This is a genomic window from Paucibacter sp. KBW04, assembly GCF_003852425.1.
GTDB lineage: Bacteria > Pseudomonadota > Gammaproteobacteria > Burkholderiales > Burkholderiaceae_C > Paucibacter_A.
The window spans coordinates 1-55455 of the sequence record NZ_QAJN01000013.1; the positions used below are offsets into that span (position 1 = coordinate 1).

The window sequence follows — 55455 nt, forward strand, 5'->3', positions numbered from 1 at the left end:
ACGTTGACGTGCGGCTTGGTACGTTCAAACTTGCTCTTTGCCATTTCTGCGCTCCTGCGAGGGACTCTGATCAGACCAGAAGAAAAAAAAGAAAGCGAAAGACTGGGAAATTGTGGTGCCCATGACGCGGATCGAACGCGTGACCTCTCCCTTACCAAGGGAGTGCTCTACCACTGAGCCACATGGGCATCGACACGGGTCTGCAGACTCAAGCAAACCAACAAACCGGTATCGACGACTTCTTCCGGCACTTGCTAACGACACCAACTCTGACGCTGGAGCGGGAAACGGGAATCGAACCCGTGTCATTAGCTTGGAAGGCTAAGGTTCTACCATTGAACTACTCCCGCCCGGGAGTCTTACCTTTCATCAACCCTTGATGATCGAGTCGCTGGAACACCCAGCGACTCGAGTCAAGCGATTGGTTTGCCTTGGTGGAGGAGGCTGGATTCGAACCAGCGTACGCGTTAGCGGGCAGATTTACAGTCTGCTGCCTTTAACCACTCGGCCACCCCTCCGAGGCAAGCCCGCAACTATAGCAGAGCTTTTCAGACTCCGCCAAGGATTTTTGAAAAAAGATCATGGAGCCGCCTCTGCCTCCTTCCCAAATTCAGGCTCAAAGCGCCTAGCCGCGGGGCCTCCAAGCCTTTGACACCCCTCCAAAGATCCTCTAAAAAAATTTCGCCGCCCGCGAGCAGCCGCCCCACTCACCCATCCATCGCCATGAAATTGAGGCGCAATCCGCACGCCTCAGAACAAACCCTGGCATACCCAAGCACCACAGACCAGCAGCCAGCCACTTGGCCAACAAGGCGCTAATACCAATTCCCTACCAAGTTTGGATTGCTTCTATTAGTGGTCTTGCGCCGCTGTAGCAGGCCAGTGAGCGGATTTCAAGGGGGTGGCGGCGCTACGACAGCAGGGAAAACACGCCCTCGAAATTGGTAGCAAAGTGGCACTACTGGACCGTATAGTGGCATGGCATTGGTTGCATTCGTATGACAATTGGGGGCATCAGGAACACACCATCCGTCAGATTGGTATGAACCTGGTTCCGTTAGAAACTGGCCGGTTGCAAGAGTCAAGGCCACATCGAGGAGCATTTATGAAGATCAAACAAAGTCCGATCGCTGCCGCGGTCACCATGACGCTGCTGAGCGTCGCATTTGCCGCTCAGGCACAGCAGGCTGAACAAGCACCGGCTGCCAAGTCCGAAGCAACTCAACTCGAAGCCGTGGTGGTGACGGGTATTCGCGCTTCGCTGCAGTCGGCTGCCAATATCAAGAAAAACGCCACCGCGGTGGTGGACGCCGTGTCTGCTGAAGACATTGGCAAGCTGCCCGATACCGATGTGGGCCAATCGCTGGGTCGCATCCCCGGCATTTCCGTTGGCCGCGCATTCGGCCAAGGCGCTTCGGTGTCAATTCGCGGTACCGACCCGCAAATGACCTACACCACGCTGAACGGTCAGACGGTTGCCTCCACCGGTTGGTACGACCAGCAGGACATCGACCGCTCGTTCAACTACTCCCTGCTGCCCTCCGAAATGGTCGGCGGCATGGAGGTCTACAAGTCCTCGCAAGCGGATCTGACCGAAGGCGGCATTGGCGGCACGGTGATCGTGAAGACTCGCAAGCCTCTGGACATGAAGGCCAACTCGGCATTCGTCAGCGCCAAGTACGGCAAGGGCACCATCAGCGACGCTGACAAGGAAGTCTCGGGTCTGTACAGCTGGAAGAACGCTTCCAGCACCTTCGGCGCCCTGGTCGCTGCGGGTTACTCGGAAGGCACTTACATCCGTCGTGGTATCGAGGCCGACAGCCGTTGGTCTTCGGACGTTGCACCGACCGCCTTTGTGCAAGACCGTAAGCGCACCGCCCTGAACGTCACCCTGCAAGCCAAGCCCGTCCAAGGCCTGGAGTTGGGCTTGAATGTTCTGCGCCTGAAGCTGGATGCCAACAACTCCAACAGCAGCGACTACATCTTCCACGACGCCAACTGCGACAAGCGCAATACCGACGTGACGTCGAGCTTCAACCCCAGTGGCATGTGCTTGCACAGCACCACCACGGCAAGCAATCCCTTGATGAACCAGTTCTACCAGAACTGGGCTCGCGCGGCTGAAATGACGTCGGACAGCGTCACCTTTGACGCCCACTACAAGCTGGACAGCGCCAAGTTTGACTTCGTCGCCGGCAGCACCAAGGCCGACGGTGGCACCACCCTGACCACCAACTATGCCTACGGCTGGTGGGACAAGCCCGCCAAGTGGCAAGGCACCATTGACGCCACCGGCAAGCAGATTTCGGTGAACCCGACTTCCAACCAATCCTTCGGCGTCGCGGACTTGCCCAAGCAAAGCTCGCCCGAGACCTGGGCGACCTCGCAAGGCCCGAACAAGGACCAGGAGAAGTTCCTGCAACTGGACGGCACTTTTGACCTGAACTGGGGTGCCATCGTCGCCTTCAAGACTGGCCTGCGCTACGCCGACCACACCTTTGAAAAGCGCGCCATCCGCCCGGTGTGGAACAAGACCATCACCCCTGTTGACACCTCGACCCTGTTCAACGGTTCTGTGGATGTGGCCAGCTGGTCCATCCCGCGTCCGAACATCGACGCCATGATTGCCAACACCAAGGCAAACATCGGCGGCTGGATCGAAGACCGCTCGGCCTACAGCGAACTGAACGAGAAGAACAAGTCGGCCTACGGCATGTTTGAGTTCGACACCAAGGACATCCGCGGTAACTTCGGCCTGCGTTACGTCTCCACCGACGTGCGCAGCACCGGCTATGTGTTCGACGGCACGCCTCTGGCCGCTGGCGACTACTCGGGCAACGCCAACTGGAGCAAGAACACCGCCTCCAAGAAGGACAGCTACAACGAGATCCTGCCCAGCGTCAACATTGCCTTCGACTTGCAACGCAATGTGATCCTGCGCGTCGCTGCCTCGCAGACCATCACCCGACCCAACTTCGCCAATATGTTTGGCGTGACGGTGTCGGGCTACAACGATGACCGCAAGGGCAACGAAACCTGGACCACCGGCAGTGTCTCGCTCAAGCCCATGAAGTCCAGCAACGCCGATATCGGTGTTGAGTACTACTACGGCAAGGGCAATATGCTGGCTGCCACCTTCTTCACCAAGGACATCTCCAACTTCATCACCGCTGAAATCAAGGAGAACCAAAAGGTTGGCCTGGTCGATCCCCTGACCGGCCAAGACAACTGGACCTTGCAGAACTTTGTGAACGCCGGTGGCGGTCGCATCCGCGGTATCGAGTTGCAAGTCAATCACGGCTTCAACAACGGCTTCGGCACCGCCGCGAGCTACACCTTCACCGACGGCACAGCACCCGCTGCCAGCTATATCGACAATCTGGGCATCTTCACCCAAGCGTCGAAGCACAACCTGAACTTGGTCGGTTACTACGAGCAAGAGGCCTACTCTGCCCGTCTGGCCTACAACTGGCGCTCGAAGTACATGATCCGCGAAGGCGCTTTCTGGTACGGCAACCGCATGCATGACGCATTCGGCACGCTGGACGCAAGCCTGGGCTGGAACATCAACAAGACCCTGCGCCTGTCCTTCGACGCCGTCAACCTGCTCAAGCAAGACGATGTGCAGTACGGCGCAGCCGATGCCAGCAACGCGGCCGTCAAAGACCCGCTGCGCGCTGGTTTCCCGGCCTGGTCCTTCAAGGGCGAAACGACCTTCAAGCTGGGTCTGAGCGCCAAGTTCTGATGCACTCTTTGATTGCATAAGCGCAAATGCCCGGCCTTGGCCGGGCATTTTTTCTTGTTGCCTGACAATTCAGTCGCCGCCCCAATCCAAAGCCAAACACACAGCCGCCATGCCCGAACCCTTTGCCCTGCGCATGCCTCCCAATATCCAATCGGTCGCTATTGGCGAGCACCAGGTCGTCTTCATTGATGACTTTCTTGAGCAGCCCGAAGCCCTGCTCGAAGCGGCCTGCCGCAGCAGCTACTCGCCCTACCCCGGCGTGGCCGAGAAAAAGGGCTATCCCGGCATTCGCGCCGAGGCGCCAGCGGACTACTCGGCCAATCTCACCGAACTGCTGGAACCCCTGATCAAGCTGAACTTCGGTGTGCCAGAGGATCTGCCCCTGCGCAAAAGCATGTGCGCCTTCTCGCTCACGACCACAGCAGCCTCAGAGTTAGGCCCGCTACAGCGCACCCCACATTTCGACGCCAGCACGCCCTATCACATGGCGGTCTTGCTCTATCTTTGCGGCCCTGAACATGGCGGCACGGGCTTCTATCGCCACAAAGCCACCGGCCTGCAGCAAATCACGGCTGAAACGCGGGAGCAGTATCTCGACGAGTACTACGCCGAACTCAACCGGCATCACCCCCCGCCGCGCTATTTCGACGATGGTGATGCGCACTTCAGCTTTTTGGGCATGATGCCCGCCCGCTTCAATCGCCTGGTGGTCTACCCCGGCAGCTTGCTGCACAGCGCCTGCATCAATCCGGCCTTGAGCCTGAGCAGCAATCCACGCAGCGGTCGCTTGACCGTCAATACCTTTTACGATTTCGGCACGGTGGTGTGAGCGTGCCTGCTGAGGCGGGCCTCCCGGCCCTCCCCTCGCAGCCCACCCTGGTCAAACCTTGATGTAAACACCCCGTTTGTCCAAGACCTTGACGATCAAGGCCCAGACGGCGACAAAGGCCAGGGCGAAGGCCAGGGACTGGCCGTAAGGCCCGACCAAAGGTTTGAGCCAGCCAAAGCCGTGGGCGTAAAGCGGCCCCATCAGGCCCAGACCTTCAAGCAGCACGGTCGTCATCCAAGCACCGGCATAGGCTGCGATGGCATTGACGCCAAAGGCACGACCCAGAGGCGGCAGGCCGCGACGGTCGATCAGCCAATGCGCCAGGGCCAGGGCCAAGCAAGCCAGGCCACCGGTCCAAAACACAAAGGAGCCGGTCCACAACTGCTTGTTGAGCGGCAAGCCCAGCTGATCCAGCAGCAAGCCGGCCAGGGCCGCCGCCGCGCCAAAGGCCAACAAGGGGCGCAGCGACGCACGGCGCAGCCATTCACCCGCGCGCAGACCCAACAACGTCGTCGCCAAAGCCCCCAAGGTGCTGACCACGCCTTCAGGGTCATGGCCCAGACCGGTCTGGGCATTCCATTCGTAGCCAAAACGGCCCAGCAGCCAGGCATCGGTTTGCGAGGCGATATTGCCCACCTTGTCCAGGCTGCCGCCCCAAAGCAAGAGGCCGGCGTAGCCCAGCAGCAAGGCCGCAATCAAGGCCCACTGAGCGCGCTCGCGCAGATAAATGGCCGCCAGGCCGGTCAAGGCGAAACAGATGCCGATGCGCTGCAGAACGCCGGGGATGCGCAACTCAGGTTTGCTCATGATCCACCAGGCCAGCAGATGCAAGACCAGGCCCAGCACCAGGATGCGAGCAGCGCGCTTGAGCACCGTCGCGGCCAGAGGCCCTGCAGGTGCACCGGCCGCAATGCGCCCCCCCATGGCCAGGGCCAGGGAGACGCCGACGATGAAGAGGAAGAAGGGGAAGATCAGATCGGTGGGCGTGCAGCCATGCCAGGCGGCATGCTCCAGCGGATCCATCACATGGCCCCAGTCACCGGGATTGTTGACGAGCAGCATGCCCGCCACCGTCAAGCCCCGCAGCGCATCCACCGATGCATAGCGCTTTGTCGAGCTCATGGCCCCACCCCTCTAACAAACAAAAAAAATAGCAGACTTAAAAATCGCAGAGGCTGGGCAAGGCCGGATTGGCCGGCGGCACCGTGTCGATGTGCTTGACGCCGCCAGCGCGCAGGCGCTTGACCTCGGCCATCACCTGCTTGGGGCTCAGGACTTGCTTGCGGGCATGGAAAACCCAGTCCACATCCTCCTGATAGACCCGCGCCTCCTCGCTCTTCTCAAGCAAGCCGCCGGGCGAGAACCAGAGGTTGAAGTTGATGGACATGGGCACGACCGGATAGTTGCGTCCGCCATGCTGGGCCAACAAGCGGCCATCCAGATAGAGCCGGGTCTTGCCATCGGCGATCTGCATCATCAACACATGCCAGCCGTCCAGCGAGACCATTTCCTCATGGCTCTGGTTGTAGGCCTGCCATGGGTCCAGCTGCACCGTCTGCCAGGTAATGCCGTACAGCCGCGTCTTGTCGCTGCCCCATCCGCCATTGGGCAGGTACTCGAAGTCCAACTCTGAGAAGTTGGGGTCGAAGTCGTGCTTGAGCGGGCTGACCACGTAAAAGGTCTGGATGACCGGGTCACCGTCCAGGCCGCGCAGCGGCTTGTCGTTGAAGCGCACCCGGGCGGCGTAAGTGCCTTCCAAATACTTGCGCGCATGGCAGAGTTGTGCCTGGCGGGTACCGGGCCCCGTGCCGTCGGTCTGCGCCGTCATGCGCAACAGGCGATTGCCGGGCTGCAGCGGATCGGCCACCAAGCTGAACTGCTCGGCCGACCACAGCGCGCCGGGCACGCCGGGGTGGCCGGCCTTGCTGCGAGGCGTCCAGCCGCCGGCCGTCAACTCGGCCAAGTCTGCATAGGAGAAGTCGTCAAACAGCAAGCCGGCCGAGGCCGCGGTTCGCGGTCCGGCCGAAGCCAAGGTGGCGACTGCCAGCGTCAAACCGCTGGCCCAGCGCAAGGCAGCGCGCAAAGAGATCGGCATATTCAACGCGAGGCAGCAGTCGGGGCAGATGGCGCAGCGGGCGACTCATTCGATGCAGCATCCGCCTGAGTGGCCTCCGCCGCGGCCGCCTCGGGCTTGGGCATCTTGACGAAGAAGAGCAGCACAAACACCGGCAGGCCGCACAAAATCGTCCAGAGAAAGAACTTCTCATAGCCCATGGCCATCTGCACATCGCCGCTGATGGTCTTGGAGAAGATGAAGCCCAACTGCATCACACCCGTACCGAGGGCATAGTGCGCGGTGGAGAATTTGCCCGGCGCCAAGACCTGCATGATGAACAAAATCATGCCCACAAAGCCGAAGCCATAACCAAACATCTCAACCGTCACCGCCGCGCCGATGTGAAACAGATCCGGCGGCAAGGTCGCGCTGAGGTAGTAGAAGGTCAGGTTTGGCACCAGCATGGCGGCCAGCAAAATCGGCATGGCACGCTTCAAGCTCAGCCAAGAGGTGAAGTAGCCGCCCGCGATGCTGCCAATCAAAAAGGCTGCCGTGCCGAAAGTGCCGTAAATGCCCCCGACCTGCTCCGTGGTCAAACCCAGGCCGCCATTGCTGCGCGGCTCGATCAGGAACAAGGGCCCAATCGTCTGCACCTGGCCCTCGGCAAAGCGGAACAACACGATGAACAAAATCATCAGCCAGATGCCAGGCTTGGTAAGCAAGTCAGCGATCACCTCCTTGAGCGTGGCGAGCACGCTGGCAGCGCTGACCTTGCCGGCCTTGGCGTTCAGCACATCGGGCAAGGCACGGGCGTTGTAGGCCGCCAAGCCCGCCAGCAGCAGGGCCAGCATGGCGAAAATGACGCTCCAGGCATTGAACACGCCCATGCCCTTCTCCAGATGGCCAGCCAAAACAAGCAAGCCGCCCAGGGTCAGGAACTTGGAGGCGTTGAAGAACGCGCCTTGCCAGCCCGCGTAGGCCGCCTGTTGCTTGCTGTCCAGCGAGGCGAGGTAGAGGCCATCGCAAGCGATGTCATGGGTGGCGGCGGCGTAGGCGATCAGGAACAGCACCGCGATGCTGGCCGCAAAATACATGGGCAGCTGCACCGCCAGAGCCATCAGGCCCAAGCCCACAGCGCCGGTGAACTGCATGCCCACGACCACACGCTTCTTGCTGCTGGCCAATTCCAGGAACGGGCTCCACAGCGGCTTGACGGCCCAGGCCAGGCCCAGCAAGCCGGTCCAGCGGGCGATCTGGTCGTTAGGAACGCCCATATTCTTGAACATCAGGCCGGCCAGCAGCATGACGACAAAGAACTGCATGCCTTGCACAAAGTACAGGCTAGGCACCCAGCTGATGGGTGAACGCAGGGCGGGCGTGGTCGGGGGGCTGCTGCTCATGCGGGTCTCCTGAATCTACTTTTTATCGGGGGCAAACCATCAAGCCAAGGCGACCGGCGAGCGGGCCGATGCTTGAGCCCGGCCCTCCAGCCAGGCCTGCAGACCTGCCAGCGCACCCTCGGCATAACCCCAGGTGACGACGGTCGGTGCCTTCACGTCCAGGGCCTGGAAGGGGTTCCACAGCACCAGATGCAAATCGGGTTGCCAGCCAGCCGCCGCTGCGTTGTAACGGGCGCGGTGGTTGGAGGCCAGCACGTTGATGCGACCGTCGGCCGGCACCTCGGCCCAGTTGAGCGCATCGATGCTGTCCAGGGCCACAAACTCCACGTCGGCAAAACCGGTGAACAGGCTGCGCACCAGCTGACCCGAGGGGCCGGCTTCGGAGACACCGTCGCTGTCCACGCTGGCTTGCGTGTAGACGCGCAGGGGCTGATTCAAAGCCGGCGCCTTGGCGCCGTGCAGGGCGGCCAGGCCAGCGGCCCAGGCGGCGCGCATCAGCTGGTCGTCCAGCTGGCGTTGCTCGAATTCGTAATCGTCGTGGCGCACCGGGTAGGCGTCGGCCAAAGCGTCCAGGCGAGCCCGGGCCTTCTGACCTTGGGCCAGGGTCAGCTCGCCCTTGTCAAAGGCTTCACGCAGGGCCTGGATGGAGGCAGCCTGCTCCTCCAGGCTGCCCTGGGCCAGGATCATGTCGGCACCGGCTTGAATGGCCATCACGGCAGCACGGGCGTAGCCATAGCGCTCGTAAATGGCTTTCATCATCAGCGCGTCGGTGATGACCACGCCCTCGTAGCCCCACTCGCGGCGCAGGATGTCGCCCAGGATCTTGGTCGACAGGGTGGCCGGATGCTCGGGGTCGATTTGCGGGTAGACGATATGAGCCGTCATCACGGCCGGCGCTTCATCGCGCAAGGCCTTGAAGGGGCGCAACTCCAGCGCGTCCAGCTCGGCGCGGGACTTGTCCACCGTCGGCAGGGCCAGGTGCGAGTCCACATGGGTGTCGCCGTGACCGGGGAAATGCTTGACGCAGCAAGCCACGCCTTCGGCCAGGGAGCCGCGCATCCAGGCACCGGCCAAACGCGTGACCTCATCGGCGTCTTCGGAGAAGCTGCGCTCGGCGATCACCGGGTTGGCAGGGTTGTTATTGATGTCCAGCACCGGCGCAAAGTTCCAGTTGATGCCGATGGAACGCAGACCCCGCGCCACCGCTGCACCGACCTGCTCGGACAAAGCCGCATCACCCGCCGCACCCAAGGCCATGGCCGAAGGGGCTTGCGGCAAGAAGGTGGCACGCACCACCGAGCCGCCCTCTTGATCGAGGCCGATCAGGGCCTGCGGGCCCATCACATTGCGCAGATCGCTGGTGAGCTGCTTCACCTCGGCTTCAGTGCCCAGGTTTTTGCGGAACAGGCAGACCGCGCGCACCTTGTTGACGCGCAGGAACTCGGCCGTGGCCAGATCCAGGCTCTTGCCCTGGATGTCGACCATGACCAGCTGGCCCGGGTGAAAGCCGGAATGAAAATCGCTCATGAAAAAATACTCAGGCTAACGGGCTAAATCAATGGGTCTTGGTGACTTTGGCCAGATGCGGCGGTTGATCAGGATTGCGGCCGCGCGCGCGGGCCAAGGCTTCGACCATGGGGTAGAAGCTCTGCACCACGGCGATGGCGTCCAGATCTTCATTGCCGGTGCAGGCCAGGGGCAGTTCGGCACCCGGCGTGCCAGCAGGCGCAGCCAGCAACACACGAGCACCACGGCCACGCATTTCTTCGGCCAGGGCCAGCAGGCCGGCTTGGGCCGGGCCGCGCGGCGCGAACACCAGCATGGGGTAGCCTTCTTCGATCAAGGCCATGGGGCCATGCTTGACCTCGGCGCCCGAGAACGCCTCGGCCTGGATACCGCAAGTTTCCTTGAACTTCAAGGCGGCTTCCTGAGCAATCGCCAGGCCCGTGCCACGGCCGATCACGAACAGGCGGTTGGCGGGGGCCAGCACGTCCACGGCTACGTCCCAGCGCTGGGCAGCGGCTTGGGTCAGGGCCTCAGGCAATTGCTGCAAGGCGGCTTGCAGGTCTTCGTCCTCACCCCAGGCGGCCACCACACGGGCACCGGCCACCAGCTGGGCGATATAGCTCTTGGTCGCGGCCACGCTGGTCTCGGGGCCGGCATGCAGGGGGAACACATACTGCGCGGCATCGGCCAGGGGCGAGCCATCGGCGTTCACGAAAGCCACGGTGCGGGCGCCACCAGCGCGAAAGAATTTCGTCGGCGCCACCAGATCGGGGCTTTGGCCGGACTGCGAGAAGGCCAACGACACCAGGCCTTCGCAAGCGATCTTGCTTTGGTACAGGGTCACCAAGGACATGGGCAGGGAGGTGACCAGACGACCCATGCGGGCCATCATCAGATAAGCCATGTAGTGAGCGGCGTGGTCGGAGCTGCCACGGGCCACGGTCAGCAGCGAGGTGGGCGGCTTCTCGCGCAGGGCTGCGCCCAGATCGGCATAGGCCGATTGATCGGCAGCCAGCTGGCGCGCCACCACTTCGGGGGCGCTCAAGGCTTCGGCCAGCATGCGCGTCTTCAAGTTCGCCAACGAGGAATCAAGCGAGGTCAATTTCTTCTCCTTCAACAACCACTCGCTGCAGCTGCAGCTCACGGTCCAACACCACCAAATCAGCCCAAGCACCGACCGTCAACTGACCTCGATCACTCAAACCCATGTATTCCGCCGCATGGCTGGAGACGCGCCGCGAGGCGTCTTCGATCTCAAGCCCGATACCGACCAGATTGCGCAAGGCCTGGTCCATCGTCAAGGTGCTACCTGCCAGGGTGCCGTCAGGGAGACGTACGCCCCCCATGCACTTGGTGACGGTATGACGTCCGAGCTTGTAGTCGCCGTCCGGCTGGCCGGCCGCGGCCGTCGAGTCCGTCACGCAGAACATGCAAGGAATCGAGCGCAAAGCCACGCGGATGGCGCCGGGATGCACATGCAAGAGATCGGGAATGATCTCGGCATAACGTGCATGGGCCAGGGCCGCGCCCACCATGCCGGGTTCGCGATGGTGCAAGCCGGTCATGGCGTTGAACAGATGCGTGAAGCCTTGGGCGCCATGCTCCAGGGCGGCCACGCCGTCCTCGTAAGTGCCCAGGGTGTGGCCGATCTGCACCTGATAGCCGGCTGCGCGCAGCTCGGTGATCAGTTCCAGATTGCCGGGCAACTCGGGCGCCAGCGTGATCAGCTTGATGGGGGCCAGGGCATTGAGCTCGCTGACCTCCTGCATGGCCGCGGGCTTGGCGAAGTCAGGCTGCGCGCCCAGCTTGCCGGGGTTGATATAGGGGCCTTCCAGGTGCACGCCCAGCACGCGGGCGCCCTGCGGGTCGCGTTCGCGGCAGATCGGCCCCAAGGCGGCCAGGGCGCTGCGGATTTCCTCCATAGGCGCCGTCATCGTGGTGGCCAGCAGCGAAGTCGTGCCGTGGCGCACATGCAGCTTGGAGATCTCGCGGGCGGCCTCGCCGCCTTCCATGGTGTCGTGGCCGCCACCGCCGTGCACATGCACGTCGATAAAGCCCGGCAGCACGATGGGCAGGGCCAGCTTGTCATGCCTGACCTGGGCTTCCGACACCGGCTCGCCGCTGATGGCCGTGATGCGCCCCGCGCTTTGGGTGAGGCGTCCGCGTACAAAGCCTTGCGGCGTCAGCACATAGCCATCAATGTGTTGGAAATCCCCCATCCCTGCACTGCTCCTCTTTGTATTTCAGTCTTCGCGCCGCATCTCGGCCACGAAGTCGTAGTAATCGCTGCGGCAATAGGAATGGGTCAGCTCCACGGCATGACCCGATTCCAGATAACCCACCCGCGTGATGAATAGCACCGCTTGGCCCACCGGCACTTCCAGCAGGCCGGCCAATTTGGCGTCGGCATTGATGGCGCGGATGTGTTGCAGCGCGCGTACCGGCGCGCCACCCAGGGTCTGCAGATGTTCGTAAAGCGAGGCCTCGACGGCGGCAGGATCGGGCAGCACCGCCTCGGGCAGCACGCTGACCTCGTAAGCCATCACCACCGTATCGGCCAGGCGCAGACGCTCCAGGCGCGCCACGCGGCCGCCGGTGGAGAGGCCCAGGCTCAGTTGCTCATCGGGCGCGGCGGGCGTGAAGCTGCGGGTCAGCCAGCGCGAGCTGGGGCGAAAACCCCGCTGCTGCAGCTCTTCCGAGAAACTGGTCAGGCGCGACAGCGGCTGCTCCAGCTTGGGCGCGATGTAATTGCCCGAACCGCGCTTGCGCACGATCATGCCTTGTTCAACCAAGCGGTCGATGGCCTTGCGTGCGGTCACACGCGAGATTTCCAGCTGCTCCGACAAGACCCGCTCCGAAGGCAAGGCTTCATCGGCCAGGAACAGGCCTTCACGAATGGCCTGGGCCAGCTTTTGTGCCAGCTGCATATACAGCGGCGAGGCGGCTTGAGGATCCGGCTTGAATTGAAATGGCATGGCGGTCAATTTCCCAATTTTTGGAGGACCTGGCGAACCAGATGCAAGGCACCATCGGCGGAATCACCCTGGGGCGAAACGCAACGGCCGGCAATGGTGCCTGAGAAATTCGGTGCCAAGCGCAGGGCGATGCTGCCGCACAAGGCCAGGGGCAAGTCGGCCGCCGGGTCCAGCGCCAGCGCCAGACGCTCCAACTCGACCACGGCCTCTTGCACAAAGCCGACCGCCACCGGGTCGACGTTCGGCCCTTCGGCATGGTCAAACACCAGGCGAGCCAGGCTGGCATACGCATGCTGACCGGCTTGGGCGCACCAGGCCAGGATGGGCTCACGCTCATCGGAGCCCACGACGGCAAACACCGCGCGGGCCAGCGGGCCCACCGGCACCCGACCGTCCTGCGCCTGGTGGGCATGGCGTATGGCCTTCAGGCCCAACCAAGCACCGCTGCCTTCGTCACCACAGATCCAGCCCCAGCCGCTGATGCAGGCGCGCGAGCCATCGCGGCGCAAAACCTCGCCCACCGTGCCGGTGCCGGCCGCCACCACGGCGCCGGGCTGGCCGCCATGGGCGCCCAGGACGGTGGTGAAACCGTCGCCATCCAGCGCCAGCAAGGCGAAGCCGGGCTGCAAGGTCAGGAAGGCCTCGACTTGGGCCGGCACACTGGCGCCCGACAGCCCCAGGCCGATGGCGTAGTGAGACCAGTCCAACAAATCGCCACCCGCTTGCAGCTGCGCCTGGCGCGCCGCGAGCAAAATATTGGCCCAAGCCTGTTCGGCGCCCTGACCCAGGGCCGAGGGCCCAGCCTCACCCTGACCGAGGATGCGGCCATTCAAATCACTCAATCGCACCCGCGTCCCGGTGCCACCGCCGTCAACGCCCAAGAAAAAGCGCACCGAGGCCTTGGCGGATTCCGCACCGAGTGGACAAAGAGTGGTCGTATTCATATTAATACCAGTCTAGTACCAAATTAAAGCCGCCGTCAATCCGTGTTCTACCCTTGTTGCACATTCATTGCAGCTGGAATGTGTGACACGGTGACCGCCTTGCTGCCAATACCAATTTAGAACCAAGAAGGCAATCCCAGGCCAACCCTAGGCGGCTTAGATTCAGTCCTCTTTAAGACCGTTTCAAAGCCACGCACTAGCCACAAGACCCAAGCCGGGTCGGGGCGGCTATTCTTGAGCCCCTCCCCCGACCCTGGAGCCCCCATCCCGTGAACTTCCTCGCCGCAAACGACGCCGGCGCCGCGCTGCTGCGGCGCATCGCCCATCTGGCCGAGCGCCATCCGCAGATCGCCCTGCAGCGCCTGCAAACCCTGGAGGACCAGCGCCGGGCGGCCGGCGATGTTGCCGCCGCGCTGGACGCGCTTTATGCCTGCTTCTATCTGCTGGAGCATCGCGGGCGGGCGCTGGAGTTGCAGGCCCCTTTGCGGGCCGCCCTCATCGAGGCCGCCGGCCTGGCCCTGCAAGCGGCGCGCATCCACGAGGCCCTGGGCCGCCTGGCCTACCAGCAAGGCGAGTACGCCGAGGCCGCCGAGCGCTGGAGCCGGGCCATCGCCCTGAGCCAACAGACCGGAGACGTGTGGCTGAGCGTGGCGGCCCGCATCGGCAAGGGCCAGATCCACTACGCCATGGGTGCCTGGGAGCAGGGGCGCGAGGTGCACCGCGAGGCCGCCGATTTGCTAGGCCCGCTGCAAGACAGCTATCTGGCCGCCAAGCTGGCCCTGAATATCGGCGTGGGCTATTTTGAGACGCAGCAGAATGATGATGCCGAGCGCTATTTCAGCCACGGCCTGGCCGCGGCGCGCAGCGGCAAACACCGTGAATACGAGGCCGAGGCGCATTGGCATCTGGCCCGCGCCGCCCTGGTGCGCGGCCGCCTGGATTGGGCCACGACGGACTGCCGCATTGCCCTGAACATCGCCGGCCGGCTGGGCCATAGCTGGCTGGAAAGCGTGGCCAGCCAGACTTGGACCGAGATCGCCCTGGCGCGCGGCGATGTGGCCGGCGCCATTCTCAGCAGCCAGCACAGCCTGGAGCTGGCCCGCCGCATTCACTCGCGCCCGCAGGAGGGCTTGGCCCATCTGCAGTTGGCACGCATGCTGGAACGCCAGGGCGATCTGGCCGGTGCCCTGAGCCATCTGTGGCAACACCTGGCCCTGCGCCAGGAGCTGGACAAGCTCAGCGAGAAAACTCAGGCAATCGCGGGGTAGTCGCCATAGCCATCGGGCCAGGGCGTTAGCACCTCGAAGCCCGTGGGCGTGACCAGCACCATATGCTCCCACTGAGCCGAGAGGGATCGGTCGCGCGTCACCACCGTCCAGCCATCGGCCATGTCCTTGATGTCGCGCTTGCCGGCATTGATCATCGGCTCGATGGTGAAGATCATGCCCGCCTCCAGGCGCAGGCCATCGCCCCGCTTGCCGAAGTGGAAGACATGGGGCTCATCGTGATAAATCGTGCCGATGCCGTGGCCGCCGTACTCGCGCACCACGCTGAAGCCATCGCGGTGCGCCACGCTTTGAATCGCATGGCCCACATCGCCCAAGGTGGCGCCGGGCTTGACCTCGCGGATGCCCGCCACCATGGCCTCGTAGCAGTTGTTCACCAGGCGCCGCGCCTGGATGCTGGGCTCGCCGACAAAGTACATGCGGCTGGTGTCGCCAAACCAGCCGTCCTTGATGATGGCCACATCCAGATTGACGATATCGCCCTTCTTCAGCACCTTGTCTGCCGAGGGGATGCCGTGGCAAACCACCTGATTGACCGAGGTGCACAAGGTCTTGGTATAGCCGTGGTAGCCGATATTGGCCGGCGTCACGCCCAGGTCCTTGATGATGAACTCGCGGCAGATGTCGTCCAACTCGCCAGTGCTGACCCCGGGCTGGACATGGGGCTTGATCATCTCCAGCACACGCGCCGCCAAATGACCGGCCTCGCGGGCTTTGACGATCTCTTCGGGTGTACGGATGGCGACCTTGCGTTTGCTGCTATTCATGGTGTGGAGATCTGTTAGGTGCCGTATTTTCACCCACGCCGAGGCCGCAGCCGCCGCCAGCCCATCCAGGCTCCGCTCAGGCACAGGGCCAAACCAGCCCCGCCAAAGCCCAGCATCCAAGCGTCCCACAGCGGACGCAGGGCGAGGAATTGAGGCAGGTCGAAACTGTGCAAAAAGGCGAACAACCAGCGCTCCACCCTTTGGAGGCGGTTGCTGGTTTGCAGCAGGGCTCCGCTGGCCGGATCCACTTCCACCCAATGCGCTTGGGCGTCATCGAACACCAGGCGCAGCGCGGGTAGCGGGCGCTCGCGCTGGCCCGTCATGGTGTGAGGTTCACGGGCGTAGTAATAGGCGTCATAGGCATGCAGCCACTGGCGCTGTTCGACGCGAGCCTGCGGCAGCATAGGCGCGGCGGCCGCCAGCAAGGCAGCCTCATCCAGCGCCTGCACCGGCCGCGCCTGCGCGTCCAGCAACAAGCCGCCGCCCTGGCTTTGCGCCCACACAAACTGCTGGCCGCCCACCCGCCGCCATTCCAGCGTACGGGCTGCGATGCCCCGCTCGGCCAATGTCGCCAGCACGGCGCTGGGCTGCGGCCCTTGTTGCGCTTGCACAGGTCCGCCCGCGTAAGCCTGCCTATCCAGCTTGGGGCCGCTGGCATCAAACACCCGCCAGGGGTTGAGCGAGAGCAGGCCGCTCAGAACCCAGGTCAGCGCCAACAAACCACCACCCAAGCCCAGCAGATGATGCCAACGCGCCAGCGGCGCGCGATAGGGCGAGCGCGAGCCGCTCTTGTAGCGCCCCTTGAAACGCCAGCGCCAGATGCCCACCACCAGCCCGCTCAGACCCAGCACCGAGCCCGCCAGCGACAGGCCAATGACGATGTCCGTCCACCAAGGCCCCAGCGCCCCGCCGCGGAAGATGTAGAGCCAGTGCAACCAAGCCCCCGCCCAGCCCCAGGTCCGCTCGGTCAAGCTGGCATCACGCACCACCTCGCCGCTGACGGCGCTGACGTACAGCCAGCTGCGCGCCTCATCTTGCATGGCGACCCGGTGCAAAGGCCGATAGGCATCAAGCGCGCGGGAGTGCGTCCAGGCGTCCTCCTGCACCGGCCCCAGGCTCTGCCCCGCCACGCCGCCGGCGAAGTGGCGCGCGGCGGCCACCGCCTCCTCCTCGCTCACGGCCATGATGCGCTGACCCGTCAGCGCATCCACCGCCACCAGGGTCTTACGGCCGTCGCCGAAGAAGTAGCGCGGCTGGCCGGCCACGCTGGCCAGCCGCCAAAGCTTGGGCTCGCGCAGGCCGGAGGCCTGCAGAGCCTGCTCCAAAGGGATGCAGCAGCCCTGCGTTTGCAGCGGCGCCAGCCCACGCAATTGCTCGGCCGGGGTCAGCTTGGGGTAGCCCACATAAAGCATCACCAGGCCGGAAACAAACCACAGCGCCATCACCAGGCACAGGCCGATACCGGCCCAGCGATGCAAGAGATAAAGCCAGCGCCGCCACTGATGCATCAGAAGCTCCAGTCCAGCGCGGCCGTGGCGCTGCGCGGCGCGCCCAGATAGGGCAGGCTGCTGCTCAGATTGGCGACGTAACGAGTGTTCGTGAGGTTGTCCACCCGCAGGCGCAGGCTCAGGCGTGGGTCCAGCTGCAGGCGGGCGCCCAGGCCCAGCAGCTGGTAGCCGCCGTCCCACACATCATTGGCCGTGTTGGCATAGCGCTGGCCCACGTACCGCCAATCCAGGCTCAGGCCGATGCTGCTCGTGGCCTGCCAGTCCAGCGCGGCACCCGCCACCCAGTCCGGCACATTGGCCGGGCGCTGGCCGGCGCGCGAGACAGGCTGGCCGTTCACCTGCTCCACAAAGTCCTCGTAGCGCGCCCGTGTGTGGCTCAGATGCCCGCTCAGGCCTAGCGCGCTGCTGGCCTGCCAACGGGCCGTCATCTCCAGGCCCAAGCTGCTTTGCTCGCCGACCGGGATTACCTTGGTCTTGTCATTAGGGTCGGTGATGGCGATATTGCGGCGGCGGATCTCATACACCGCGGCCGTGGCAAAGCCCTTGCCGCCGTCAAAGCTCAGCTTGCTGCCCAGCTCGAACTGGCGGCCCCGGGTCAGCTCAAAATCGCGCAGGGCGCTGAAGCCGGCCGTGGCCAGCAAGCCGGCCGGTGGATCGGCGGCGGTGCTGGCCTGGGCATAGACCTGCCAGTCGGCGCTCAAGTCCTTGACCAGGCCCAGGCGGCCGGTCAAGGGCTTGAAGGTGGTGGCGAATTGCGCCGGGTTGGTGGCGGTGGGCGTGCGCAGATTGCGCGCCAGCAGGCTGATGTGGTCAAAGCGCAGCGCGCTCACCAGCGCAAAGCCGCCGCCCAGCACCGTGCGGTTCTCGGCGAACAGGGCCAGGCTGTGCAGCTGGTTGCTGGCCCCCGGCAGATAGCCAGGCTGAATGCCCGAGGCCGGGTAGAACAAGGCCGGCGCCGGCGCATAGGGGTCGACCAGATCAAAAGGCTTTTGAATCGCTGAGACCGAGTTGGGGAAGCGGGTCTGGCGGTTATAGCTCCAGTCCAGACCCAGGGCCGAATCCGAAGTCAGGCCACCCAGCTTGCCGCTATGACTCAGCTCCGTGCGGCTGCCCCAGACCTGCTGGTCGTGGCGCTGCAACAAGGCGTTAGAGCGGGCCACCTGGCTGTTGCTGTTCTTGAAGGTATAGGTTTCAACGTTCTCGTAATCACGCAAAGCGTCGTAGTGATAGAAGGTGTGGCGCAGCTGGCTGCGCTCGCTCAAGCGCCAGTCCAGCAAGGAGCGCAACCAGGTCACGTCCTGCTGGTAGCGCCCATCTTCCACGTTGTAATTGACGCCCAAGGTCGAGGGATCAAACGTCAGCTGCCCAGCCAAGGCTGCGCCATTCAAAGGCTGGAGCTGGGGCGTGCCCCAATAGGGCTGGCTGACTTTTTCATGCTGACGCTCCACCGCCAAGGTGTGGCTCAGGTTTTGAGCCAGGGGCAGCAACCAGGAAGCCGCCACCTGCCAGGCCTGGCGATCACGCCCTTGCGTCCACAGCGCACCTTCGCTGCGATTGAGTTCCAGGCGCAAGACCTGCTCGCCCAGACCACGCTGCAGGCTCAGGGCCGCCTGACCCCGGCCGCTGTCCCCCAGGCCGATGCGCGCCTTGGCCTGGTCACCGCTGCGATCGGCGATCTTGGTGATCACATTGAGCGTGCCGCCGACGGCGCCCGAACCGTTCAAAAAGCTGGAGGGGCCACCGATGGCCTCCACCCGCTCGACGATCCAGCTGTCCACCGGCCGGGCGGCAATCGCGTCGTACTGCACGCTGATGCCGTTGTAGAGCTGAGACAGCGAGCCCGAACCAAATCCACGGTAGAACACCGTGCCAGCCGAGCCCGGCGGGTCGGCAAAGATGACGCCGGGCACGCTTTTGAGAATCTCTTGGGTATTGCTGGCGCCGCGCAGCTCAATCTCTTCGCGGCTGACGACGCTGACGCTGGCCGGCGTCTCGCGCAGGCTCAAACCCAGGCGGGAGCTGCTGCCCGCGCTCTCGTTCAGGCCGCTGGCCGTGATGGCGCTTCCGGTCACGAGCACAGGCTGCAGTTTTTTGGGCGTCGTTTCTTGGGCTTGAACTTGGAAGGTGCAGGCGAACAGGGCCAGGCTCAGCGCCTGAGCCAGGGGAGAAATTTGGAACTTCATGATCTGAGAAATGCAGAGACGATGCAGCGGCGCGGCGCGCCAAGCCTGCTGAGCCAAGTCAAGCAGGTGGGCGGCCAAAGCCGGGCATGGAATAAATAGGTTGAAGCCGCCGTCACTGGCGGTGCTTCAGGAATCGAACAGAGGCAGTCGATTCAGCGCCGCGGGGGCGCGCGCGGCTGGGCGCTGACCCAGGCGTGAAGCCTGCGCGGCGCATGCAGGAACAAGGCCGGTACGGCCTGGCTCAGATGCGGCAGGAGGAGATTGGCCTGATCAGGCGGGGCGGGAGGCAGGCCCAGCTCTTGGCTGTGCAAGGAGCAATACGGGCAATGCTTGAGGGTCTGAATTTCGGAGGGCGACTTCGAGGATGAAGCCGCGTTGTCAGGCTCCAGAAGCACCAGCTTGGCACCGGTGACGGTACACACCTCCGTCCAACCCGAGCCCGGCCCCTGGTTCAGGCCGCTCTGCAAGGCATGAGAAATCGAAGGCGCAAGCGCGGCCCACAGGATCGCAAAACAAGCGATCCAAGTGCTCAGCAGTTGACGACTTCGGCTCAGTCTCATGGGCTCAGAATCTTAGGGGTGTTGGCGAGCAACAATGTCCGGACAGCGCACAGGAGCGATCGGCTCGCTGTGCGTCACCTCGATCGTGCCGCAGCTAACGCTGCATGCGCTTGGCGCATGCAGCCCCTCAAGCCGATGCGCAGCGAGGCGTGACGGTATTCAAATCCCGTTGAGACTGGGTGAGGAGCGCAAGCTTGCTTGGGCGTCGCGAAGCGACTTCGTGGACTGACTTCGCGCCCCTTGTTTGAACGGAGCGTAGCGCAGTGAGTTGGGCGCGGCCCAAGCAAGCTGAGCACCGCAACGGACCCCGCAGGGGCCAGGCGTCGGGTCGCCTTTCTTTGCTTCCTTTCTTTGGCGAAGCAAAGAAAGGGAGTCGCCTGCGGGGGCGAAATCCCCGCTGGGCCAAGGGAAAGGGTCAGGTCTTGCCTATAGATTTGAGCCTTGACCCAAAACCGTACAAGTGAACCCGACAGCCCGTCCGTTGCACGTCCGGCAAGCCATTCCAACAACGACGAACGAATGGGGTCTTGCTGAGCGGTTCGTATCTGGGACAGCGGCATGATCCGCGGCAAGCCCATTTCTAGATGTTCAGTCTGTTCCCCGTTGCGTTGCCGCTGTTCAGAACACAGATCTAGAAATGGAAAAGACCCCGAAGGGTCAAGTCTTGATATTGGAGCTTGAAACGGTGGGAAGTCCTTGTCGTCTGGTTAGACCGCACCGAGCCGCCGCTTCGCACGGATTTCAAAGGCCTTGCCGATAAGCTTGCTCTGGAGCTCATCCGAAGCCTCGAAGAGGAATATCACCTCACCGTCATCCGCCACAGTATTGGCACCCGGCTCAGACTTCTCAAGAAACACGATTTCAAGCGTGTTTGGATCTCCGTCCGATTTGAACTTCGAGATCGGAACTGAAATTCCCATCCGAGCATTGACCTTGGTTTCGGCCATAAGCTTCTGCTGCATCTTTGCAATTTCTTGCGTCGAGGGCTCGGCCGCGATTACCGAGAAAGGCATGGCAGCGATTGCAAGAGCTAGAACTATGCGCATGATCTTCCTTTGTTGTGCGGTCTAAATACTAACGATCACAGCCTGCTTCATTCTGGACAAAACATCAATATGCGGAGTCATGAGGCAACCAAAGGCTGCTAGCTTTTTATCGAGCAGCAACACCCTGCCGCCAATAACCAGCGGCCTGAATCGGCGACAAGTTCTTGTCCGGCTTGGATCTCTTTTTCAGGGACTGAATCTCTATCTATCCTGCACTAGCAAATCGACATTTGCAGCACGGATCGGCGGCACTATAGCTCGGCCGACAGCCCCCCCCCGAGCCTTGTGAATCTGACGCAGGACCCTGGCGCGAACCCTGAGTTCTTGCACGCCATCTGTTCACGCTTCACGACAGTTCCCAACTCAGCAACTCCCCCCGCTGCGCCAACCAGTGAGCCGCCTGCGAGAAATGCCCGCAGCCGATAAAGGGCTGAGGCGGCCGCAGCGCCGACAGGGGCGAGGGATGGTTCGCTTGCAGGATCAGGTGCGCGCCCTGCCCTGCGGCCTCGATCAAAGGCGCTTTGGCTTGCGCGTGAGCGCCCCAGAGCATGAAGACCTTGGGCGCGGCGTCTTCGGCCACGGCTTGGATCAAGGCATCGGTGAAAGCCTCCCAACCCTTGCCCGCATGGCTGGCGGGCGCGCCGTCCTCCACCGTCAACACAGTGTTCAGCAAAAGTACGCCACGCTCGGCCCAGGGCTTGAGCGAACCTTCCATGGGCGACTGCTGACCCAGATCGCGCTGCAGCTCCTTGAAGATATTGCGCAAGCTGGGCGGGAATTTGCAGCCGGGCGCGACCGAGAAGGCCAGGCCCTCGGCTTGGCCGGGGCCGTGATAAGGGTCTTGACCCAGGATCACGATGCGGCAAGTTGAAAGCGGGGTCAGCCGCAAGGCGGCCAGGGGATCGGGCGGGTAGATCAGCGCAGCAGCCTGGCGGCGTGCGTCCAGGTAATCGTTTAGCGCAAGACCTGCCGGGCTTTGCGCCCAGGCTTGCAGCAGCGGCTGCCAGCCCGCATCCAGCGGCGCGCCCCAGTCCATCAGGCAGCGAAGAGTGCGGCCAAGGCCTCGCCGGGCTCGGGCGCGCGCATAAAGGCTTCACCGACGAGGAAGGCGTGGACATTGGCGGCGCGCATCTTCTGCACATCGGCGCTGGCCAGAATGCCGCTCTCGGTCACCAGCAATTTGTCCTGCGGCACCTGCTTCAGCAGGCCCAGGGTCGTGTCCAGCGTGACCTCAAAGGTGCGCAGATTGCGGTTGTTGATGCCCAGCAGCGGCGTCTTCAATCGCAGGGCGCGGTCCAGCTCGGCACCATCGTGCACCTCGACCAGCACGTCCATCTGCAGGCTCAAAGCCAAGGCTTCCAGATCGGCCATCTGCGCATCGTCCAGGCAGGCGGCAATCAGCAAGATGCAGTCCGCGCCCATGGCTCGGGCTTCAAACACCTGGTACTCATCGACCATGAAGTCCTTGCGCAAAATCGGCAAGGCACAAGCCGCGCGGGCCTGTTCCAGAAAGGCTTGCGAGCCTTGGAAGAACTGCGCGTCGGTCAGCACGCTCAAGCAAGCCGCGCCGTGTTTGGCATAGCTTTGCGCGATCTGCGCCGGGCGGAAGTCCTCGCGCAGCACGCCTTTGCTGGGGCTGGCTTTTTTGATCTCGGCGATCACGGCGCTGTTGCCGGCTGCAATCTTGGCGCGCAGCGCGGCCTCGAAGCCTCGGGTGTCGCGACGCGCCTCGGCCTCTTCGCGCTGGCTGGCCAGGGAGCGAGCCTGGCGGGCCTGGGCCAGCTCTTGGTGTTTGACGGCGACGATGCGCTTGAGGATGTCGGACATATCAGTAGGACGAATCAATTTAGGCGCCAAGGCGCTGGGTGGCGGCGACGAACTGGTCCAGCTTGGCGCGCGCCGCGCCGCTGGCAATCGCTGCACGGGCGCGTTCGATGCCATCGGCAATCGACTCGGCCACATTGGCGGCGTAGAGCGTGGCACCGGCATTCAGGATGACGATGTCGCGGGCGGCGCCGGCTTGGTTGTCCAGGGCGCCCAGCAGCATCAGGCGCGATTGCTCGGGGTTGTCCACCCGCAGCGTGCGGTTGGAGACCATGGCCAGGCCGAAGTCCTCGGGGTGGATTTCATACTCGCGCACCGCGCCGTTCTTCAACTCACCCACCAGGGTGGAGGCGCCCAGCGAGATCTCGTCCATGCCGTCCTTGCCGTAGACCACGACCGCATGCTCGGCGCCCAGGCGCTGCATGACGCGCACCTGGATGCCGACCAGATCGGGGTGGAAGACGCCCATCAGAATATTCGGCGCACCGGCCGGGTTGGTCAGCGGGCCCAAGATGTTGAAGATGGTGCGCACGCCCAGCTCCTTGCGGACCGGGGCGATGTTCTTCATGGCCGGGTGGTGGTTGGGCGCGAACATGAAACCGATGCCGGTCTCTTGCACGCTTTGCGCCACCTGGGCCGGGCTCAACATGATGTTGGCGCCCAGGGCCTCCAGCACATCGGCGCTGCCGGTCTTGCTGCTGACACTGCGATTGCCATGCTTGGCCACTTGAGCCCCGGCGGCGGCGGCCACAAACATGGAGCAGGTGGAGATATTGAAGGTGTGCGAGCCGTCGCCGCCCGTGCCCACCACATCGACCAGATGGGGCTTAAGCTGCTGCAGCGGCACCTTGTTGGACAGCTCGCGCATCACTTGCGCGGCGGCGGCGATCTCGCCAATGGTTTCCTTCTTGACGCGCAGGCCCACCAAGAGGGCGGCGGCCATCACCGGCGGCATCTCGCCGGCCATGATGCGACGCATCAGCGCCAGCATCTCATCATGAAAAATCTCGCGGTGTTCGATGACGCGGGTCAGCGCTTCAGCATTGGTGATGGACATGGTCTTGTTCACTCCAGAATTTCAGCGGCTCGGAATTTGTTAGTAAGGGCCAGCGGCAGCGGCCTGGGCCGCGCCGGTCTGGCCGGGCTCAGCGGCAAGGAACTCGCGCACGGCGGCCAGGGTGCGTTGGATGCCCTCGCTGTCCACATCCAGATGCGTGACAAAGCGCAGGCCTATCAGGCCGGTGGCCCAGATGCCACGCGCCTTCAGATGCGCCAGCAGATCGGCGCCGCGGCCATCGGCCACATCGACGAACACGATATTGGTGGCGGCCGAACGCACGCTCAAGCCAGGGATGGCTTGCAGCCCTGCGGCCAACTGCGCGGCCAGGGCATGGTCCTCATGCAGGCGCTGCACGTGGTGGTCCAAGGCATGCTCAGCTGCGGCGGCCAAAACACCGACCTGGCGCATTCCACCGCCCACCATCTTGCGCACGCGTTTGGCGCGATGGATCAGTTCGGCAGAACCGCAGAGCACCGAGCCCACCGGCGCACCCAAGCCCTTGCTGAAGCAGACCGAGACGCTGTCGAAGTAGGCGGTGATGCGCTTCAACGCGGCAAACACATCGCCGCCCGGCCCCGCATCGGCGGCAGCGGCGTTGAAGACGCGTGCACCGTCCAGATGGCAAGCCAGGCCGTGCTGGCGCGCCAACGCCGTCGCCTCGGCCAGATAGCTGTGCGGCATGACCTGGCCGTTCCAGGTGTTCTCCAGGCACAGCAATCGGCTGCGAGCGAAGTGCGGGTCGTCGGGCTTGATGGCGGCGGCGATATCGGCCAGAGACATCAGGCCCTGCGCATCTTGCGTCAGCGGTTGCGGCTGGATGCTGCCCAGCACGGCCGCACCGCCGCCCTCGTAACGGTAGGTATGGGCGAGCTGGCCGACGATGTACTCATCCCCGCGCTGGCAATGCGCCAGCATGGCGCAGAGATTGCTCTGCGTGCCGCTGGGCATGAAGAGCGCGGCCTCCATGCCGGTCAGCGCGGCCACGCGCTGCTGCAAGGCCAGCACGGTGGGGTCGTCACCGAACACATCGTCGCCCACCTCCGCTAGGCAAATAGCCTCGCGCATGGCGGCCGTGGGTCGGGTGACGGTATCGCTGCGGAGGTCGACGATTTTCATGGGGTCACAGCGCCAGGTTGAGGAAGTTCTTCAACATGGCATGGCCATGCTCGGACAGTATGGACTCCGGATGGAACTGCACGCCCTCCATCGGCGTGGCCGTGCCGGCCAGCGCGCGGTGGCGCACGCCCATGATCTCGCCGTCTTCGCTGCGAGCCGTAATGTCGAATTCCTTGGGGCAGGAGGCTTCTTCGATCACCAGGGAGTGGTAGCGGATGACGCTGAAATCGCGCGGCAGGCCCTTGAACACGCCCTTTTGATCGGTGGTGATGGTGCTGGCCTTGCCATGCATCTGCGTCTTGGCCCGGATGATCTTGCCGCCCAAGGCTGCGCCCATGCTTTGATGGCCCAGGCAGACGCCCAGAATCGGCAGCTTGCCCATAAAGGCCTGAATGGCGGGAATGCAGATGCCGGCCTCGGCGGGCGAACAGGGTCCGGGCGAGAGCACCAGATGGTCGGGCTTGAGCGCCGCGATTTCTTCCAGCGTGATCTCGTCATTGCGGGCCACCTGGACCTCGGCGCCGAGTTCACCGAAGTACTGCACCAGATTGAAGGTGAAGCTGTCGTAGTTATCGATCATCAGCAGGCGCATTTAGAAGCCCTCCTCAACGAGTTCAGCGGCGCGAATCAAGGCGCGGGCCTTGTGTTCGGTCTCGGCCCATTCCAGCTCGGGCACCGAGTCGGCAACGACGCCGGCTGCGGCCTGCACATAAAGCACCTGGTCCTTGACGATGCCGGTACGGATGGCGATGGCCAGGTCCATATCGCCGGCAAAGCTGATGTAGCCGCAAGCACCGCCGTAAAGCCCGCGCTTGACGGGCTCCAGCTCGTCGATGATTTCCATGGCGCGGATCTTGGGCGCGCCGCTCAGGGTGCCTGCGGGGAAGGTGGCGCGGAACACATCCATATTCGACAAGCCCTCGCGCAAGCCGCCCTCGACATTGCTGACGATGTGCATCACATGCGAGTAACGCTCCACCGCGAAGGCGTCGCTGACCTTGACCGAGCCGGTCTTGGCGATGCGGCCGATGTCGTTGCGGGCCAGGTCGATCAGCATCAGATGCTCGGCCAGTTCCTTGGGGTCGGCGCGCAGCTCGGCTTCCAGGGCCTGGTCTTTCTCGACCGTGCCGCCGCGCGGGCGGGTACCGGCCAGGGGGCGAATCGTGACCTTCTGGCCTTCGGGCGTGGGCTCCTGGCGCACCAGAATCTCCGGCGAGGCGCCGACGATCTGGAAGTCCCCCATGTCATAGAAGTACATATAAGGGCTGGGGTTGAGCGAGCGCAGAGCGCGGTACAGGCTCAGCGGCGACTCGGTATAGCGCTTGCGCAGGCGCTGACCGATCTGCACCTGCATCATGTCGCCGGCGGCGATGTATTCCTTGGCCTTGAGCACGGCGGCGATGTAGTCGGCCTTGGCAAACTCGCGCTCCACCGGATGGGCCTGGGCGCGCTTGACCTGGGGTGCGCTGACGCTATAGGTCAGCTGATCGCGCAAGGCCGTCAGGCGCTTTTGGGCGCGGAAGTAGGCCTCGGGCTGGGCCGGGTCGGCGTAGACGATGAGGTAGAGCCGGCCCGAGAGGTTGTCGATCACCGCCAGCTCCTCGCATTGCAAGAGCATCACATCGGGGGTGTCGATACCACCGGCCTTTTCCGTCTTGGCCAGTTTGGGCTCGATATAGCGCACGGCGTCGTAGCCGAAGTAGCCGGCCAGGCCGCCGCAGAAGCGCGGCATGCCGGGGCGCAAGGCCACCTTGAACTGCTTTTGATAGGCCTCGATAAAGGCCAGCGGGTCGCCCTCATGGCGCTCCACCAACTCGCCGTCGCGCAAGACCTCGGTCACCCGACCGTGGCTTTTCAAGACAGTGCGGGCCGGCAGGCCAATGAAGGAGTAGCGGCCGAAGCGCTCGCCGCCCACCACAGACTCCAGCAAAAAGCTGTTCTTGCCACCACCGGCACCGCCGGCGCAAAGCTTGAGGTAGAGGGAGAGCGGCGTTTCCAGATCGGCGAAGGCCTCGCTGATCAGGGGAATGCGGTTATAGCCTTGAGCGGCCAGGCTTTTGAATTCAAGTTCAGTCATCACGAAACCCAGTTCTTGGATTTGCGGCCGCCCCAAAAGATTTGGATACAGAGGCGCCGCTGGATTCAGGGCGCTTGGCTGACAGATTTTCACGCGCTCGTCACTGCAGGGGCAGGGACTTTGAGCGCTCTGATTGTCGGGTGTTCAAGCCTTCAGGCTAAGCAACCCCGAGCAATCAGTCATGCATGCAGCATCAAGCGGCTTCAGCGTTTGAAGTCGAGCAGCGGACGACGCCAGGGCCAGGCTCCCCGGTCATGCGACCCTTTGATGTGCTTGCGCGTGATGAACATGCGGCCAGTGTAGCAGCGCCCCTGTGTCTGAATGCGACAGCCTAATCGACAGGGATCTGTGGCGTGGCGGGCACGGCGTTCGCCCGAATTGCTCGATACTTTGCCCCGGTGGCAGGATGACAGGATCGCCTCATCAGAGGGCGGCACTGATTGGATGGAGACTTAGGATGCGTGCTTTCTCTTGGATCGCGGTGATGGCCCTGGCCCTGGCCTTGCCTCTGGCGGCGCAACAAGCGCAGGCCGACACGGTCGATGTGGCCGGGGTCAAGTACGAGACCGAGGTCGAGATCGGCAAACAGCCGGCCCATCTCAATGGCGCGGGCATTCGCTACAAAGCCGTGTTCAAGGTCTATGCCGCCGCCCTCTATCTGGGCAGCAAAAGCAGCAACCCCGAGACGGTGCTGAGCAGCAATACCGTCAAGCGCCTGCACATCACCATGTTGCGCGAGGTCGATGGCAATGAGTTGGGCAAGCTCTTCACCAAGGGCATCGAGCAAAACGCCACCCGCGATGAATTCACCAAGGCCATCAACGGGGTGCTGCGGGTGGGTGAAATCTTCTCCAGCCGCAAGAGCCTGACGCCGGGCGAGCATTTCTCGGTGGACTACATCCCCGGCACCGGCTCGGTGATCCAGCTCAACGGCAAGGTGATAGGCACGCCCATCAAGGAGCCCGAGTTCTACTCGGCCTTTTTGCGCGTCTGGCTGGGCAAAACACCGGCGGATGATTTTCTGAAGGATGCGCTGCTGGGCGTGCAGCGCGGGCGCCAGCGCTGATCAACAGTCAGTCCAAGCGCAGCTGATCCAGGCGATCCAGATGCTGCAGGGCCGGCACGGCCCGAATCGGTTCGCCGTGGTTGTAGCCATAGCTCATCAAGACGACAGGACAGCCGGCCGCATGCGCGGCTTTGGCGTCGTTGCTGGAGTCGCCAATCATCCAGGTCTGATCGGGTCGCGTGCCCAGGGCCTCGCAGGTCTTGAGCAAGGGCATGGGGTCGGGCTTTTTGCGCTCGAAACTGTCGCCACCAAACACCCGGTCAAAGTAGTCCAGCAAGCCCTTGCTGGCTAACAAGTCCTTGGCAAAGGCCGCCGGCTTGTTGGTCACACAGGCCATGGGCAGACCCAGCGCGCGCACCCGCTCCAGACCTTCGATCACGCCGGGGAAGACGGCCGAGAATTGGCCGTTGAGCTCGCTGTAATGCGCCTGGTAGGCGGCCCAAGCCTGCTCGTACAAATCGGGCGCGGCCCCGACATGGGCCAGGGTGCTACGGATCAGGTGTTCGCTGCCCTGCCCCACGGTCAACTCCACAAAACCGCGCGCCACCTCGGGCTGACCCAAGTCGTTCAAAACCCGGTTGAGCACTACAACAAAGTCGCCCAAGGTATCGACCAGGGTGCCGTCGAGATCGAAGATGGTGGCTTGCGGGCGGGCAAACGCGGTCGGGGCGACAGGAGCGGAGTTCATGGGCTGGGCAATGGGGCTGAGGACTTGGCCCGCATCCTAGCCGCAGACGCGCATGGGCCTCGCCAGAGCACCGAATGCCCCTGCGCCGCCCGGCCTCAATCCGGGCTTGAGCGGCGGCGCCGCAAAGCCAAAAGGGCCAGCCCCCCCAAGGACAGCATGGCCCAGGTGGCCGGCTCAGGCACCGCCTGCAGCTGGAAGCTGACCGTGGCCTCATGGCTATAGCCCTGAGCCGGGATGGTCATGAACTCCATATTTCCCGGCGGCGAGAGCCACTCCGCGAAGAACACATTGGCATAGCTGCCCGATTGGGTTTTGTAGCCGAAGCCCTCGCCCGTCAGCTGGCCATCGGCCTTGATCCAGTTGTCCACCACGAAGGGCTCGTTGCCGGGGATGGCCGTGCCGGCGGGTTGCAGGCCGGTGATGAGGTCACCATTGCGCTGGCCGCTGATGGATAGGATTTCGTAGAAGCCCAGTGGATTGCTGCTCAGGCCGGTCGTCAAGGTGCCGGCCGCCGAGATACCGGCGCCGCTATAGCTCCAGTTCCACAACTGCACAGGCGTTGCGGCCGAGGCCAGGCCTGCGGCCAGCAGCCCGCCCAGCAAAAACAGGGGGGCCGCAGCGCGGCGCAGGGCCTTGGATGAAGGACGGTCGGTGTGCGAAAGAAGAGTCGTCATGACTTCGCTCCTTGAGTCTTGTGGTGAGGCCGAAAAGGCCGCATGAATATAGCCCGCCGTACTTGGCACTTTGTGATCAAGCTGTCCCCTGTTTGCGCTCGCCATGCCTGCCTCTGCAGGTCACAGCCCTCGCGCAAGCAAGGCTTTCAAGGCAGGCCGATATCAATAGATGTATATTCAATACATCTTTAAAGACCTGCCAGAAATTGCGCGACAAGACCGCCGAGCAAGGCCGCCCATGAAACTCTCCAGCTTCACAGACTACGCCCTGCGTGTGCTCATTTATCTGGCCAGCGACAGCAGCCGCCGCGCCACCATCGCCGAGATCGCCCAGGCCTTTCAGATCTCCGAGAACCATTTGATTAAGGTCGTTCATCTGCTGGGTCAAAAAGGCTGGGTGAGCACGGTGCGAGGCAAGGGCGGCGGACTCTCGCTGGCATATGCCGCGCAAGACATCGTGGTGGGCCAGGTGGTGCGCGACACCGAGGGCGCGGCCCTGCCGGCCGAGTGCTTCAACAGCGACGGCGGCCAGTGCTGCATCGCCCCCATCTGCCAGCTGCGCGATGTGCTGGCCGAAGCGGTCCAGGCCTTCTACCAAGTGCTGGACGCCTACACCCTGGCCGATCTGGTGCAAAAGCCCCAAGCCTTTGCCCGCCTGCTGTTTCGCGAACGCGCTCACAAGGCCTGACCATGAGTCAATTCATCAAGATCGAAGAACCCCTGCGCCCAAGCCCCAGGGCAGCGCAAACGTCACAGCCGCTGCCCGCCACCGGCCTCTTCGGCGGCGCGCTCTGGCGCCTGGGCTTTCGCCCTTTCTACCTGCTGGCCAGCGGATTTGCCGCCCTGTCCATTGCACTCTGGGCTTTGCAGTTCATGGGCTGGCTGCACGGCGCCTATTTGCAGGGGCCGCTTTGGCATGCGCATGAGATGTTGTTCGGCTACACCCTGGCGGTACTCGTGGGCTTCTTGCTGACCGCGGGGCGCAACTGGAGCAATCGCCCCACGCTCGCTGGCCCTGCCCTGGCTGGCTTGGCCTTGCTCTGGCTGGCCGGCCGGGTGCTGGTGCTCACGCCCTATGCCTGGGCCGCGGCCTTGGTGAACACAGCCTTCCCTCTCTGTGCCGCAGTCGCGCTGGCCCTGCCATTTATCGCCGCGCGCAATCGGCGTAACTACTTCTTCATCGCCCTGCTGGGGCTCTTGGGCCTGGCCCAGCTGAGCCTGCATCTGGCCCAGCTGGGCGTGATTCAGATCCCGCCCTGGGCGGGGCTGCAGCTGGGCCTGGACGTCTTGCTCTTCATCCTGGCGGTGATGGCCGGACGCGTCATTCCCATGTTCACCAACAACGGCGTGCGCGGCGCCAAGGCGCAGAAGCTGCCCTGGCTGGAACGCCTGGCCCTGGGCTCGGTGCTGGCCTTGCTTGCGGCCGATTTGCTGCGTCTGCCCGCCAGCGTTCTCAGCGCCTTGCTGCTCCTGGCCGCCGGCGCCCACCTCGCGCGCTGGCTGCTGTGGCAACCCTGGGCCACCTGGCGCGCGCCCCTGGTTTGGGTACTGCATCTGGCCTATCTGTGGATCCCCATCCACCTCCTGCTGCGCGCCGGGGCCGAAATAGCGGGGTGGCCGGCCTCGGCCGCCACCCATGCGCTCACCGTGGGCGCCATCGGCAGCCTGACCCTGGGCATGATGAGCCGCACCGCGCGCGGCCACACCGGCTTGAGCCTGCAAGCCGGGCGAGCCGAGCTGATCGCCTTTGTGCTGCTGGCCCTGGCCGCGCCGCTGCGGGTGTTCTTGCCCCTGTTCGCGCCGGCCCTGCTGCCGCTGTCGGTAGGCCTGGCTGCCGGCCTGTGGTCCACTGCGTTTGCGCTTTACTTCATCCGCTTCTGGCCGGTGCTGACGCGGCCGCGCGTGGACGGCAAACCCGGCTGAGGCAGCAAGACTTCAATCGCATGGATTACCTCGTTCTCAAAACCCTGCATCAAAGTCTGGTGGCCATTTCTATCAGCGGCTTCGTGGCCCGCGGACTGGGCCAACTGAGCGGCGCAGCCTGGGTGCACCAGCCCCTGGCCAAACGGCTGCCGCATCTGATCGACAGCCTGCTGCTGCTCTCGGCCCTGGCACTCCTGTGGACGCTGCACCTCAACCCGCTGAGCAGCGCTTGGCTGACGGCCAAGCTCATCGGCCTGCTGCTTTACATCGCGCTAGGCGTGCTGGCCTTGCAGGCCGGGCGACCACGATCGCAAAAAGCCCTGGCCTTTGTGGCGGCCCTGGTCACGGTGAGCTGGATGGTTTCGGTGGCGATCAGCAAAAGCCCCTGGGGTTTCCTGCACTGAATACAGACAATTGTTTTCAGCAAAGGACAATTGTTTTATAGTCCCGCCATGGACTCAAAGAAAGAACGCCTGCTGGCCCTGGTGCGCGCCAATCCCTTCATCGGTCAGCAGGAGCTGGCCGAGGCGCTGGGCCTGTCGCGCTCGGCCGTGGCCGGCCACATCGCGGCCCTGACCCGCGAGCGCCGCCTGCTGGGCCGGGCCTATGTGCTGCCCAAGGATCAGCCCATCGTCTGCCTAGGCGGCAGCAATATCGATCGCAAGCTGCGCGGCATCAAGCCTCTGTATCTGGGCAACTCCAACCCGGCAAGCCAGAGCGAAAGCTTTGGCGGCGTGGCCCGCAATGTGGCCGAGAACCTCGCCCGCCTGGGCCTGCCGGTGTGTTTGCTCACGGCCGTGGGGCAGGACGCGGCGGGCCTGGCCCTGCTGGCCCAGGCCAAGCAGCTAGGCATTGACACCAGCGGCAGCCTGAGCGCGCCCGACGCGCCCACTGGCAGCTACACCGCCGTCCTCAACCCCGACGGTGAGCTGCTGCTGGGCCTGGCACAGATGGATTTGTGCGAGCGCCTGAACCCCGATTTTTTGCGTCAATGCGCGGCCCAGCGCGCCCAGGCCGGCTTGCTCATGCTGGACCTGAACCTACCGCAGGACTCGGTGGCGGCCTTGCTGGCCGAGGCCCGTCTGAGCGGCACACCGCTGGTGGCCGTGGCCGTCTCCGGCCCCAAGATGGACCGCCTGCCCGAGGATTTGCAGGGCATGGATTTGCTGCTGCTCAACCGCGATGAGTTGTCGGCCTGCACCGGCATCAGCCTCAGCTCCGAGGCCGCCCTGGGCCGCGCGCGCAAGCAACTGAGCCAGCGCGGTCTCAAGCGGCTCTTGCTGACCGATGGCAGCGAGCCCCTGCGCTTTTGCGCGGACCTGGCCAACGCGGACTGGCAAACGCTGAAGCCGCCCAAGGTCAAGGTACGCGATGTGACCGGCGCGGGCGATGCCTTTGCCGCCGGCGTCTGCGCCGGCCTGCACCAGGACCCCGCCGATCTGCTCAGCGCCTGCAAGCTGGGCCTGCGCCTGGCCGCCCTGACGCTGCAAAGCGAGCGCAGCGTTTGCGCCGAACTCAGCCCCACCCTTCTGCAAACCACTGCCTGAACCGACCCATGACTGCCATCGCCTCTTTCGAACAATTCCTGGCTTTCTCCGACGAAGTGGCCGCCGCGCGCGCCGCCGGGCTGCCCATCGTGGCCCTGGAGTCCACCATCATTTCGCACGGCATGCCTTACCCGCAAAATGTGCAGACCGCGCGCGAGGTCCAGGCCATCATCCGCGCCGCCGGCGCGGTGCCCGCCACCGTCGCGGTGCTGGCGGGCAAGATCCGCATCGGCTTGTCGGATGCGGAGCTGGAACTGCTGGGCCAATCCCCCGAGGCCATGAAGGTCAGCCGCCGTGACCTGCCCTATGCGCTGGCCAGCGGCAAGATCGGCGCCACCACCGTGGCCGCCACCATGATCTGTGCCGAGCTGGCCGGCATCCGCGTCTTCGTCACCGGCGGCATCGGCGGCGTGCATCGCGGTGCCGAGACTTCCTTCGACATCTCGGCCGATCTGCAAGAGTTGGCCAGAACCTCGGTGGCCGTGGTCTGCGCCGGGGCGAAGTCGATTCTGGACATCGCCCTCACCCTGGAGTATCTGGAAACCCACGGCGTGCCGGTGCTCAGTGTGGGCCAGGACAATTTCGCCGCCTTCTACACCCCGGACAGCGGTCACCGCGCCGACTTCCGGCTCGACAGCGCCGCCGAGCAAGCCCGCTTCTTGCAGACCAAATGGGCCTTAGGCCTGCAGGGCGGGGTGGTGATCAGCGTGCCCGTACCCGCCGCCGAGGCCATGCCCGGCAGCGAGATCGCGGCCATCACCGAACAAGCCCTGGCCGAGGCGGCAAGCCAAGGCATCCAGGGCAAGGCGGTCACGCCTTTTCTGCTGGCCCGCATCAAGGCCTTGACCAGTGGCCGTAGCCTGGCCAGCAATATCGCCTTGGTGAAAAACAATGCCCAGGCTGGCGCGGCCCTGGCCTTGGCCCTGACGGCGCAATCCCACGGCTGATTTTTTGGCTTTTGTGCGCGGCAAGCCCCGGCTTTAACACGGCAGAAATACGCTGGCGCTAGCCCTCGCGTAAGCTCTTCTTCTTGGGCAAGGGACCAGGGTCTCCCCCTATCCCTGGATCGCCGGACCGCGGTCAGGTGCCTGTGGAATTCATGTCCAATGGATAGGATCGCCTCTGAGCGGCCAATCCCAAACGGACCCAGAAGAAGAAAGTTAGAAGCATGCGCCGTCAGCCAATCGCTGTGTTCTTGACCCTGATTGCTCTCGCCATCGCCGCAGGCTGGTGGTGGAAGAAAACCGAGGCGGCAGCAAAGGCCGCCGCCGACCCCAGTCACAGCACGGCCAGCAAGGCCCCATCAAAGGACGGCAGGGCCGGCGCGGCGCCGGTGCAGATGGTCGGGGTGGTCAGCGCCCTGCAGATGGATGTGCCGGTAACGCTGGAGGCCTCGGGCACGGTGACGGCGCTCAAGACCGTGGACCTGCGGGCCCAGACCACCAGCACCATCAAGGAGGTGTTGATCAAGGAAGGCCAGGACGTCAGGCGCGGCGACTTGCTGTTCCGCTTTGACGAGCGGGCCGACCGCGCCAATCTGGACAAGGCGCGCGCCCAACTGGCCCGCGACCGCGCCACCTTGGCCGACCTGGACCGCCAGTACAAACGCGCCAAGGATCTGCTGGCACAGAACTTTGTGGCACAAGGTGCGGTGGACACCGCCCTGGCCAATCTGGAAGGGCAGCGCGCCCTGATCCAGTCCGACGAGGCCGCCGTGCAATCGGCCCAGATTGCGCTCAGCTACAACGAAATCCGCGCCCCGATGAATGGCCGCAGCGGCATCATCAATGGGGTGCCGGGCAGCTTGGTGCAGGCCAACGCCAGCACCCTGCCCCTGGTCAGCATCACCCAGCTCGACCCCATCGCCGTGGGCTTTGCCCTGCCCGAGACCCAGCTGGCCCCGCTGCTGCGAGCCAGCAGCCCCAAGGACGCTGCCAAGTCCGCGCTACAAGCCCAGGTGCTGCTGCCAGGCGCCAAGCTCAAACCTGATGAGCCGCCGCTGCTGGGCCGGGTGAGCTTTGTGGACAATTTGGTGGACAGCACGACCGGCACCATCAAGGTCAAGGCCGAGTTCGAGAACAGTCAACACAAGCTCTGGCCAGGCCAGTATGTGCAGATCCGCATGACGCTGCGCACGCTCAAGGACGCGGTGGTGATCCCGCAAGCCGCCATCATCCAGCGCGGCAACGAGCGTTCGGTCTACATCGTCGAGACCCAGGGCGAGGCCAAGACGGCACAACTCAAACCCGTGCAGATCCGCCATGTGTTTGGCGAGATGGCGGCGGTGGACGGCATCTCGGCAGGCGCCCAGGTGGTGCTGGATGGCAAGCAAAACCTTAGACCCGGCGGCAGCGTCAAGACGCAAGCGGCGGCGGTGAACCCGGCGGCGGCTGCAGCGTTGGCCAAACGGGCCGCTTCAGCGGCATCGGCATCGGCATCGGCGGCTCAACCATGAACTTGACGGAGCTGTTCATCCGGCGGCCGGTGATGACCGTGCTGCTGAACATTGCCTTGGTGATTGCCGGTCTGGCGGCCTGGGGCAAGATCCCGGTGGCGGCCCTGCCGTCCTACAACACCCCCATCATCAATGTGCAGGCCTCGCTGCCGGGGGCCTCGCCGGAGACCATGGCCTCCTCGGTGGCCTTGCCGCTGGAGAAGCAGTTCTCCACCATCGCCGGCCTGACCACCATCTCCAGCACCAACACCCTGGGCTCCACATCGCTGACCCTGGAGTTCGACCCCTCGCGCAATATCGACGCGGCGGCGGTCGATGTGCAGGCGGCACTGTTCCGCTCGCTGCGCGCCCTGCCCACCGAGATGAGCTCGCCGCCCTCTTATCGCAAGGTCAACCCGGCGGATGCGCCGGTGCTGATGGTGGCGCTGACCTCGCCCTCCATCAATCTCTCGGACCTGAATGACTTTGCCGAGAACCTGATCACCCCGGCCCTGTCCACCATTAACGGCGTGGCGCAAGTCGCCATCTACGGGCAGAAGCGCTTTGCCGTGCGTATCAAGGTCAAGAACGAGTTACTTCAGCAGCGCAATATCACGCTGGAAGAGCTGCAAGGCGCGATCAAGGGCGCCAATGCCAACACGCCTGTGGGCGTGCTGGACGGCACGCGCCAGACCCTGACCATCCAAGCCAATAAGCAGCTGCGCAATGCCGCCGAGTTCGGCGCCATCGTGGTGGCGGCGCGCAACGGCGCACCGGTCTATCTGCGCGATGTGGCCGAGGTGCAGGACAGCTTTGAGACTGTCAAGTCCTTCTCCAACTACAACGGCGAGCGATCCATCGTGCTGGCCGTGCAGCGCCAGCCCGACGCCAACACTGTCAAGGTGGTGGACGCCGTCAAGGCCATGCTGCCGCGCTTTGCCGCTCAGCTGCCCGCCTCGGTGCAGATGGACACTTTGAACGACCGTTCCATCTCCATCCGCGAGTCTCTGCACGACGTCTACTTCACCCTGGCCCTGACCGTGGCCTTGGTGGTGCTGGTGATCTTCCTCTTTCTGCGCCGCATGGTGGCCACCGTCATCCCCACGCTCTCACTGCCCATCTCCCTGATCGGCGCCCTGACCCTGCTCTATGCCCTGGGTTACAGCCTGGACAATATTTCCCTGCTGGGCATCACCCTGGCCGTGGGCCTGGTGGTGGACGACGCCATCGTGATGCTGGAGAACATTCACCGCCATATCGAGGACGGCATGGCGCCTTTTGACGCAGCCATCCGTGGCGCGCGCGAGATGTCTTTCACCATCGTCTCCATCTCCATCTCCCTGGTGGCGGTGCTGATCCCCATCTTCTTCATGCCCGGCGTCATCGGCCTCTTGTTCCACGAGTTCGCCGTCGTCGTCTCGCTGGCCATCCTGGTTTCGGCCGGGGTCTCGCTGACCCTGGTGCCCATGTTGTGCAGCCGCTTCCTCAAACCCCATGCGCATACCGAGGAGAGCGCGCTGGGCCGGGTGTTCGAGCGCGGCTTCGATGCCGTGCTGTGCGCCTACACCCGCTCGCTGGACAGCGCACTGCGCCACCGCGGCTGGGTGCTGGGCGTGGCCCTGCTGAGTTTTGTGACCACGGCCTGGTTCTACATCGTCATCCCCAAGGGCTTTTTCCCGGAGGAAGACATCGGCCAGATCCGCGCCAGCACCGAGGCTTCGGAGGACATCTCCTTCGCCGCCATGACGGTGCTGCAAGAGCGCGTCGCTGAAGTGGTGAAGAACGACCCGGCGGTCGCCGCTGTCTCCGCGGCCGTGGGCGGCGGCGGCGGGGGTGGCAATGTCAACACCGGCCGGCTCTTCATCAATCTCAAGCCACGAGGCGAGCGCCCGCCCATGCCCCAGGTGCTGGAAGGTCTGCGCAAAAAGCTGCGTGCCGTGCCCGGCATCGCCGTCTATCTGCAGCCGGTGCAGAACCTGCAGCTGGGGGGCAAGCAAAGCAAGAGCCGCTACCAGTACATCTTGCAATCGGTCAGCGCGGGCGAGCTCAATACCTGGGCCGTCAAGCTGCAAGACAAGCTGCGCAATGACCCCGTGTTCCGCGACGTCACCAGCGACTCCCAGCTGCGCGGCCTGCAGGCCAATCTGCTCATTGACCGCGAACGCGCCACCATTCTGGGCGTGCAGATGCAAGACCTGCGCAGCGCGCTCTACGACGCTTTTGGCGAGCGCCAGGTTTCCAGCATCTACGCCGAGAGCAATACCTACCAGGTCATCATGGAAGCCAGTGATGGCGACCGCCTCAGCGAAGACGCCTTCAACAAAATCTATCTGCGCGGCCGCAATGGCGCCCTGGTGCCGCTCACGGCGTTCGCCAGCGTCAAGCGCGAGTTGGGCCCGACGGCGGTCAATCACCAAGGTCAATTGCAGGCCATCACCCTGAGCTTTAATCTGGCGCCCGATGTGCCCCTGGGCGTGGCCACAGCCAAGCTGGACGGCTATGCCAAGGAGATCCAGCTGCCCTCCACCATCATCACCAGCTACGGCGGGGATGCGGCGGTGTTCCAGGACTCGCAAGGCGGGCAGCTGCTCTTGATTGGCCTCGCCATCGCGGTGATCTATGTGCTGCTGGGTGTGCTGTATGAAAGCTATATCCACCCGCTGACGATTCTGGCCGGCCTGCCCTCGGCGGCGGTGGGCGCGCTGATCACCTTGCAGCTCTTTGGCATGGAGTTGACCCTGATCGCCACCATCGGCATCTTGATGCTGATCGGCATCGTCAAGAAGAACGCCATCATGATGATCGACTTCGCGCTGGACGCGCAGCGCAGTGGCGGCATGAGCCCGCCCGAGGCCATACGGCAAGCCTGCATCCTGCGCTTCCGCCCCATCATGATGACGACGCTGGCGGCCTTGATGGGCGCTCTGCCCATCGCCCTGGGCCTGGGCGCGGGGGCCGAGCTGCGCCAGCCCCTGGGCCTGGCCGTGGTGGGCGGCCTGATCTTGTCGCAGGCGGTGACGCTTTACATCACCCCGGTGATTTACCTGGCCCTGGACCGCTTCAGCGGCAAGGGGCCGGATATGCGCGAGGTGGCGCCGGCGCCAATGACGGTCGCGGCGGTGAGACCGCAGCACTGAGCGGAGGCGGCGAGCGCAGGCCCGCCCCGTTCACTCCCCAGCGCCGGATGCCGGCGTCGCGGGCTGAGCCGCGGGCAGAGCTTGAGTCGGCGCGTTCTTCAGCGCCTCCAGCTGATCGGCCAAGGCCTTGGCCCGCGCTTCGGCGGCACGGGCCGACGCGAGGGCTTCGTTACGAGCCTTCTCGGCCGTCGCGGCGCGCTCGATCAGGCTGTCCTCCTTGGCCTTTTGCGCCCTCGCCACTTGCTGGCTGGACTCCCGCGCCGCCGCCAATTCCTTGGCCCCCGGCGTGGGGCCGACCTCCAGATTGCCATCCGTGCCTATCGAGACCTTGGCCTGATCCAGCGAGGTGCTGACGATCTCGCGCGCCATCGTGTGGGTGCAGATATCGGCATAGCGCTCCAGACGCCGGTAGATGCCCAAGACCGTGGCGCCGGTCTTGGCCGCCTCGGTGCTCAAGGCCTGCTCCTGATCGTCCAGCAGCTGCATGATTTTTTGCTTGACCTTTTTGCCATTGGGCGCGCCTAGAAAGGAGGACTCCAAATTGTTGGAGATGCCCTCGTAAGCGGTATTGCCCGCGCCGTACACCGCCACAAACGCGGGTGCGGCCTTGCCAATGCCTAGCAAGGCGGTACCGAGCTGACGGATCACGTTGTAGTTGGCATCCTGAAAGTCTTTGGACAGCTGGCTATTGGCCAGGGTATTGAACCAGCGCAGGCACTGCACCTGCACCACCGCCACCCCGGCATTGGCATAACTCTGTAGTTGCTCGGGCGTCACCGCCTTGCCTGCCCGGTCCGCCTCGGCGAAAGCCTGCAGATAACGGTCCAGCGGCAGGGTGAAGGTATTGATCTCGCTGCCCTGGGCGGCGACGGCCGGCACGGCCATCTTCAGATCGGCATGCAAGGGCGTGGGATTGATGGGCAGCTTGGGCATGGCGCCGCAGGCGGCCAGACTGGCAAGCAAGACCCAAGAAAGACGGCGCAGCAGCACGGTCTTGGCAGTTTGAGAGTTGTCCATGCAGCACTCCTCACAAGGATCAAGCTTTCGACAAACCAGGCGGCAAGCCGGGAGGCGAGCTATTGAAAGCGCTCGGCCTGCCAGAAGGCCTGCAGCTGGGCTGCCGTGCCATTGAACTGGTCGCGATCGCAGCGGCCGATGCCGGGCAGCTCATGCGGGGGCGGGCCAAAGCCACCATCGGTGTACTGCCACAACGTCCACTTACTCCAGATCTTGGGCACCAGGGGCGCTGGCCCATACTGAGCCAGCCATAGCCAGCATTGCGACAACTCGGTCTGCGCTGGCTTGCTGATGCCGGCTTGCTGCAAGGCTTCTTTGATGGTGTGGCCGGAGTAAAGCCCCGGATAACGTCCGGTGGCCTGTTTGACCTGATGCACAAACTGCTCGGCCTCCAGCAAGCTCATATCGTGACCTTGCGGATTGGGTTCGAAGTCCAGCACCAGGACCGCCCCTGTTTTGACGGTGGACAAAAAGAACTCGGCCTGTGCCTGGGCATCCCCTGCGACGCCAAAGTGATAGGCGCCAAACAAGAGCCCTGCGGCCTCGATACGCTGGCGGTGGTCATGCAGGGTCGGGTCGCGGTACAGCGTGCCCTGCGTGGCCTTGTGGAACACCGCCAGCAGGCCGGCGGCCTTGGCCTGCTCGAAGCTGCTGATCTGGTTGTGATGCGAGATGTCGACGACGGCATTCAACATGATGGCGTTCACTCCTACAAAGCTTGCGGCGGGTGGGCCCCGTTGGGGACAGACCTTGGCGACTTAGCTTGGGGTCAGGTCTTGCTCGGGCTTGCAGCGCACCGGCGGCAGCGCCTAGCCCAGCGGTCCGCGTTGGCGCATTGTGGAGACGCGAGGATGGCTGCGCCAGCGCTGGCGACGCGGCGGATACTCAGCTTTGATGAGCTGGCGGGGCAGCCCGGCTCAGGGGCGGCCCAAATACGCCCGTATTGCGCAGATCCGGCCGGCGGCGTCGAAGTCGATCACATCGACCACGCGCAGATCGATGCGCCCGTTGACGAGGATCTTCAGCTCGGCGGCCAGGCTGGGGCCCTTGCCGTGCAGGGCCAGGATGTCGATGGCCAGGCTGTCGGCGCCGGCAAAATTCTTGCGGGTTTCATCCAGCGCAGCGGCCTTGCCGCTGACGCTGATATTCCAGTCGCGCAGCTGGATGTCCTCAGCGAACAAATCGGCCACGGCCGCCAGGTCCTTGCTGGCATAGGCTTGCAGATAGGCCCGCACAAGGGCTTGGTAATCCATGGCGGGCAGCGCCAGGCTCAGGCCGCGTTTTGCGCCTCGGCGGCGCGGATTTGGCTGTCGATCAGGCCTTGCAAGCCCTGGCCCAGCAGGCCCAGCACCCGGTCGAAGGCGACGACGGGGCTGAAATAGGGGTCGGGGATTTCATGCCCGGCCAGGCCAGGCGCGAAGTCCAGCAGCAACTTCACGCGCGACTGCAGATGCTGCGGGCACAGGCGGCGCAGATCGTCCAGATTTTCCAGGTCCATGGCCAGGACCAGATCGAAGCGCTCGAAGTCCTCGGGCACGACACGACGGGAGCGGAACTTGCGATCCGCCTTGAGCCCGGTTCTTTGCAAGGCGGCGGCGGCGCGCGCATCCACGGTCTGCGGGCGCGGTGCGGCACGGGTGCCGGCCGACTCGACCCGGTTGGGATCCAGCGGCGCGGCCGGCCCCATGGCGATCAACAAGGCCTTGAGCACCGTCTCGGCCATGGGCGAGCGGCACAGATTGGCGGTGCAGACCAGCAGAACCGAGGGCGTCGCCACGATCAACGCGCCAGTTCTTGACGCATGGCGTCGATCACGGCCTTGTAGTCGGGCTTGCCGAAGATGGCCGAACCGGCCACAAAGGTGTCGGCACCGGCATCAGCGATCTGGCGAATATTGTCGACCTTGACGCCGCCGTCGATCTCCAGACGGATGTCGCGGCCGCTCTTCTCGATGATCTTGCGGGCCGCTTCCAGCTTCTTCAGGGCGCTGGGGATGAAGCTCTGGCCACCAAAGCCGGGGTTGACGCTCATGATCAGCACCAGGTCGACCTTGTCGATCACCCACTCCAGCACGTCCAGCGACTCGGCCGGGTTGAACACCAGACCGGCCTGCTTGCCCTCGGCCTTGATCAGCTGCAAGGTGCGATCCACATGCTTGGAGGCATCGGGGTGGAAGCTGACCAGATCGGCACCGGCCTTGGCGAAGGCCACGGCCAGGCTGTCCACTGGCTCCACCATCAGGTGCACATCGATGGGGGCAGGTGTGCCATCTGGCTTGACCGAATGCTTGCGCAAGGCCTCGCAGACCATGGGCCCGAAGGTCAGATTGGGGACGTAATGGTTGTCCATCACGTCGAAGTGAATCCAGTCGGCCCCGGCCGCCAAGACATTGCGCACTTCTTCGCCCAGGCGGGCAAAGTCGGCCGAAAGAATGCTGGGGGCGATACGGAAAGTCTTGTTCATGGGAAAGGGCGGACCAGGAAATATGTGCCCGAATTCTAGGGCCTGCGTCCGGGCCCACCATCCCTCATGTGCAAGGGGGCCAACGCAGGCTCAGGCCGGGATCTTCAGCCCGCTTTGCACGGCGGGCCTGGCCAAGAAGGCGGACAGCACCCGCTGCACTTCGGGGAAATCCACAAATCCCACCAAATCGCCTGCGGCGTAGAAGTCGATCAGATTGTTCACCCAGGGGAAGATGGCGATGTCGGCAATGCTGTAGTCCGCCCCCATCATCCAGGCGCGGCCGGCCAGATGTTGATTCAGCACCGAAAGCAGGCGGCGCGATTCGGCCGCGTAGCGATCACGCGGGCGCTTGTCCTCAAAGTCCTTGCCCGCGAATTTGTGGAAAAAGCCCAGCTGACCAAACATGGGGCCCACGCCGCCCATCTGGAACATCAGCCACTGCAGCGTCTGATAGCGCGCGGCTGCATCGCGGGGCAGGAACTGGCCGGTCTTCTCGGCCAGGTAGATCAGGATGGCGCCGGACTCGAACAAGGCCAGGGGCTGGCCGCCGGGGCCATCGGGATCGACGATGGCGGGGATCTTGTTGTTCGGGTTGAGCGACAGGAACTCCGGCGAGAGCTGATCATTGCTGGCAAAGCTGACCAGATGCGGTTCATAGGCCAGGCCCGTCTCCTCCAACATGATGGAGACCTTGACCCCGTTGGGCGTGGGCAGGGAGTAGAGCTGCAGACGCTCGGGGTGGCGGGCCGGCCATTTATCGCTGATGCGGGGCCGGGCGGGGTGGTCTGGCGAGGCGGGCATGGGTTCTCCGAGTCAATCGTTCAAGTTCGATCGATTGTCAGGGCCAACACAAAGCCCTTGCCCGGGCCAAGGCTGTCCAGCAGCCCTGGACCCCGGTTCAGCGCCCCATTTCTTTCAGATAGCGCTTGCGCGCGTCAAAGGCGGTGCCGGCGAAGTCGCTGAACACACCGTCCACGCCTGCCCGGTAATAGGCCAGGTACTCGGCCACCGGATCGCCCTGGTAGACGCCAGCCAGGCGGCTGGCCTCGCTGCGGAAGGTGTAGACGTGGACGAACAAACCGGCCTTGTGCGCGTCGGCGATCACGCTGCTGGGCGTGACCTTGTTGACGGCCTTCAGCCCACCCGTGCCATCGGGCGAGGTGTGCAGCATGACTTGCGGCTTCCAGGGGCCGATGCCGTCGGCATAGCTTTTGATCTCGGCCAAACCCGCCGGGGTCAGCAGAACGCCGAAGTAACGCGGGTCACCGGCGACCGTCCAGCTGTAGGGGCGGCCGGAGATGAAGTTCCATTCATCGGGCTGCTGATAAATCATCTCGCCGGTTTTGTAATTGACGTCATTGCCGTCGATCAGCTGCACAGCGCGCGCCTGCATGCCCGCGGCGCGCAGGTATTTGAGCGTCGGCGGGTCAAAGCTCTGCACAAAAATGGGCGCATCGCGGCTGTCCAGCTTGTTGTCGCGAATGGCTTTGAGGAAGATGTCTTCAAACGGGCGCTCGCCCGTGCCGCAGCCATTGGCCTTGGCCTGGGCGTTGTTCCAGACCGGGTTCTTCAGCTCGGGGTAGACGCTCAGCGTGCGGCCGCTGGCCTTGCTCTTGGCCACGGCAATATCGATGACTTCCTGGAAGGTGATCACCGGGTATTTGCCGTTCTGGGCCGTGGCCTGCACCCGGTCCTTGGCGTTGTCGTAGCTGGTGCCACCCAGCCACTTCTTCAGCTCGGCGGCAGTGAAGTCGCTGACCGACCAGTCGCCGGTATGGTCTTCACCATCGACCACCAGGGACTTGAGCACCGACTTGGGGTCCTTTGGGTCGGTCAGATCGCTCAGATAGGTCGCCGGGCCGCCGTAGAGCGCCACATCGTATTTGACCGGCACCTTGACGCCCGGCACCGTGCGCTTGCGGGCGGCCAGCTCGGCATTGGTCTTGGCGACCTCGGCGATATTGGTGTTATCGCTGAGCCAGGGGTTGTGGCGGGCGATCAGCTGGCAGTCCTTGCTGAGGTGCAGGTCCAGCTCCAGCGAATCGGCACCAGCATCGGCCGCGCCTTCGTAGGATGGGCCGGTTTCCTCGGGGAACAGGCCCGGCAGGCCGCGATGGCCGATCACCAGCGGGTCCGCGCCGCCCAGAGTAGGCAGGGGCGTGAGCACCTCTCCGCCGCCGCAGGCCACCAAAGTGAAGCTGGTGGCCAGGGAGGCCAAGACCAGGGCGGTCGGGGCGAACTTATTGTTCTTGGACGGGGTGTTCATGCGCTTTTTTTGAGGAAGTTGGGAGATGGGCGCAGTGTGCCCAGCCCAAGTGTCCAGCGCATGACAGAGCCAGGACCTTGACTTCAAGCTGTCAGCGCGGTCGCTTGAAGGCCGCGCGGGCCTTGGCCGTTTGCTCGCGGGTCACGCAGCCATGGGCATGGTCATTGATCAGACCCATGGATTGGATGAAGGCATACATGGTGGTGGGGCCGACAAACTTCCAGCCGCGCTTTTTCAAGTCTTTGGACAAGGCGCGTGAGGCCTCGGACTCGGTCAGCATTTGCGGCTCGGGCTCATCGCCGCCCTCCTGCTGCGGCTCAAAGCGCCAGATATAGCGGGCCAAGGAGCCCTGCTCGGCCACCAACTCCAGGCAGCGCTGGGCATTGTTGATGGCCGCCTCGATCTTGCCGCGATGGCGCACGATGCCGGCGTCCTGCAGCAGGCGCTCCACATCGGCCGGGCCGAAGCGTGCGACCTGCGCAAAATCAAAACCAGCGAAGGCGGCGCGAAAGCCCTCGCGCTTGTTCAAAATCGTGCGCCAGGACAGGCCGGACTGAAAGCCCTCCAGACACAGCTTCTCAAACAGGCGCTTGTCATCTGCGACCGGAAAGCCCCATTCGGTGTCGTGATAGCGCAGATAGGCCTCGTCCCCGGCCGCAGCCGCACACCAGCGGCAACGTGGCCAACCATCGGGAGGCAGATAAAGCGTTTCAAGACTCATGGGCGACTCGCGGTAGCTAGAAGGTAAAGACCCGGGGCGCCAGCATAGCCCCGACACACAGGTTTACAGAGCGTCGACCTAGAATCACGCCATGGCAAATCCTCAATTCAAATGCAGCGTCCAGGTCGAAGTCTTGGCCGAACAGACGCAAGTCGAGCAAGGCATTCATGCCTATAGCTACACCATCACGATTGAGAACACGGGCGATATCACCGCCCAGCTGATCGCCCGCCACTGGACCATCGTGGATGCACGCGGCCACGAGCAGACGGTGGACGGCTTGGCCGTCGTCGGCCACCAGCCCTTGCTGGCGCCGGGCCAGTCCTTCAAGTACAGCTCCTGGGCGCAGATCGCCACCCCGCAGGGCAGCATGCGCGGCCGCTTTCTGTGCGTGACCGAAGATGCCGAGGTCTTCTACACCGAAGTGCCTGAGTTCATGCTGGCCGATAGCGGCGCCCTGCATTGAGCCTGCTCTCGCCCATGCTGATCCGCCCCGCCAAGACCTGGGATCTGACGGCCCTGCTCAATGCCGCCGATCCCCGCGCCCAACTGGCCGCTCGCAATCTGTGGCTGGCCCGCTTGCTCGAATGGCTGCGCCACCCGGCCAGCCGCGAGGAAAGCGCCAGCCAGACGCCGCTGCCCCTGCTGCGCCTCAAGCACCTGCTCAATGTGCTGGACCGCCACCCCGAACATGCCAAGCCCATCGCCGAGTTGCTGAACAGCATCTGGCGCGATGTGGAGGCCGTCGGCCTGTTTGCCGATGTGGGCTTCGCGCCGCGCGTGGCCTTGTGGAGCGAGTGCTTCCATCGCCTGCGCCTGCACCTGCTGCCGCGCACCGCCGACACCGATGACCTGGCCGAGCTCTTCGACCTGCTCTTCCCCGAAGAGTCGGACGAGCAATGGCTCTTGGCCATGGACGAGGACTTGATCCAACGCCTGAGCGACCTGCTGGCCCTGGGCCAGGCCGCCCCCCAGGCCGGCACGCCCAAGCCCTGGATAGAACCCATGCTCAGCGGCCTGACGGCCTTGGTCAGCGCCGTGCGCTCCTCCGGCCTGAACGGCACTCTGCGCCGCCGCATGAGCGTGGAGCTGCTAGGCACTCGCCCTTTTGAACAACTGGCCAGCGCCTGCGAATCCCTGATCCAAGCCTTGCACGGCCAGGATCAGGCCGCCATCCAGCAAAGCCTGCAATACCTGCGCGCCCTGCTGGAGGCCTGCCACCGCGCCGCCGCTAGCGTGCCCGAGCATCTGGAGCAGTACGGCGTGTCGGTGGACATCATGTTTGCCGTCGAGCAATTGCTGGCCCGCATTCAACGCATCGAGGCCTTGCTGGACTGCCTGTCCGGCGAGCATCCCCAGCAGGAGCTGGTGCGCCTGCTGGCCACCCTGGTGCGGGTCGGCCACGAGCGGCGCAGCATTCGCACCCTGTTTGCCAGCCACTACTCCCTGCTGGCCCGCAAGGTGGCCGAGCGCAGCGCCGAAACCGGCGAGCACTACATCACCCGCGACCGTGCCGACTACCGCCTGATGCTGCGCCACGCGGCGGGTGGCGGCGCCATCATCGCCGGCACCACCTTCGTCAAATTCCTGGTCATGGCCCTAGGGCTGAGCGCCTTGTGGAGCGGCTTCTGGGCCGGCGCCAATTACGCCGCCAGCTTTGTCATCATCCATCTGCTGCACTGGACGGTGGCGACCAAACAACCGGCCATGACGGCGCCGGCGATGGCGCAGAAGCTGGAGCACATCGAGACCGAAGAAGGTCTGCAGAGCTTTGTCGACGAGGTGGCCAATCTGCTGCGCTCACAGATGGCCGGCATCCTCGGCAATTTGGCCGTGGTGGCGCCGGTGGTGCTGGGCGTGCAAGTGCTCTGCCAGCTGATCTTCGGCGCGCCCCTGGTCGGGCCGCAACAGGCAAATTACGTCTTGCACAGCCTCACCTTGCTGGGGCCCTCGCTGATCTTCGCCGCCTTCACCGGGGTGCTGCTGTTCAGCAGCAGCTTGATCGCGGGCTGGGTGGAGAACTGGTTCGTCTTCCGCCGCCTGGATGCTGCCATCGCCTGGAACCCCGGCCTGATCGCCCGCCTGGGCGCCGCCCGCGCCCAGCGCTGGGCGCATTGGTGGCGGGCCAATATCAGCGGCGTGGCCGCCAATGTCTCACTGGGTCTGATGCTGGGCCTGGTGCCGCCGGTGCTGGGCTTTATCGGCCTGCCGCTGGACGTGCGCCACGTCACCTTGTCCACCGGCCAATTGGCCGCGGCGGCCGGCGCCCTGGGACCTGACATTCTCAAGCTGAGCGCCTTCTGGTGGTGTGTGGCCGGCATCGCCTGCACAGGCGTGCTGAATCTGGGCGTTAGCTTTTATCTGGCGATGAAGGTGGCGCTGCGCTCGCGCGGCATTCGCCTGAGCGACCGTGCGCGGGTGACGAGCGCCATCTGGCAGCGTCTGCGCGAGCAGCCCCGCAGCTTCTTTCTCCCGCCCAAGCAAAGCCAGTAAACAAAGTCAACACGGGACGATCAGCGCGGCGGATCGTCCTGAGAATCAACGCGCCGCTCCCCGCTCTTGCGACCCGAAAACATGGTCCACCACACAATAAAAATGAGCAGCGCCAAGGCGGCCAAGGCCTCCAGCAAAATCACAAGCATGTCATCGGCCTCGGTTTCTGGAATGCTGCGCTCCGTGGCAGCGCTGGCGATTCTAGGGCTGCTGGCCGCCTGCTCCACGCCGCCGACAGCGCTGACCCCGCCCAATGCCACAGCGGGCAAATCCACGCCCAGCCTCGGCGAGCCTCGCAGCAGCGAGACTGAAAGCCCGCCGCAACGCAATCGCCAGGTGCTGCTGCGCGAGCGCTCGCGTTGGGTCGCCGCCGACTGGAGTGAATTGCCCGGCTGGGGCGAGGACCGCGCCAGCGAGCTCTGGCCCGCCCTGCTGCAAGGCTGTGTGCGCCCCGCGCCCGGCTGGGCTGAGGTCTGCGCCCAGGCCCGCATGGAAGCGCCGCAAAACGATGCCGAGGCCAGCCTGTGGCTGATGCAACATCTGCGCCCCTACCGGGTGGAAAGCCTGGAGGGCGAGGGCCAAGGCCTCTTGACCGGCTACTTCGAGCCTCAGCTGGAGGCCAAACGCCGACCGCAAGGCAGCTTCCAGGTGCCGGTGCATGCAGCGCCGGCTGATCTGCAACAGCGCCGGCCCTACTTCACCCGCCAGCAGATCGAGAGCGAGCCGCAGCTGCGGGCGCGCCTGCGCAAGCATGAGCTGGCCTTCCTGGACGACCCCTTGGATTTGCTGGTGCTGCAGATCCAGGGCTCGGGCCGCCTGCGCATCAGCGCGCCGGACGGCAGCGAGCAATGGGTGCGCATGGCCTTTTCCGGCCATAACGACCAGCCTTATCAATCGGTGGGCAAGGCCTTGATCGAGCGCGGCGAACTGCGCCCCGGCGAGGCCTCCTGGCCGCAGATCCGCGACTGGCTGCGCCGCAACCCCCTGCGTGCCAGCGAGGTCTTGTGGAGCAATCCGCGCTACGTCTTCTTCCGCGAGGAACCTTTGGGCGACCCCAACAAAGGCCCGCGCGGCGCCCAGGGCGTGCCTTTGACTCCGGGCCGTTCGGTGGCAGTGGACCGGGCCAGCATCCCCTACGGCACCCCTTTGTGGCTGGACAGCCTGGACCCCTTGAGCCTGCAGCCCCTGCGCCGCCTGGCCATGGCCCAGGACACCGGCAGCGCCATCACCGGCGCCGTGCGGGCCGACTACTTCTGGGGCTGGGGCCGCGAAGCCGAGGCCCAAGCCGGCCGCATGAAGAATCCGCTACGGCTATGGGCTTTGTGGCCCATGGGCAATGCCCCCTGAGGAAGGAATGGCATTCCCCTAGCCTCGGCGCGTGCACTCCGTCGATACACTCTCGCGGTCAAAACACGCCCGGAGCGAGGATCTCTATGTCTTTACTTTTCCGCCCCCTGCGCATCGCCGCGCTCATCTCCCTGACCGTATTGGTCAGCGCCTGTGCCCCCAAGAGCTATCTGGTCAAGACGCCCAGCCCCTCGGGCCTGAATGGCACGACTGCAAACTCGGTGCCGGCCAAGCTGAGCGTCGTGGATCAACGCAAGGGTGCCGAGCGCGACTTCAGCACCGGCATTCTGCCCGCGGGCCTGTCGACCAGCAGCGGCCCCATCCAGCCCGCCAGCTTTCTGGCCGAGACCCTGCAGGCCGAGCTGAACTCCCGCGGTCTCGCGGTCAAGGTGTCTAGCGAAGCCGCAGATCAAAGCCTGCAGTTGCAGACCTTCCGGATGGTGAACCATCGCACCAGCGGCTTCTCACCCTTCATCACCTTCACCTATCTATCGGCCGATGTGGACACCCCGTCTGGCAAGAAGCGCGTGGCCGCCTTCGTCAAGCGCGGCAAGGTGCCGGTCTGGTCTTTTGATGAGGTGATCGAACCCACGCTCAATGAACCGCTGAGCTTGGCCGTCAAGGAACTCGCCAGCAAGATTGCGGCCAAGAGCTATGGCTGGCGCGCCAGCGACAAGCAACTGGACGCCTTGCTGGCCAAGCTGGACAAGCCCAAGCTGGAAGGCCCTGACTATCTGGACGTCTATGCCCTGGGTTTCAGCAACCACCCACGTGCCATCGAGCGTGTGACACAACTCAGCCAACACGCCGATGAATACGTCCGCTTGGCGGCCATTTCCTCTCTGGGCACCCTGGGCGCCAACCAACAGTTCAACTTCCTGAAGGGCCTGTACGAGCGCCGCGAAGGCAGCTGGCAGGATAGGGCCATGGCCATCAAGGCGATTGGCGATCTGGACACGGCGGAGTCTCGCGAGTTCCTCGCCGCCCAGGCCAAGCGCTGGGAAAGCGCAGGCAGCGACAAAGAATCGCTGTGGACCTTGCAGATCATTCGCCTGTACTTGTAAGTCGGGTGAACGAGGGCTGACCGGTTCAGTCCTCAATAATCTGCACACCCTTCCAGAAGGCAAAGCGGCCCTTGATCTCGGCCGCGGCCTCGGTCGGCTCCGGGTAGAACCAAACCGCGTCGGGGTTCATCTCGCCATTGACGAACAGGCTCAGGTAATGCGCCTGGCCCTTCCAGGCGCAGCCTGTGCGATGGTTGCTGAAGCTGGTGTACTCGCGCTTGAGCGACTCGGCCGGGAAGTAGTGATTGCCTTCCACCAAGACCGTGTCATCGCTCTCGGCGATCACGACGCCGTTCCATACCGCTTTTTTCATGCTGCGCTCCGTTTTCTGGCTTGAATGCGCGGGACTATAGCGAGCAGCGCCCCTTGCCCGACAATGCGGGGGTGAAACGCTATTACTCTCATCTCGGCAAAGACATCTTCATCACCGCCGGCTCGGCCAAGGAATTGGCACCCGGCAGCTTCGGCATCTGCGCCATCGGCGGCGGCGCCGAAGGCTGGTCCATCGTCCACATAGGTCCTGAAGGCGATGTAGCCGATCTGGGGGGCGAGTACTACTTCGCAACGCCCGAGGAAGCACTGGAGTTCGTCAAGGAATTGATCCAGATCATGCCGGCTTGAAGCACCCAGGGTGCTTTCGCAACAGCCGGGGCGTGTAAATTTCCATTTCTCCAGAGACCGCACATCGAAAGAAAAACGCAAGTTAGACCCCACTAAGATGCGCCACCCGAGGTGCTAGCAAAAGGCTGCTGTTTCGGGCGCATGCCTCTTTCACTTGCCACCTTTCGATGACCCCTTCACTTCTCTACGTACTCATTGCCCTGAACGGTCCCGGCTGGCATGGCGCCCTCACATTGAAAGAGTTCAAGGAGGCCGGGCGCTGCGAGGCTGTGTTGCAGCAGTTGGAAAAGGTCGAGCAAGGCGAACGCCGCTACCGCTGCATGACCCTGGTCGTCAACGGAGCCAAGGCCAAGTAAACCACCCGTGCCGCGCCGACATGCCTCTAGCTCGGGCGCTCCGAGCGACGCAGCCTAAACTGCGAGCCTGGACGTCCAGCCCCAAGACCGACCTCATGAACTTGCCTTTGCAGTTAACGGTGTTCCTGGGCCTTGCCGCCGTGCAAGTCACGGCCTGGGCCTATCCTGGCGCAGGGGCGCAGGCCTCGGAGGCTGCCGAGGTCGAGGTGAAGCACATCCTTTGGCTGCATGCCGATGCCAGCAAGGAAAACGGTGTGACGGCCTACATCAGCGCCCGCCTGCCCAAGATCAAGCACGAGCGCCTGTCGGTCAATGCCTTGCGCAGCTGGCAGATGATCGAACGCGGCGAGCATGTCTGCCGCCCCAACACCATACGCACGCCTCAGCGCGAGCGCCAAGCCTATTTCACCGACACCATGCTGGCACCCCCGGTCGAGTTGCTGGTGCGCCGCGACAAGCTGAACCAGCTGCCACGCAATGCGGAGGGCGAAGTCGATCTCAAGCGCTTGCTGGAACAGGGGCGACTGCGCGGAGCTGCCGCCAAGGGTCGCAGCTACGGCGAGTATGTGGACGGCTTGCTGAGCAGCGCCAGCGCCAGCGCCGGCAGCAGCAAGTCTTTCACCCTGTACGCCACCGAAGGCGTTGGCCTGCGCTTGCTGGATATGTTGGCGCGCGACCGTGCCGACTATTTGATCGAGCACGATGGCGGCCTGCAGCAGATGCGACAGAGGAATCTGGGCGCCGAAGAATTCACCAGCCTGCCCATCCAGGGCGCTAGTGAGGCGCCCGTGGCGGGCATCGCCTGCCCCCGCACGCCCTGGGGTCTGGCGGCGATACGGGCCATAGACCAGGTGATAGGCACGCCCGCCGGCGCGGCCGAGCTGCGCCGCAGCACCAAAGAGTGGCTGAGCCCCGAGGCTCAGCAACGCATGGCCACCCAGATCAAGCAGTTCTACCAGCGTCGGGCCCAGCCCAGCGACCCGCGCTGAAGACCCGAGCGGCGCCGCTCAGTCCGCCTGCGCCAGCAGGGCCGCGCCCAGGGCCTCGGCCACCTCGATGCCGTCCACACCGGCCGACATGATGCCGCCGGCATAACCCGCGCCTTCACCGGCGGGATAGAGGCCCTTCACATTGAGGCTTTGATAGTCGCGGCCACGGGTGATACGCAGGGGCGAGGAGGTGCGGGTCTCCACACCCGTCAGCACCGCATCGGCCATGGAGAAGCCGCGGATCTGGCGCTCAAACGCGGGCAAGGCCTCGCGGATCGCATCCAGGCAGTAGCCGGGCAGGCTGCCATTACCTTTTTGCTGCAAATCGGTCAGCGTGACGCCGGGCTTGTAGCTCGGTTCCACATTGCCCAGCACGCGGCTGCGCTGGCGCTTGATGAAGTCACCCACCAGGGCGCCGGGTGCCTTGTAGCCGCCCTCGCCCAGCTCGTAGGCACGCGATTCCCAGATGCGCTGGAAGGCCATGCCGTCCAGCGGGCTGACCGGGCCTTCCGTCTTGCCGTCCTGGCGATAGTCCTGCGGGCTGATGCCCACGACGATGCCGGCATTGGCATTGCGTTCATTGCGCGAATACTGGCTCATGCCATTGGTGACCACGCGCAGGGGCTCAGATGTAGCCGCCACCACCGTGCCACCGGGGCACATGCAAAAGCTGTAGACCGAGCGGCCATTCTTGGCGTGGTGCACCAGCTTGTAGTCGGCCGCGCCGAGGATCTCGTTGCCGGCATTGGGCCCGAAGCGGGCCGCGTCGATGATGCTTTGCGGATGCTCGATGCGATAGCCGATGGAGAAAGGCTTGGCCTCCATGAACACGCCGCGCTCGTGCAGCATGGTGAAGGTGTCGCGGGCGCTGTGGCCCAGGGCCAGCACGACGTGATCCGTGCGAATCTGCTCGCCCGACTCTAGAACCACGCCGCGGATGTGATCTTGTTCGATCAAGACATCCGTCACCTTCTGCTCGAAGCGGATCTCGCCGCCCAGAGCTTCGATCTCGGCGCGCATCTTGATCACCATGGACACCAGGCGGAAGGTGCCGATATGGGGCTTGCTGACGAACAGGATTTCTTCCGGCGCGCCGGCCTTGACGAACTCGGTCAAGACCTTGCGGGTCAGGTGGCGCGGGTCGGAGATCTGGCTCCACAGCTTGCCGTCGGAGAAGGTGCCGGCACCGCCCTCGCCGAACTGCACATTCGATTCGGGGTTCAGCTCGCTCTGGCGCCACAGGCCCCAGGTGTCCTTGGTGCGCTCTCGCACCTGCTTGCCGCGCTCCAGCACGATGGGCCGTAAGCCCATCTGGGCCAGGATCAGGGCCGCAAAAATGCCGCAGGGGCCGAAGCCGATCACCACCGGCCGGGGTCGCTGCTGGGCATAAAAGTCTGCCGGCGCATGGCCGACAAATTTGTAATTCGTATCGGGCGAGGGCTTGATGTGGGCATCCGCCGCAAAGCGCTGCAAAAGCTCGGCTTCCAGCGCGGCTGGCAACTCGCAGTCGATGGTGTAGATCAGCTGGATGGCCGACTTCTTGCGCGCGTCGTAGCTGCGCTTGAAGACGGTGAAGCCCAGCAGCTGCGTCGCATCCGTGAGACCCAGGCGTTGTTCAATGGCGGGCCGCAGAGCGTCCTCGGCATGATCCAGCGGCAGGCGAAGTTCGGTGATGCGAAGCATGGCGGTGATTCAGTGTTCAGCAAGAAAGGAGCGCAGATCCGTCCAGCACAGGATTGGATCGCTCAAAAAAACACAGGCCCTGCCGAATGGTAGGGCCTGTTGTTCTCAGCACGGGCACCCGATTCAGCCAAGAACCGGGACCACAAGCTGGCAAGGGCTTAGCCGCCGTTGCTGCAACGCTTGCCGGGGTTCTTCTTGCTGCGGGTGTGCGAGCCGCGCTCCAGGCTGACCTTTTGGCCGCGGGGAGCAGTGAAGGTCACGCCATTAGGAGCGGCGGGACGGGGGGTAGCGCGACGTGCGGCTTCGGTAACGATTTTGTTGCCCATGAATGGCTCCGGTACAAGGAATTGGATGCTGATAAAAGCAGACGATCTCCAACCCGCTGCCGCGGCCCTGCCCTCCGCAACCCTGGGCAACAAGCGCCCGGGGACCGAAATACAAAGCCAAACCCGGCGCGCCAAAGTTGGAATGAACCGCGCATTTTACGGTGTTCTGAGGCGGAACGGCTCACAGGCCTCAATTCGGGCCTGTTTTGCCACGTTTGGGCCCAGAAAAACCGTGGGGAAACGGCTGCTGAAGCGGCATCGGCCGCGGTCGAAGGTCCGACAGACTCCTGGGCTCAGGCCGCCAAGCTCAGCTGGCGCAGCAGCAAATAAGCGCCGGCACGGTTGGTGGCGCAGGGAATGTTGTGCACATCACAGGCCCGCACCAGGGCGTTGATATCGGGTTCATGCGGCTGGGGCGTCATCGGGTCGCGCAGGAACACGACCGCATCGACCTCGCCCACCGCCAGGCGGGCGCCGATCTGCAAATCACCGCCATGCGGGCCGCTGAGCAGGCATTCCACCCTCAGGCCGCATTCGCGCTGCAAGCGCCCGCCGGTCGTGCCGGTGGCCATCAGCTGACAGCGCTGCAAAAAGGGGCTGAACTCGGCCGCCAGGGCCACCATCTCGTTTTTCTTGCCGTCGTGGGCGATGAGCGCAATCTTCATGCTCACAATCTTAGGCCGCAGGAGTTACCGGCCAGCGTCAACTTGCGCGGACTGAAAGCGCCCCAAGCGGCAGGCTCAAACGCAGGCGACAGCCTACTTTGCCGGTTTGCACCCGCGCCGGCAGCAACTCGACCCGCCCGCCGTGTTGCAGCGCCACCGTGTGCACGATGGCCAGGCCCAAGCCCGTGCCCGCACTGCCCTCCCCGCGCTGAAAGCGTTCAAACAAGTGCTGCTGCTGGGCCTGACTCATGCCGACGCCATCGTCCTCAAGTTCCAGAAAGGCCTCGGCGCCGTCGCGGCCGCAGCGTATCCACAGCTGCTGCGCCCCGGCGTGCATCAAGGCGTTGTCCAGCAGATTGCTCAGCAAGTCTTGCAAGTCGTTCTGCCGCCCCTGCACCAGTACCGAGTCCAGCTCAAACTGCAGGCTCACCCCCTGGCGGCTCGCCGCGTCGAAGAAATCATTGGCTCCTTGCTCCGCCAGCTCACGCAAATCCAGCCGCTGCAAAGGCTCTTGCAAAGCCAGCTCGGCCTTGCTGCGGGCTTGGCTCAGCAGCTTGTCCACCAGGCGGCGCATGCGGGCCAGGGCGGCGTCGATGCGCTCCTGGCGCTGGGCGCCCGTGGCCTGGCCCGAGTCCTGCCGAGCCAATTCCAGCTGCAAGGACAAACCCGCCAACGGCGTGCGCATCTGATGCGCCACATCGTTGACGAAGCTGCGCTGCGCTTGGGCCAGGCGCTGCAAGCGCAGTAACCAGGCATTCATGGCCCGCAACAAGGTGCGCAACTCCTGTGCCTGGCCCTCCTCGGGCAGGGCTTGCAAATCAGCCGGTGCGCGTTGCTCAATCTGTCGGGCCAGGTGCTCCAAGGGCCGCAAGGCCTGGCGGGTCACCAGATAAACCGTCAACAAAGCCGCCGCCCACAAGGCCAAGCCCAGCGCGGCGGAGTGCTTCAGAATCTGGCGTGCGGCGGCCTCCCGCTTGCGCAAGGTCTCGGCCACGATCACCAGGGCCCGGGAGTCCGGGCCCTGAGCATCCAGACGCAAGAGACGCAGATTGTTCCCCTCGCAGCTCAGATTCAGCAGCACGGGGGTCGAGGG

At 64.2% G+C, this 55455-nt stretch carries 52 protein-coding genes and 3 tRNA genes (1 of these 55 only partly in view); 18 read left to right on the forward strand and 37 right to left on the reverse strand.

All coding sequences use genetic code 11. From position 1 onward, the window contains the following. Positions 1-113 precede the first annotated feature (113 nt). From DBR47_RS16405 to DBR47_RS16415, 3 genes are all read right to left on the reverse strand, one after another. Positions 114-188 (reverse strand) — tRNA-Thr (locus DBR47_RS16405). 88 nt (positions 189-276) lie between these two features. After that, positions 277-350: transfer RNA gene (locus tag DBR47_RS16410), tRNA-Gly, on the reverse strand. 82 nt (positions 351-432) lie between these two features. Continuing rightward, positions 433-518 (reverse strand) — tRNA-Tyr (locus DBR47_RS16415). Positions 519-1105: 587 nt separating this feature from the next. Between DBR47_RS16415 and DBR47_RS16420 the strand changes: the two genes are divergently transcribed. Next, positions 1106-3745: a TonB-dependent receptor gene (locus tag DBR47_RS16420; RefSeq protein ID WP_124452003.1), complete on the forward strand. Its 2640-nt coding sequence runs from the start codon at positions 1106-1108 to the stop codon at positions 3743-3745. Between the two features lie 109 nt (positions 3746-3854). Then, the gene (locus tag DBR47_RS16425; protein ID WP_197047109.1) at positions 3855-4574 is read left to right on the forward strand and encodes a DUF6445 family protein; all 720 of its coding nucleotides are present in this window, start codon (positions 3855-3857) and stop codon (positions 4572-4574) included. Positions 4575-4625: 51 nt separating this feature from the next. Here DBR47_RS16425 and DBR47_RS16430 read toward each other — a convergent pair whose 3' ends face one another. From DBR47_RS16430 to DBR47_RS16465, 8 genes are read right to left on the reverse strand one after another with little or no spacing between them, the layout of a single operon-like run. Then, positions 4626-5696: an acyltransferase family protein gene (locus DBR47_RS16430; RefSeq protein ID WP_124452005.1), complete on the reverse strand. Its 1071-nt coding sequence runs from the start codon at positions 5694-5696 to the stop codon at positions 4626-4628. A 37-nt stretch (positions 5697-5733) separates the two neighbouring features. Next, complete coding sequence (locus DBR47_RS16435) at positions 5734-6669, reverse strand: glycoside hydrolase family 16 protein (protein ID WP_124452007.1); 936 nt, start codon at positions 6667-6669, stop codon at positions 5734-5736. 2 nt (positions 6670-6671) lie between these two features. Beyond that, positions 6672-8030: an MFS transporter gene (locus DBR47_RS16440; RefSeq protein WP_231512346.1), complete on the reverse strand. Its 1359-nt coding sequence runs from the start codon at positions 8028-8030 to the stop codon at positions 6672-6674. Positions 8031-8069: 39 nt separating this feature from the next. Beyond that, a complete protein-coding gene (gene nagZ, locus DBR47_RS16445; protein ID WP_124452009.1) occupies positions 8070-9557 on the reverse strand; it encodes a beta-N-acetylhexosaminidase in 1488 nt (495 codons plus the stop codon). A 28-nt stretch (positions 9558-9585) separates the two neighbouring features. Then, positions 9586-10596 (reverse strand): SIS domain-containing protein, encoded by a 1011-nt coding sequence (locus DBR47_RS16450; protein ID WP_124452190.1) that lies wholly within the window; start codon positions 10594-10596, stop codon positions 9586-9588. A gap of 28 nt (positions 10597-10624) precedes the next feature. Beyond that, positions 10625-11755, reverse strand: a complete 1131-nt coding sequence (gene nagA, locus DBR47_RS16455; protein ID WP_124452011.1) for an N-acetylglucosamine-6-phosphate deacetylase — start codon at positions 11753-11755, stop codon at positions 10625-10627. Between the two features lie 24 nt (positions 11756-11779). Next, positions 11780-12511, reverse strand: a complete 732-nt coding sequence (locus tag DBR47_RS16460) for a GntR family transcriptional regulator (protein ID WP_197047110.1) — start codon at positions 12509-12511, stop codon at positions 11780-11782. Between the two features lie 5 nt (positions 12512-12516). Then, entirely contained in the window at positions 12517-13455 is a 939-nt protein-coding gene (locus DBR47_RS16465) for a BadF/BadG/BcrA/BcrD ATPase family protein (RefSeq protein WP_124452015.1), read from the reverse strand. Between the two features lie 269 nt (positions 13456-13724). On the opposite strand from DBR47_RS16465, the gene DBR47_RS16470 reads away from it, so the two are divergent. Further along, positions 13725-14723, forward strand: coding sequence for a hypothetical protein (locus DBR47_RS16470; RefSeq protein ID WP_124452017.1), 999 nt, complete (start codon positions 13725-13727; stop codon positions 14721-14723). Here the strand turns inward: DBR47_RS16470 and map are convergent. From map to trpE, 11 genes are all read right to left on the reverse strand, one after another. Then, positions 14705-15508, reverse strand: coding sequence for a type I methionyl aminopeptidase (gene map, locus DBR47_RS16475; protein WP_124452019.1), 804 nt, complete (start codon positions 15506-15508; stop codon positions 14705-14707). The genes DBR47_RS16470 and map overlap by 19 nt on opposite strands. A gap of 29 nt (positions 15509-15537) precedes the next feature. Beyond that, the gene (locus DBR47_RS16480; RefSeq protein WP_124452021.1) at positions 15538-17016 is read right to left on the reverse strand and encodes a PepSY domain-containing protein; all 1479 of its coding nucleotides are present in this window, start codon (positions 17014-17016) and stop codon (positions 15538-15540) included. Further along, positions 17016-19199: a TonB-dependent siderophore receptor gene (locus DBR47_RS16485; RefSeq protein ID WP_124452022.1), complete on the reverse strand. Its 2184-nt coding sequence runs from the start codon at positions 19197-19199 to the stop codon at positions 17016-17018. Before DBR47_RS16485 ends, DBR47_RS16480 begins: the two co-directional genes overlap by 1 nt. A 152-nt stretch (positions 19200-19351) precedes the next feature. Next, positions 19352-19759 carry a DUF2946 domain-containing protein gene (locus DBR47_RS16490; RefSeq protein WP_124452023.1) on the reverse strand — a complete coding sequence of 136 codons (408 nt, stop codon included), beginning with the start codon at positions 19757-19759 and terminating at the stop codon, positions 19352-19354. A gap of 707 nt (positions 19760-20466) precedes the next feature. Next, positions 20467-20805, reverse strand: a complete 339-nt coding sequence (locus DBR47_RS16495) for a hypothetical protein (RefSeq protein ID WP_124452025.1) — start codon at positions 20803-20805, stop codon at positions 20467-20469. A gap of 346 nt (positions 20806-21151) precedes the next feature. Continuing rightward, complete coding sequence (locus DBR47_RS16500) at positions 21152-21841, reverse strand: uracil-DNA glycosylase (protein ID WP_124452027.1); 690 nt, start codon at positions 21839-21841, stop codon at positions 21152-21154. Continuing rightward, positions 21841-22632: an indole-3-glycerol phosphate synthase TrpC gene (gene trpC, locus DBR47_RS16505; protein WP_124452029.1), complete on the reverse strand. Its 792-nt coding sequence runs from the start codon at positions 22630-22632 to the stop codon at positions 21841-21843. Before trpC ends, DBR47_RS16500 begins: the two co-directional genes overlap by 1 nt. Positions 22633-22651: 19 nt before the next feature. Then, the gene (gene trpD / locus DBR47_RS16510; RefSeq protein ID WP_124452031.1) at positions 22652-23686 is read right to left on the reverse strand and encodes an anthranilate phosphoribosyltransferase; all 1035 of its coding nucleotides are present in this window, start codon (positions 23684-23686) and stop codon (positions 22652-22654) included. Between the two features lie 39 nt (positions 23687-23725). Further along, positions 23726-24805 (reverse strand): low-specificity L-threonine aldolase, encoded by a 1080-nt coding sequence (gene ltaE / locus DBR47_RS16515; protein WP_124452033.1) that lies wholly within the window; start codon positions 24803-24805, stop codon positions 23726-23728. 4 nt (positions 24806-24809) lie between these two features. Then, entirely contained in the window at positions 24810-25397 is a 588-nt protein-coding gene (locus tag DBR47_RS16520; protein WP_124452035.1) for an aminodeoxychorismate/anthranilate synthase component II, read from the reverse strand. Next, positions 25398-26885: an anthranilate synthase component I gene (trpE, locus tag DBR47_RS16525; RefSeq protein ID WP_124452037.1), complete on the reverse strand. Its 1488-nt coding sequence runs from the start codon at positions 26883-26885 to the stop codon at positions 25398-25400. Between the two features lie 454 nt (positions 26886-27339). Here trpE and DBR47_RS16530 point away from each other — a divergent pair, with 454 nt between their 5' ends. After that, on the forward strand, positions 27340-27948 hold the full coding sequence (locus tag DBR47_RS16530; RefSeq protein WP_124452039.1) for a chalcone isomerase family protein: 609 nt from the start codon (positions 27340-27342) through the stop codon (positions 27946-27948). A gap of 7 nt (positions 27949-27955) precedes the next feature. Here DBR47_RS16530 and gph read toward each other — a convergent pair whose 3' ends face one another. Beyond that, positions 27956-28636 (reverse strand): phosphoglycolate phosphatase, encoded by a 681-nt coding sequence (gene gph / locus DBR47_RS16535; RefSeq protein WP_124452041.1) that lies wholly within the window; start codon positions 28634-28636, stop codon positions 27956-27958. A 95-nt stretch (positions 28637-28731) separates the two neighbouring features. Next, complete coding sequence (locus DBR47_RS16540; protein WP_197047111.1) at positions 28732-29310, reverse strand: PEP-CTERM sorting domain-containing protein; 579 nt, start codon at positions 29308-29310, stop codon at positions 28732-28734. Between the two features lie 238 nt (positions 29311-29548). Between DBR47_RS16540 and DBR47_RS16545 the strand changes: the two genes are divergently transcribed. The 7 genes from DBR47_RS16545 (at position 29549) to DBR47_RS16575 (ending at position 38351) form a co-directional block, all read left to right on the forward strand. Then, positions 29549-29998: an Rrf2 family transcriptional regulator gene (locus DBR47_RS16545; RefSeq protein ID WP_124452046.1), complete on the forward strand. Its 450-nt coding sequence runs from the start codon at positions 29549-29551 to the stop codon at positions 29996-29998. 2 nt (positions 29999-30000) lie between these two features. Continuing rightward, positions 30001-31233, forward strand: coding sequence for an NnrS family protein (locus tag DBR47_RS16550; RefSeq protein WP_124452048.1), 1233 nt, complete (start codon positions 30001-30003; stop codon positions 31231-31233). A gap of 20 nt (positions 31234-31253) precedes the next feature. Next, complete coding sequence (locus DBR47_RS16555) at positions 31254-31637, forward strand: SirB2 family protein (protein WP_124452050.1); 384 nt, start codon at positions 31254-31256, stop codon at positions 31635-31637. Positions 31638-31685: 48 nt separating this feature from the next. Next, positions 31686-32780, forward strand: a complete 1095-nt coding sequence (locus DBR47_RS16560) for a carbohydrate kinase (RefSeq protein ID WP_124452052.1) — start codon at positions 31686-31688, stop codon at positions 32778-32780. 8 nt (positions 32781-32788) lie between these two features. Further along, a complete protein-coding gene (locus tag DBR47_RS16565; RefSeq protein WP_124452054.1) occupies positions 32789-33727 on the forward strand; it encodes a pseudouridine-5'-phosphate glycosidase in 939 nt (312 codons plus the stop codon). Positions 33728-33948: 221 nt separating this feature from the next. After that, a complete protein-coding gene (locus DBR47_RS16570) occupies positions 33949-35235 on the forward strand; it encodes an efflux RND transporter periplasmic adaptor subunit (protein WP_124452056.1) in 1287 nt (428 codons plus the stop codon). Continuing rightward, a complete protein-coding gene (locus tag DBR47_RS16575; RefSeq protein ID WP_124452058.1) occupies positions 35232-38351 on the forward strand; it encodes an efflux RND transporter permease subunit in 3120 nt (1039 codons plus the stop codon). Before DBR47_RS16570 ends, DBR47_RS16575 begins: the two co-directional genes overlap by 4 nt. Before the next feature lie 30 nt (positions 38352-38381). Here the strand turns inward: DBR47_RS16575 and DBR47_RS16580 are convergent, their stop codons facing one another. The 8 genes from DBR47_RS16580 to DBR47_RS16615 all read right to left on the reverse strand — a co-directional run bounded on the left by DBR47_RS16580 (position 38382) and on the right by DBR47_RS16615 (position 44818). Beyond that, positions 38382-39368 (reverse strand): hypothetical protein, encoded by a 987-nt coding sequence (locus DBR47_RS16580; RefSeq protein ID WP_124452060.1) that lies wholly within the window; start codon positions 39366-39368, stop codon positions 38382-38384. 59 nt (positions 39369-39427) lie between these two features. Beyond that, positions 39428-40063, reverse strand: a complete 636-nt coding sequence (locus DBR47_RS16585) for a glycoside hydrolase family 25 protein (RefSeq protein WP_124452062.1) — start codon at positions 40061-40063, stop codon at positions 39428-39430. A gap of 222 nt (positions 40064-40285) precedes the next feature. Continuing rightward, on the reverse strand, positions 40286-40621 hold the full coding sequence (locus DBR47_RS16590; protein ID WP_124452064.1) for a nuclear transport factor 2 family protein: 336 nt from the start codon (positions 40619-40621) through the stop codon (positions 40286-40288). Between the two features lie 17 nt (positions 40622-40638). Then, positions 40639-41145: a low molecular weight protein-tyrosine-phosphatase gene (locus DBR47_RS16595; protein WP_124452066.1), complete on the reverse strand. Its 507-nt coding sequence runs from the start codon at positions 41143-41145 to the stop codon at positions 40639-40641. Positions 41146-41147: 2 nt separating this feature from the next. Then, positions 41148-41831: a ribulose-phosphate 3-epimerase gene (gene rpe / locus DBR47_RS16600; RefSeq protein ID WP_124452068.1), complete on the reverse strand. Its 684-nt coding sequence runs from the start codon at positions 41829-41831 to the stop codon at positions 41148-41150. A gap of 90 nt (positions 41832-41921) precedes the next feature. Further along, the gene (locus tag DBR47_RS16605; RefSeq protein WP_124452070.1) at positions 41922-42632 is read right to left on the reverse strand and encodes a glutathione S-transferase N-terminal domain-containing protein; all 711 of its coding nucleotides are present in this window, start codon (positions 42630-42632) and stop codon (positions 41922-41924) included. A gap of 97 nt (positions 42633-42729) precedes the next feature. Further along, the gene (locus tag DBR47_RS16610) at positions 42730-44097 is read right to left on the reverse strand and encodes a glycerophosphodiester phosphodiesterase family protein (protein ID WP_124452072.1); all 1368 of its coding nucleotides are present in this window, start codon (positions 44095-44097) and stop codon (positions 42730-42732) included. A 91-nt stretch (positions 44098-44188) separates the two neighbouring features. Further along, positions 44189-44818: a DNA-3-methyladenine glycosylase I gene (locus tag DBR47_RS16615; protein WP_124452073.1), complete on the reverse strand. Its 630-nt coding sequence runs from the start codon at positions 44816-44818 to the stop codon at positions 44189-44191. A 91-nt stretch (positions 44819-44909) separates the two neighbouring features. Here DBR47_RS16615 and apaG point away from each other — a divergent pair, with 91 nt between their 5' ends. The 4 genes from apaG (at position 44910) to DBR47_RS16635 (ending at position 49722) form a co-directional block, all read left to right on the forward strand. After that, complete coding sequence (apaG, locus tag DBR47_RS16620) at positions 44910-45284, forward strand: Co2+/Mg2+ efflux protein ApaG (RefSeq protein ID WP_124452076.1); 375 nt, start codon at positions 44910-44912, stop codon at positions 45282-45284. A gap of 14 nt (positions 45285-45298) precedes the next feature. Continuing rightward, a complete protein-coding gene (locus DBR47_RS16625; RefSeq protein ID WP_124452078.1) occupies positions 45299-47311 on the forward strand; it encodes a site-specific recombinase in 2013 nt (670 codons plus the stop codon). Positions 47312-47413: 102 nt separating this feature from the next. Then, positions 47414-48658 (forward strand): murein transglycosylase A, encoded by a 1245-nt coding sequence (locus tag DBR47_RS16630; protein WP_231512347.1) that lies wholly within the window; start codon positions 47414-47416, stop codon positions 48656-48658. A gap of 86 nt (positions 48659-48744) precedes the next feature. Next, complete coding sequence (locus tag DBR47_RS16635) at positions 48745-49722, forward strand: HEAT repeat domain-containing protein (RefSeq protein ID WP_197047112.1); 978 nt, start codon at positions 48745-48747, stop codon at positions 49720-49722. Between the two features lie 25 nt (positions 49723-49747). On the opposite strand, the gene DBR47_RS16640 is transcribed toward DBR47_RS16635, so the two are convergent. Further along, a complete protein-coding gene (locus DBR47_RS16640; protein ID WP_124452082.1) occupies positions 49748-50035 on the reverse strand; it encodes a DUF427 domain-containing protein in 288 nt (95 codons plus the stop codon). 53 nt (positions 50036-50088) lie between these two features. Here DBR47_RS16640 and DBR47_RS16645 point away from each other — a divergent pair, with 53 nt between their 5' ends. From DBR47_RS16645 to DBR47_RS16655, 3 genes are all read left to right on the forward strand, one after another. Continuing rightward, a complete protein-coding gene (locus tag DBR47_RS16645; RefSeq protein WP_231512348.1) occupies positions 50089-50343 on the forward strand; it encodes a hypothetical protein in 255 nt (84 codons plus the stop codon). 167 nt (positions 50344-50510) lie between these two features. Then, positions 50511-50699 carry a hypothetical protein gene (locus DBR47_RS16650; protein WP_124452086.1) on the forward strand — a complete coding sequence of 63 codons (189 nt, stop codon included), beginning with the start codon at positions 50511-50513 and terminating at the stop codon, positions 50697-50699. Between the two features lie 95 nt (positions 50700-50794). Continuing rightward, positions 50795-51688 (forward strand): TIGR02285 family protein, encoded by an 894-nt coding sequence (locus DBR47_RS16655; RefSeq protein ID WP_197047113.1) that lies wholly within the window; start codon positions 50795-50797, stop codon positions 51686-51688. A gap of 18 nt (positions 51689-51706) precedes the next feature. Here DBR47_RS16655 and DBR47_RS16660 read toward each other — a convergent pair whose 3' ends face one another. The 4 genes from DBR47_RS16660 to DBR47_RS16670 form a co-directional block, all read right to left on the reverse strand. After that, positions 51707-53371 (reverse strand): NAD(P)/FAD-dependent oxidoreductase, encoded by a 1665-nt coding sequence (locus DBR47_RS16660; RefSeq protein WP_124452090.1) that lies wholly within the window; start codon positions 53369-53371, stop codon positions 51707-51709. Between the two features lie 158 nt (positions 53372-53529). Further along, positions 53530-53697: a hypothetical protein gene (locus tag DBR47_RS24730; RefSeq protein WP_197047114.1), complete on the reverse strand. Its 168-nt coding sequence runs from the start codon at positions 53695-53697 to the stop codon at positions 53530-53532. A gap of 293 nt (positions 53698-53990) precedes the next feature. Next, positions 53991-54362, reverse strand: a complete 372-nt coding sequence (locus tag DBR47_RS16665) for a methylglyoxal synthase (protein WP_124452092.1) — start codon at positions 54360-54362, stop codon at positions 53991-53993. 37 nt (positions 54363-54399) lie between these two features. Next, a protein-coding gene (locus tag DBR47_RS16670) for a sensor histidine kinase (RefSeq protein WP_197047115.1) crosses the window boundary here: on the reverse strand, positions 54400-55455 show its 3' portion. 396 nt of this gene lie beyond the right edge of the window; the window shows 1056 of its 1452 coding nt (coding positions 397-1452); the start codon falls outside the window, past its right edge — the gene reads right to left on this strand; it ends in the stop codon at positions 54400-54402.

What these genes read in the sequence shown, in the direction of transcription:
- DBR47_RS16665 (WP_124452092.1), bottom strand. Translation starts at nt 54,362, where the DNA reads ATGAAGATTGCGCTCATCGCCCACGACGGCAAGAAAAACGAGATGGTG.
- DBR47_RS16555 (WP_124452050.1), top strand. Translation starts at nt 31,254, where the DNA reads ATGGATTACCTCGTTCTCAAAACCCTGCATCAAAGTCTGGTGGCCATT.
- DBR47_RS16625 (WP_124452078.1), top strand. Translation starts at nt 45,299, where the DNA reads ATGCTGATCCGCCCCGCCAAGACCTGGGATCTGACGGCCCTGCTCAAT.
- DBR47_RS16550 (WP_124452048.1), top strand. Translation starts at nt 30,001, where the DNA reads ATGAGTCAATTCATCAAGATCGAAGAACCCCTGCGCCCAAGCCCCAGG.
- DBR47_RS16440 (WP_231512346.1), bottom strand. Translation starts at nt 8,030, where the DNA reads ATGAGCAGCAGCCCCCCGACCACGCCCGCCCTGCGTTCACCCATCAGC.
- DBR47_RS16590 (WP_124452064.1), bottom strand. Translation starts at nt 40,621, where the DNA reads ATGGATTACCAAGCCCTTGTGCGGGCCTATCTGCAAGCCTATGCCAGC.
- DBR47_RS16435 (WP_124452007.1), bottom strand. Translation starts at nt 6,669, where the DNA reads ATGCCGATCTCTTTGCGCGCTGCCTTGCGCTGGGCCAGCGGTTTGACG.
- DBR47_RS16565 (WP_124452054.1), top strand. Translation starts at nt 32,789, where the DNA reads ATGACTGCCATCGCCTCTTTCGAACAATTCCTGGCTTTCTCCGACGAA.
- DBR47_RS16655 (WP_197047113.1), top strand. Translation starts at nt 50,795, where the DNA reads ATGAACTTGCCTTTGCAGTTAACGGTGTTCCTGGGCCTTGCCGCCGTG.
- trpC (WP_124452029.1), bottom strand. Translation starts at nt 22,632, where the DNA reads ATGTCCGACATCCTCAAGCGCATCGTCGCCGTCAAACACCAAGAGCTG.
- DBR47_RS16490 (WP_124452023.1), bottom strand. Translation starts at nt 19,759, where the DNA reads ATGAGACTGAGCCGAAGTCGTCAACTGCTGAGCACTTGGATCGCTTGT.
- DBR47_RS16500 (WP_124452027.1), bottom strand. Translation starts at nt 21,841, where the DNA reads ATGGACTGGGGCGCGCCGCTGGATGCGGGCTGGCAGCCGCTGCTGCAA.
- DBR47_RS16605 (WP_124452070.1), bottom strand. Translation starts at nt 42,632, where the DNA reads ATGCCCGCCTCGCCAGACCACCCCGCCCGGCCCCGCATCAGCGATAAA.
- DBR47_RS16640 (WP_124452082.1), bottom strand. Translation starts at nt 50,035, where the DNA reads ATGAAAAAAGCGGTATGGAACGGCGTCGTGATCGCCGAGAGCGATGAC.
- DBR47_RS16630 (WP_231512347.1), top strand. Translation starts at nt 47,414, where the DNA reads ATGAGCAGCGCCAAGGCGGCCAAGGCCTCCAGCAAAATCACAAGCATG.
- DBR47_RS16580 (WP_124452060.1), bottom strand. Translation starts at nt 39,368, where the DNA reads ATGGACAACTCTCAAACTGCCAAGACCGTGCTGCTGCGCCGTCTTTCT.
- DBR47_RS16425 (WP_197047109.1), top strand. Translation starts at nt 3,855, where the DNA reads ATGCCCGAACCCTTTGCCCTGCGCATGCCTCCCAATATCCAATCGGTC.
- trpD (WP_124452031.1), bottom strand. Translation starts at nt 23,686, where the DNA reads ATGTCCATCACCAATGCTGAAGCGCTGACCCGCGTCATCGAACACCGC.
- DBR47_RS16560 (WP_124452052.1), top strand. Translation starts at nt 31,686, where the DNA reads ATGGACTCAAAGAAAGAACGCCTGCTGGCCCTGGTGCGCGCCAATCCC.
- rpe (WP_124452068.1), bottom strand. Translation starts at nt 41,831, where the DNA reads ATGAACAAGACTTTCCGTATCGCCCCCAGCATTCTTTCGGCCGACTTT.
- apaG (WP_124452076.1), top strand. Translation starts at nt 44,910, where the DNA reads ATGGCAAATCCTCAATTCAAATGCAGCGTCCAGGTCGAAGTCTTGGCC.
- DBR47_RS16545 (WP_124452046.1), top strand. Translation starts at nt 29,549, where the DNA reads ATGAAACTCTCCAGCTTCACAGACTACGCCCTGCGTGTGCTCATTTAT.
- DBR47_RS16520 (WP_124452035.1), bottom strand. Translation starts at nt 25,397, where the DNA reads ATGCGCCTGCTGATGATCGATAACTACGACAGCTTCACCTTCAATCTG.
- DBR47_RS16420 (WP_124452003.1), top strand. Translation starts at nt 1,106, where the DNA reads ATGAAGATCAAACAAAGTCCGATCGCTGCCGCGGTCACCATGACGCTG.
- DBR47_RS16570 (WP_124452056.1), top strand. Translation starts at nt 33,949, where the DNA reads ATGCGCCGTCAGCCAATCGCTGTGTTCTTGACCCTGATTGCTCTCGCC.
- nagZ (WP_124452009.1), bottom strand. Translation starts at nt 9,557, where the DNA reads ATGAGCGATTTTCATTCCGGCTTTCACCCGGGCCAGCTGGTCATGGTC.
- map (WP_124452019.1), bottom strand. Translation starts at nt 15,508, where the DNA reads ATGAATAGCAGCAAACGCAAGGTCGCCATCCGTACACCCGAAGAGATC.
- DBR47_RS16585 (WP_124452062.1), bottom strand. Translation starts at nt 40,063, where the DNA reads ATGTTGAATGCCGTCGTCGACATCTCGCATCACAACCAGATCAGCAGC.
- DBR47_RS16615 (WP_124452073.1), bottom strand. Translation starts at nt 44,818, where the DNA reads ATGAGTCTTGAAACGCTTTATCTGCCTCCCGATGGTTGGCCACGTTGC.
- DBR47_RS16495 (WP_124452025.1), bottom strand. Translation starts at nt 20,805, where the DNA reads ATGCGCATAGTTCTAGCTCTTGCAATCGCTGCCATGCCTTTCTCGGTA.
- nagA (WP_124452011.1), bottom strand. Translation starts at nt 11,755, where the DNA reads ATGGGGGATTTCCAACACATTGATGGCTATGTGCTGACGCCGCAAGGC.
- ltaE (WP_124452033.1), bottom strand. Translation starts at nt 24,805, where the DNA reads ATGAAAATCGTCGACCTCCGCAGCGATACCGTCACCCGACCCACGGCC.
- DBR47_RS16540 (WP_197047111.1), bottom strand. Translation starts at nt 29,310, where the DNA reads ATGACGACTCTTCTTTCGCACACCGACCGTCCTTCATCCAAGGCCCTG.
- DBR47_RS16465 (WP_124452015.1), bottom strand. Translation starts at nt 13,455, where the DNA reads ATGAATACGACCACTCTTTGTCCACTCGGTGCGGAATCCGCCAAGGCC.
- DBR47_RS16450 (WP_124452190.1), bottom strand. Translation starts at nt 10,596, where the DNA reads ATGCTGGCCGAAGCCTTGAGCGCCCCCGAAGTGGTGGCGCGCCAGCTG.
- gph (WP_124452041.1), bottom strand. Translation starts at nt 28,636, where the DNA reads ATGAACTCCGCTCCTGTCGCCCCGACCGCGTTTGCCCGCCCGCAAGCC.
- DBR47_RS16575 (WP_124452058.1), top strand. Translation starts at nt 35,232, where the DNA reads ATGAACTTGACGGAGCTGTTCATCCGGCGGCCGGTGATGACCGTGCTG.
- DBR47_RS16430 (WP_124452005.1), bottom strand. Translation starts at nt 5,696, where the DNA reads ATGAGCTCGACAAAGCGCTATGCATCGGTGGATGCGCTGCGGGGCTTG.
- DBR47_RS16480 (WP_124452021.1), bottom strand. Translation starts at nt 17,016, where the DNA reads ATGCATCAGTGGCGGCGCTGGCTTTATCTCTTGCATCGCTGGGCCGGT.
- DBR47_RS24730 (WP_197047114.1), bottom strand. Translation starts at nt 53,697, where the DNA reads ATGGGCAACAAAATCGTTACCGAAGCCGCACGTCGCGCTACCCCCCGT.
- DBR47_RS16650 (WP_124452086.1), top strand. Translation starts at nt 50,511, where the DNA reads ATGACCCCTTCACTTCTCTACGTACTCATTGCCCTGAACGGTCCCGGC.
- DBR47_RS16635 (WP_197047112.1), top strand. Translation starts at nt 48,745, where the DNA reads ATGTCTTTACTTTTCCGCCCCCTGCGCATCGCCGCGCTCATCTCCCTG.
- DBR47_RS16660 (WP_124452090.1), bottom strand. Translation starts at nt 53,371, where the DNA reads ATGCTTCGCATCACCGAACTTCGCCTGCCGCTGGATCATGCCGAGGAC.
- DBR47_RS16460 (WP_197047110.1), bottom strand. Translation starts at nt 12,511, where the DNA reads ATGCCATTTCAATTCAAGCCGGATCCTCAAGCCGCCTCGCCGCTGTAT.
- DBR47_RS16485 (WP_124452022.1), bottom strand. Translation starts at nt 19,199, where the DNA reads ATGAAGTTCCAAATTTCTCCCCTGGCTCAGGCGCTGAGCCTGGCCCTG.
- DBR47_RS16530 (WP_124452039.1), top strand. Translation starts at nt 27,340, where the DNA reads ATGCGTGCTTTCTCTTGGATCGCGGTGATGGCCCTGGCCCTGGCCTTG.
- DBR47_RS16610 (WP_124452072.1), bottom strand. Translation starts at nt 44,097, where the DNA reads ATGAACACCCCGTCCAAGAACAATAAGTTCGCCCCGACCGCCCTGGTC.